Origin of the sequence: Paenibacillus woosongensis (genome assembly GCF_009725165.1) — a bacterium.
Classification (GTDB): Bacteria; Bacillota; Bacilli; order Paenibacillales; family Paenibacillaceae; genus Fontibacillus; species Fontibacillus woosongensis.
Genome location: NZ_WNZW01000002.1, coordinates 115344 through 172301 on the forward strand (window position 1 = coordinate 115344; position 56958 = coordinate 172301).

Genomic DNA, 56958 nt, shown 5'->3' on the forward strand with positions numbered 1-56958 from the left:
TATGACAAAGCTCATAATATATGGACAAAAGGTGAATATCCTATGAACATTATAACGAAAAGTGTCATAGATGCCGCTAGGTTAAATTTGAACTTTATGTGACCTTCTATCTTTTTCTCGGCTTGCCTGCGCTTCGTGCTTGCTTGAACAGCTCTTCGACCTCTTCCTTGCGTAAATGACGGTACAGCCCTCTTTTCAAATTATCAAGGTAAAGACCTCCGAAGGAAATTCGCTTCAGCTTCGTAACCGGGTGCTGGATCGCCTCGAACATCCGGCGTACCTGGCGATTGCGGCCCTCGTGAATCGTAATGCTGATGACCGCCTGCTTGCCGTCGGGATCCACGTCGTAGTACTCCACCTCGGCCGGCGCTGTCATTCCATCCTCCAGCATGACGCCGTCCTTCAGCTTATCCAGCTCCGTACCGTGCGGTACTCCTTTGACGGTAGCCAGGTAGGTTTTGGGCACATGGTGTTTCGGATGCGTCAGCAAATGGGCAAAGTCGCCGTCGTTGGTCAGCAGCAGCAGCCCCTCCGTATCATAATCCAGACGGCCTACAGGATACAGCCGCTCGGTAATGCCTTTCAAATAGTCGGTGACGATTTTTCTTCCCTGCGGGTCGGAAGCACTCGTGATCACACCTTTGGGTTTGTTGAACATGATATAGATTTTCTTCTCTGCCCCGATCGTTCTTCCGTTTACGGTAATGACATCCACAGCCGGGTCAGCCTTCGTTCCAAGCGCTGTAACCGTTTCGCCGTTCACCTGCACCTGGCCGCTCGTAATCAATTCCTCGCATTTGCGGCGCGATGCCACACCGGCAGCGGCCAATATTTTCTGTAATCTTTCCATTATCTCTAGTCACCTCATAAACATGATACCTATATGAAAGAAAAATCACAATAGCACGGGTTATCCGGCAAAAATAAAGAGCCGTCCGAGCTGTTGTTCAACAGTCGAAACGGCTTGTCAACCGAATATCAGCAAGCATACCGCAATTGCGGCCACAAATCCTACGGCATCCGAGAAGAGCCCGACCTTTAAGGCATAGCGTCCGTTGCGGATGCCGATGGCCCCAAAGTATACGGTCAGCACATATAACGTCGTGTCGGTGCTTCCCTGTACCGTGGAGGCGATCCGGCCGATCATTGAATCTGGCCCGTACGTCTTGATCAGGTCGGTGGTGAAGGCCAGGGAGCCGGTTCCCGTCAAAGGGCGGAGTATTCCTAAAGGCATTACTTCGGGCGGCACATGCAGCAATTTAAGGAGCGGGCCCATCCAGCCTGTAAAAAACTCCAGCGCGCCAGATGCGCGAAAGACGCTAATAGCCACCATCATCCCTACCAAGTGGGGGATAATCCCAATTGCTGTGGAGAAGCCATCCTTTGCTCCGTCCACAAACGATTCATACACTGGAACCTTCTTCATAAATGCATATAACGGAATAAATGCAATCATCATAGGAACGGCCCAGGCCGAAATAATATTAATCCAATCCAGCAAGGACGATCACCTCTTCATCGTTATTGCGGAAGCCGGTGCAGGCGGATTCGGCGTGCGGCGGAAAGTGCGGTGCCGATACCAGCGGTCTGCTGCAATCGCCGCCGCGGTCGCTATGGCCGTCGCCAGCAAGGTCGAGCCGACGATATCCGCCGCGTTGGCGGAGCCGAAATTGAGCCGGATGGCAATCAAAGTCGTTGGGATCAAAGTAATGCTCGCGGTATTCAGGGCGAGGAGCGTACACATCGCTGCGGATGCCGTCTCCTTGTCCGGGTTGAGCTCCTGCAGCTCCTGCATCGCTTTAATGCCCATCGGCGTCGCAGCATTTCCCAGCCCAAGAAGGTTCGCGCTCATATTCGAAAGAATATATCCCATCGCAGGATGGTTCTTTGGAACGTCCGGAAACAAATATGTAACGACCGGCCCAAGCAGCTTGGAAATGGCTTTGACGAGTCCTGCGTCCTCTGCCATCCGCATCATTCCCATCCAGAATACGAGCACACTGATCAATCCAAAGCAAACCGTGACACCTGTTGCAGCTCCCTCAAATGCCGCCTGGGTGACGAGATTGATATCCCCTTTAACCGCCGCAAAAACAAAGCCGATGATGATAAGTCCTAGCCAGATTTTATTAACCATTATTTCATCCCCTCTCCTACAGGGTAAATTGCTAATCTACGAGCAGCAGTAATTTGATCACTGCCGCAAACGAATTTCCCCAGCCTCGGCCAGCAAACACCGCCTTGGATGTCAGGTTTCCCCCCGCCGGGTCTGGCGAGGGTATGAAGCTGCCCTGCTCATAAACAGGAACCTGACCGATTTCATGGCCATCCAGCGAGATTTTTATTTTTCCGCTGTATCCGAAGTCTTTGGCCCGCGCGTTCTGGAGAAACAGCCTGCGCTCAACACGTTCCAGTTCGCCGCTGGCAAGGGCATAACTGAACCCGGTACCCGTTACTAGGCCGTTCTCAACAGGCTGTCCCGCCTCAATGATTTTCTTTAGCGGATAATTGAAAAAACCATAATCGAGCAGTTTCTGGTGATCGTTCCAGTCGTCTCCATCATTAAGTGTAACGACAGCCAGCTGCTGGCCTGCCCGGCTTGCGGAGCTGACAAGGCAGCGGCGGGCGGTTTTGGTGTAGCCTGTCTTAACTCCGTCTGCCCCCTCGTAGAATCGCAGCATTTTATTTTTATTATCCCATTTGTAATCCCAGGGATTATTCGGGTTGGGGGCTCGCTTGCTTCGCGTTTTAACGATTTCCTTAAACACAGGATTCTGCAGGCTGTAAGCGGTTATGACGGCCAAATCATTGGCCGAGGAATAATGACCCTTCGCATCTAGGCCATGCGGATTCTGGAATTGGGTATGCTTGAGCCCTAGCATTTTCACCTTTTCGTTCATTAAATGGACGAAGCCCTCCTCCGACCCGCCGACATGCTCGGCGATCGCTGTCGCCGCATCATTCCCTGAGCGAAGCATCAGGCCATAGAGCAAATTTTCCAGCGTCATCTCTTCTCCAAGCTCCAGATAGATGGATGAGCCTTCCTTGCGATAGGCATTATTAGTGACAGTAACCACATCATCCAATTTGCCGTGTTCGATCGCAATGATGGCTGTCATGATCTTGGTCAAGCTGGCCACTGGCATTTCCACGTCGCCTTTGTGGCTGTAAAGAATGCGTCCCGACTTCACGTCGATCAGGGATGCCGCCTGTGCATGAGTTCCCGGCGGACGTGGCGCTTTATTTTCTGCTGCTGCGTTTACGGGGATGAGTAACGAAACAGCCATGACGGCCACCATGCTGTAACGAAATATCGAGCGTATTGTCATTATGCGACTCCTCCGGTATTCTAGCGCTAATACTTGTACACTATATGCGGGACAAGAGGGGAGTATGTCCACCATCCCGGCAAAAAAAGACCCCTCCCGAAAATCGGCGGAAAGGATCGATCAGCCTCTTCGGCTGGCAAGCCTGTTTAGCTGTACGTATTTCCTGTATTATTGTCGGGAACGGGGATCCCCTGAATCGAGGCTGACTGAGTTGTACCCGTACCATTGTTCGGAAACATCGATTGAATTTTATCCATTACATATGGAACGGCATCGATCATTTTCTCAAACAGATGGGTTTGATTATCCAGCGGAACGATGTTTACGCCCTGCTTACTGACAACGAGAAAAGCGATCGGATTAATCGATACGCCTCCGCCGCTGCCGCCGCCAAAAGGCAGTTGTTTATCGTGCGCAGCCGCCTCATGGATCTCATCTGTATTATAGTCGCTCCCGCCGGCAGCAAAGCCGAAGCCAACGCGGCTAATCGGCAATATAACGCTGCCGTCCGGCGTTTCCACGGGCTCGCCGACAATTGTGTTTACATCCACCATATCTTTGATATTTTCCATGGCCGTTTGCATCAGCCCTTGGATCGGATGATCTGACATAATTAATCCTCCTCTTCAGCCTAAGTAATAAGAACTACCTTCACTTCTACAGTTTGCACAGCACATGGCCTTAATATGCGTGACAAAATCAAAAGGAGCCCGCAGGTCCCTAAGACCGCGAACTCCCTTGATTTCCTTTGACGGTGAGGCTCAGCCATTTTTTGAATCCGCCTTTTACCTTTAGCACACGAACAATAAGTACGAATCCGGCGTATAGCGCACGCCCTAAACGAATTTTGCCGCTGCATTCAAATTCGGTGACAAATTGCGGCGGCTGATTAAAGACGGGCACAACGAAGAGCCTCGGTGTTTGCTTTAAGCGTATGTAGCAGGATAACCACCCGATTAACGTCGTTTTCAAGCCCCATAACACTCCCGATAAAGTTGCGGTATGAGCCGCATTAGACATAGCAACATTCGTGGACCAGTCCAGCTTGTCAAAAGTAACATACCTTAGCGTGCTTGCCATCCATTGCTTTAGCCCTCTTGTCGCCCGCAGCAAATCATAAAATTGATCTGCCCAAAAACGAACTTTATCTTTATTGATATCCTGCGCACTGCTATCCGCTTCTCCCTTTTCAAGATTGCTTGTATGTTTCTGCTCCACCTTGAAGCCGTCCTTCATATTTTTGAAGATGATGTACGGAATTTCATAGCGAAGCCGAGTTATCCCATAAAGCGTAACTACTTCTATACGAACGGTCTCGTTCCAGTTTACTTTGCGGGCAACCAAGCGAAACTTGATCGGAGATAATAAAATGAGGACCAAAGCAATGCATGCGAGCAAAAGGATCAGGATGACTCCGAGCCAAATCCACACAGGAAAGCCCTCCATACCATTCAAATGACGATCTTAAAATAGTATGGCTCCGTAAAAAGGAAATCATGTGCTGGAACTGTGCTACTCCTCATTAACGTCATCGAACGTAAGCTGCTGCTCTTCCAGCCTCTGGAATAGGAGCTGGGTCTCTTCCTCCAAATTCTCCGCACTCTCAAATTCGTTCAGGTCGGGCAAATCCTGCAGGCTGCCAAGGCCAAAGTAATCCAAAAAGGCAGCCGTCGTTCCGTACAAAATTGGCCGTCCGATGGCCTCGGCACGCCCGACCTCCTGAATCAAGTCCTTGTTCACCAGCGTATGAATAGCCCGTTCCGACTTAACTCCGCGAATTTCCTCCACCTCGATCCGGGTTATCGGCTGGCGGTACGCAATGATGGATAAAGTCTCCAACGCCGCCTGGGACAAGGACGAGCGGGTCGGCGAATAAGCCAGCTTTTCGAAATAGGCTGCATGCTCCGGGAGCGTAGCCAGCTGATAATTACCCGCGAGCTGGACGATTTGCAGTCCCCTCCCCTCCCGCTCAAAGGATGACTTCATATCCAATAAAGCATCGGTGATGATGTCCTGGCGCTGCTCGGTGACTTCGGCAATCTGCTTTACGCTGAGGCCCTCCTCTCCGGCCAGGAACAGCAATCCTTCAATAATCGATTTCAAGTCCCGATAATTCATTTGCCTTTACTTCCCCTCTCCACTCCATCACAATGTCATCAAAAAGTTTGTTTTGGTAACATACGATCTGCTTCATCTTCATCAGCTCCAATATCGCCAGAAAGGTGACCACGATTTCATGACGGTACATCTCTGGATGCAGCAGCTTGGAAAACAGCAGCCTTCCGCCTCTGCCCGTACTCTCCAGCGCAGCGATTACGTCGCGGATCCGATCCTTGACCGAGATTTCGTCCCGGTGAATTCGAGCGACCGAGCTGCGCTTCACGGCACGGCGCAGCGCCTTCTGAAACGAAGCGATCAAGTCGGCAGCATGCAGCCCTTTAACGGGATTGTCATGCACTTCTGGCATGAAGGACGATAAATCCTCGGCCTCCTTCGTAAAGATCAGGCTTCGCTCCCATTCCCGCTCGTGCAAATGCTCGGCAATCCCCTTGTATTTGCGGTATTCGATCAGTTTGCGGATCAGCTCGTCCCGCGGATCCTCATCATCCTCCATCAAATAATCGAAATCGTCATCTAATTCGATCACAGGCGGCTTAGGAAGCAGCTGCTTGCTCTTGATTGATAGCAGGGTAGCTGCCATGACCAGAAACTCGCTTGTGATTTCCAGCTCGAGCTCCTGCATGTTATCCAGGTATTCCAGATATTGATCGGTAATTTCACTGACTGATATTTGATATATATCGACCTCTGCCTTATCGATAAGATGAAGCAGCAGGTCCAGCGGACCCTCAAAGGTATCCAATTTATAAGTTACTGTCGTCAATGGACATCCTCCACCCGTTAGAGGCAGTTCAAAAGGCTTTCCTTATGAACGCAAAGTGAATAAAAAATGCAGTACCCTAATTTAGGGTACTACATTAAATAAGCACTATTTTAGCAAATTCGTCAAGTTGGCCATTTCGATTGCAGCCATTGCCGCATCCCAGCCTTTGTTGCCTGCCTTCGTACCTGCGCGCTCGATAGCCTGCTCGATATTCTCTGTAGTCACTACACCGAAGATTGTCGGAACGCCTGTTTTCAATCCGATCGCGGCTACGCCCTTAGCAACTTCGTTGCATACATAATCATAATGAGACGTTGATCCACGAATGACCGTACCCAGCGTAATGACGGCATCGTATTTTCCGCTTTCGGCCATCTTTTGTGCGGCAAACGGAATCTCGAATGCTCCGGGAACCCAGGCTACGTTTACCTCCTCATCTTTCACACCATGACGCTTCAATGCGTCCAGCGCACCGCCGAGCAGCTTGCTTGTTATAAATTCGTTAAAGCGGCCAACAACGATGCCATATTTCAAACCTTCCGAGACGAGATGCCCTTCAAATACTTGTGTCATAAATCAATTCCTCCAATTTTATATGATGGTCTAATTGCCCGATGTTTCGTTCTGCTCGATGACGTCAAAATGAAGCAAATGCCCCAGTTTTTTCTGCTTTGTATGCAAATAATTGCTGTTGTCCTCATTTTCCTTCATTTGGATAGGGACACGTTCCACGACTTGCAGACCGTAGCCTTCAAGTCCGGTAATTTTACGAGGATTGTTGGTTAGCAGCCGGATCTGGCGGACGCCAAGATCTTTCAGAATTTGCGCACCGATGCCGTAATCCCGCAGATCAGCCGGGAAGCCGAGCTTCAGGTTGGCATCAACCGTATCCAGTCCCTGCTCCTGAAGCTTGTAAGCCTTGAGCTTGTTGACCAGCCCGATGCCCCGTCCTTCCTGGCGCATGTATAGCAGAACACCGCTGCCTTCCTCTTCGATTTGCCTTAGTGCTGCCTCGAATTGCGGCCCGCAATCGCAGCGGTGGGAATGGAACACGTCCCCGGTCAGACACTCGGAATGCACCCGCACCAGCACGGGCTCCTCGCTGTTGATTTCCCCTTTGACGAGAGCGACATGCTCCTTAGCGTCTACATCGTTCGTATACGCGATCGCGCGGAACTCACCGTAGTCAGTCGGCATGCGTACCTCTACCTCGCGAGTAACGAGCTTCTCTTTCTCGTTGCGGTAATGGATCAAATCCTTGACGCTGATCAGCTTCAAGTCGAACTGCTTGGCAATCTGCACTAGATCCGGTAAGCGCGCCATCGTTCCGTCTTCCTTAATCACTTCGCAAATGACGCCGGCTGGATATGAACCGCACATGCGCGCTAAATCGACCGCCGCTTCTGTATGCCCTGCACGCCGCAGAACACCGCCCTTCTTCGCGATCAACGGAAACATATGCCCTGGTCTGCGGAAGTCGGAAGGCTTCGCGCTGGGATCCATGATCGCCTTCACCGTAAGCGAACGTTCATAGGCCGATATGCCGGTTGTTGTGTCGACATGGTCGATCGATACGGTAAACGCCGTACCATGATAGTCCGTATTTTGCGCGACCATCGGTTTTAGATCAAGCTCTTCCGCCCGCTCCGGAGTAATCGGCAGGCAGACGAGCCCGCGCCCTTCGGTAATCATGAAGTTGATGACCTCCGGCGTCGCCTTCTCGGCGAGAGCCACGAAATCCCCTTCATTCTCGCGGTCCTCGTCATCGACAACGATAATGACTTTGCCGCGCATGAGCTCGTAAATGGCTTCCTCCACCCGGTCCAATTGAATATCACTCATAATAGTCCCTCCCTATAGCTGCACGATTAATTGAAGCAATATGACTTATGCGAACCCGTTCTTCATCAGAAACGGCATATCGATGCCTATTGAGGAGTCTTCGGTCTCGGACGGCTCATCCTCGTTATTCCCTTTACCGAACGCGAGCAGATGCTCAACATATTTACCAAGGATATCGCATTCCAGATTAACGGTATCCCCTTGGCGTTTATGCGCCAAAACGGTTTCCGCCAAAGTATGGGGAATGATCGATACGCTAAAGATAGACCTTTCCGCGCGGACGACTGTAAGGCTTATTCCATCGACCGTAATGGAGCCTTTGGGAATAATGTATTTAAACAGGGATTTCTTCGCAGGGGAAATTTCGAAGACGACCGCATTCTGATCCTGCTTCACTCCCGTGATCGTTCCCACTCCGTCTACGTGCCCCTGAACGATATGTCCGCCAAAACGGCCGTCTGCAGCCATGGCTCGTTCCAGATTTACTTTGCTGCCCGATCTGAGCTGGCTCAGGTTCGTATGGCGGTACGTTTGCGGCATAACGTCTACCGAAAAGGATGAACGGTCAAAATGTGTGGCCGTCAGGCACACCCCGTTAACAGCGACACTATCCCCAAGCTTCATCCCTTGGGTCACCGTGTTTGCAGATATGCTGATGACCATGGCCTCACCCTTGCTTTGAACCGATTTGATGGCGCCTACTTCCTCTACTAGCCCGGTAAACAACGCAGCCACCTCCTTCCATTAACTCCTGAAATTTCTTTATGCGTTCCAAACGGGATATCCCGAAATGCAAACATTATCACCAATCTGCTCCACGGTTATATCGTTTAAGACGACCGCATCCTTCATCAGTTCGAAGCCGTCAAACACAAAGGTGCCTGGTGCATTCAGACCGCCGATGATTTTCGGCGCCATGAATAAAACCACTTCATCAACCAGCCTGCCATTAAGCAGTGATCCGTTAAGGCGTCCTCCCCCTTCGACAAGCAGCGAAGAAATGCCTAGTTCGCCTAGCCTGTGCAATCCAGATTGAAGATCGACCTGTGGCCCTTTGCCGCTAACGATGACCTGGATTCCCCGCTCGGTTAACTGTGCCCGCCTGGTTTCAGGAGACTTCTCCGTCGTCAGCACAATCGTCGGTACGGCGTTATCGCTGAGCACCTTGGCTTCATCAGGTATACGAAGAGTCGAGTCGACAATGATTCTCGCCGGCGAAATGCCAGGTACCGACAGCCTCGTCGTTAAAGAGGGATCATCGGCGATTACCGTATCCACACCGACCATAATCCCGTGATGGCGATGGCGCATCGTGTGTACGCGCTCCCGTGACGCGTCATTTGAAATCCACTTGCTGTCACCGCTTTTAGAAGCGATTTTCCCGTCCAGCGTACTAGCGGTTTTGATCGTGACATATGGCATCCCGGTCGTAATGAATTTGATGAATTTCCGGTTTAGCTTGATCGCCTCATCCCGCAGGACACCGACCTCCACCTCGATTCCGTTTCGCCTCAGCAGCTCTATACCTTTACCGGCCACTTGTGGATTTGGGTCTTCGCAAGCAACAACTACGCGGCTTACCCCGGCCTTGACCAGGCCTTCGCTGCATGGAGGCGTTGCCCCGTGATGGCTGCACGGCTCCAGCGTTACGTAAACCGTGCTGCCTTTTGCCGCCTCGCCGGCCATATTCAGCGCATGAACTTCCGCATGCGGAGTTCCCCGCCTCAAGTGACTGCCAAGACCGATGACAGCTCCATCCTTTACAATAACGGACCCAACCACCGGGTTGATGCCGGTTTGTCCCTGAGACCGGCCCGCCATGTCCAGAGCTAGTCTCATATAGTACTCGTCATTAATGATCTCCAAAGTATGTTTCACCTCCACCCTGCTTCAAGCAACATCGGCAGCAAACAAATAAAGCCCCACCGGAATCCGATGGGGCATGAGAGCAAATGTACGCAAAATGAAAGCACACAAAGTTGGGTATGCGAAAACATAACGGAATATAGGGGCACAACCATCAAGAAGCTGCCCAAGCCGCCGTCGCTCAACCAACTCTTCAAGTATCCCGGTTTCCAACATGACATGATTCTAACATGAATGAACACGTCATTGTGAAAATTGGAACTTAAAGAATATGCTTTGATTGTATTAGATATACTCGTAGTCGATACGTCATATATCCTGCGTCTCCTTCTCCCATCCAGACTATACTGTCGGTCCCGGAATCTCACCGGCTCAGCCGCATGCTTCTTATGTAGCGCAAGCGGGTCACGGACTTGTACTAGCTTCGAACTCACTCTATCGAGTCTGCAAGCAGTCATCACCGTCGGTAGGGAATTTCACCCTGCCCCGAAGTTAACGTTGGAAATATTTTATTGTCTTAAATGTGTTGATTAATGGCTTCGTAAAGATGTTACCACCAAAAAAAATAAAAAGCAAGGCGCTAATCTGCATGGACACCTTGCACAACCCTATTCTTCATCTGAATTGCAATTATATTTGCTCTGAAAAATGATCCTTCAAGCAGCGATTGCTGTTTACAGTAAATACGTATTTCCACTCGTTTCCTTCTGGTTCAAGCCACTCAAATTGATAGGAAATTTCATGCCCCGCTTTCTTGATACTGAAGCACCGGATGACTGTTTCCCTGTCATATGAGTGATCTATTAGTAGTTTCCCCACTTCAATAAGCGGCGTCTCAACCTCTTGATCAACGCATTTATCCGCATCCGTTTTTCTCAAGTAGACGCTACCGCAATGGATACAGCTATACATAAGAGTCCTCCCCCCACTTCAATAAATTTTTACTTTATTTATTTTGGACCGGTTACGTTTGCGCAAAATACTGTCAAACTAAACGGTTGCATTAATTCGTTAGTAGTAGGTACTAGGTATCAATCTGTTTGATGAACAGAATATCTCTAGCAATACTCAAATTCAAGCTATTATTTTCAATAGGTATGCAAATTTAGCACCACAAACATAAAGAAAAAAATACTAATGAATTAATTTTTAGTAAATTTAAGGAATGACAGGAATGTTAGTTTGCCTATTCGTAAATTTCATGCCAGTATTACCTTATTGGTAACAAGGGATTACTTAACATTAAAACATGATGGAGCTGAGAAAACAATATGAAACAACAGAAAATCTTGTTTATATCTAATGAAACTAATAACTTTTCTGCTTCCCGGCGTACTTTTCTGGCAAGAAGGAATCTTAAAATTTGTCGTGTGGCAACTATGTAACAATACCATTTCGGTAACAAATAAAAAGGGTCAGTGAGGTGAGTAGATGAAACGAGGACATTCACGGTTTAGCTGGAAAGACCTTTATTACGACCGCGAAATCGAACATAACTGCAGATGAGTAAAAAAACTTTTATGACATGGAGTATTTGCAGAGAAATGAACCAAGCAGCCCCGGTTGCATAAAAGCATTCATCAGCGGGAAAATTACAGACAACATGCTGACAAGGAGGTAATTATAGTGGCCAAGCCGGACGATCGTTCCGATAACGTGGAGAAATTACAGGATGCCATCCAGGATACCATTGAAAATTTCCGTGAAGGACAGGATTATTTAAGCGAGCATGCCGACGAAATCAGCGGCGAAGAGAAGGCACAGATCGAGGCTAAAAATGAACGTCGTTTGCACAGTATCGAAGGCTTCCGGGAAGAGGTTAAGGACGAAGCCGCCGATGCTCAGAAGTAATCCAAGCCTGCCTGTTAACTCTTAACTTCAGAGAGAACCAGGATCATCCTATCCTGTGTTCTCTCTTTCCTATTGGCTATTTCAACTATGTTCATCCGCAATAAAAAATGACACCGATCTCCCGATCGATGCCATCCTTCTACATCTTCGTTTAATTACGCTTCGTCCCAAACGGTAACTTCCTTCATTTTGTCGCCAGGACGGATTTCGTCCACAAGCTCCATACCGGAGGTCACTTTTCCGAACACCGTGTGTACGCCGTTTAAATGCGGCTGTGGCTCGTAAACGATAAAGAACTGGCTTCCGCCCGTATCTTTGCCCGCATGCGCCATAGACAGCACGCCACGCTCGTGCTTCGTCGTATTCGTAGCCGTCTCGCATTTGATGGTGTAGCCAGGTCCGCCTGTACCGTTTCCAGTTGGGCAGCCGCCTTGGGCCACGAAACCAGGGATAACACGGTGGAACGTCAGTCCGTTATAGAAGCCGGAGTTAGCCAGCTTCTCGAAGTTTGCTACAGTGCCCGGCGCTTCTTCCGGCAAAAATTGAATTTCTACCTCTCCGCCTTTTTCCAGTACGATCTTGCCTTTTTTCATATCGGATCACTTCCTTCTTTATTCTCAGTAAGACAAACCTCTTACAGTTTACTATGAAATCGGGCGATGAGCAAAAAAATCCGCCGCCAATTTTGGCGGCGGAACAATTAAGCCTTATTTAAACGAAGGCTGCTTGGAAATACGCTCGGGAATGAGATCGCATGAGATGATATCTTCAAGCGTCTCACGCTTAACGACAACGTCGCTAACCCCATCCTTGACGAAGACGACCGCCGGACGCCGGATACGGTTATAATTGCTGGCCATAGCGTAGTTATACGCTCCTGTGCAGGATACAGCAAGCAGATCTCCCTGGTTAGCCTTAGGCAGCTCCAGATCCCAAATGAGCATATCCCCGCTCTCACAGCATTTGCCGGCAATCGATACCGTCTCTTCATTGTCATCATTGCCCCGGTTCGCCAGCATGGCCTCGTACTTGGAGTCGTACAACGCTGGACGCGGGTTATCCGTCATCCCGCCGTCAACGGCAACATATTTGCGCACGCCGGGAATGTCCTTCGTCGAGCCGATCGTATACAGGGTTGTACCGGCATCGCCGATAATGCTGCGGCCCGGCTCTACCCAAATTTCTGGAATTTGCGCATAAACTAACGCGAAGTGCTTCTTCACCGCATCCGTGATCGCTTTGACATACTGAGATACATGCAGCGGCTGATCCTCCCCGGTGTAACGGATTCCAAATCCTCCACCCAGATTGATGACCTGGAACACGACGCCAAGCGTCTCCTTGACGTCCGCCGCAAATTGAGCAACGCGCTCTACGGCGAGCTCGAAGCCCTCCACTTCAAAAATCTGCGAACCGATATGAGAATGCAGGCCAAGCAAACGCAGATTCAGGCTGCCGGAGGCAAGCTCTACCGCCTCTTTCGCCGAGCCGTTCCCAATATCGAAGCCAAATTTCGAGTCGGTCTGGCCTGTTGAAATGAATTCATGCGTATGTGCTTCCACACCAGGAGTCACGCGCAGGAGCACGTTCACAGCGACGCCCTTCTCCGCAGCGATTGCTTGCAGCATATGCAGCTCCGTGAAATTGTCCACGACGAAGCAGCCAATGCCCGCGCTAATGGCCATTTCCAGCTCATCCAACGTTTTGTTGTTGCCATGGAAGTGAATCCGTTCCGCCGGGAACCCGGCTTGCAGTGCCGTATACAGCTCCCCTTCCGAAACGACGTCCAAGGACAGCCCCTCTTCCTCCACAACTCTGCACATCGCCATCACGCAGAAAGCCTTGCTTGCATAAGCTACCTGGAAAGACAGGCCGGATTGCTTGAAAGCATCCATATATTCGCGGCATCTTTGCCGTACAAGTGCTTCATCGACGATATATAGCGGAGTACCATACTGCTGCTTCAGTTCGACGGTATCGCAGCCGCCGATTTCGAGATGCCCTTTGGCATTAATTTTACTAGTACCGTGTAAATACATTTAGCACTCTCCACTTTCAACTTTTACACCAGTATAGCAAACATTAGGTGAACTGAAAAATGGATTTTTGTGAATATCATTTGTATTTTTTTACGGACAACCTGATCTGCTACTCATTACGTGGCATGCGAGTGCGGTCCCTTGTCTTGTTGAAAGATGGCCTTTGCTTGGAGGTCATGACCGGCAAGCGGAACAAAATGGCGGCCATTGCCTTTGCATTAAACGGAATAAACGGCCACAGGTAGGAGGAATTATAGGACCGGCGCAGCGTCAGCCAAACAATGTAGGCCGTCACGCCGACGACAAACCCCGGACCGCCGAAAATCGCAACAGCGATAAGTAAACCCAGACGAATCGCCCGGTTGGCAAGCCCCAGCTCATAGCTCGGCGTGGCAAACATTCCAATGGCCGCAACAGCCATATACAGCACGACCTCGTTGACGAACAAACCTGTTTTCACAGCAATATCTCCAATGAGTATCGCCGCGATCAGACCCATCGCCGAAGCAAGCGGAGTCGGCGTATGTACCGCAGCCATCCGAAGCAGATCTACGCCGAATTCAATCAGAAGAAACTGGGCGATCAGCGGGATTTTAGCCTGGGTCTGCGGGCCAATAAACGACAGCGCAGCTGGCTTAAGCTCGGGATGAATCACCATGAGGAGCCATAATGGAAGCAAAAACAACGAAGCAAAGATGCCGGCAAACCGCACCCAGCGTAAATAGGTGCCCATAAATGCCGTCTGCCTGTTCTCCTCCGCATGCTGGCATAAATCAAAGAAAGTCGTCGGGAAAATAATGACGCTGGGCGATGTATCGCTAAAGAGCACAACCCGCCCTTCTAGAATATGCGAAGCAACGACATCCGGCCGCTCCGAATACCGGACCAGCGGGTACGGATTCCAGCCCTTGCGCACAATCGCTTCTTCCAATTGTTTTTCCGCTAGCGGAATGCCGTCGATATCAATGGATGTGATCTTCTCGCGTACGGAATCGACCTGCGTTTTATCAACGATATCATCGATATAAGCGATGCATACATCGGTTTGCGTTCTGCGCCCCACCTTATGCAATTCAAAGGTGAGGCCAGGGTCGCGAAGCCGCCGGCGGACAAGCGTAATGTTCGTGAGCAGTGTTTCGGTAAATCCGTCCCTCGCCCCTCTCACAACGCGTTCGAGCGATGGCTCTTCCGGATTCCTTACCGGGTACGACCGGGTATCCATCACTAACGCTTCCTGCTCCCCATTAATGAACAAGGCGCTCATTCCGCTGAGCACCATCGTAATGACATCGCTCAGCTTATTGATTTTTTTTACCTGGATATGCGGGATATAAAGGTTAAAGAAAGCATGCAGCGCCCCGGAAGATACATTATCGGGCGATAAATATGTCAAGCGTTTCAGAATTTCCTGTAAAATATCCTCCTTCGCAAAGCCGCTGATGAAGAACAACCCTGTTCGCGTTTCCCCGAAGGTCATTTCACGGAAATCAATATCAAAGCTCTTGCCGAGGCCGACGACCTCCTCCAGCGTTTTTTTCGTCGTATCTAGATCCTCGCTAATCCTGCCGCTCTTCTGCCAATAAACAACCGATTCCTCGATCGTATCGGAACGCTCATTCTCCACCTTCTGATTCCGCAGCTCTTCGTTTACGTCCCCCTGCCCCTTCTCCCTGTCAACACCGTCCTTCTCCTCGGCGGAGTGTTCCTCCGGATATGGAATAAAATCCGGCTGCTCCTGTGAATATTCGTTATGCTCCCGATCCGTCATATCCTTTACCTCCTTCCATTTGACTCGCATCAATTCAACCTTGTTGTTCTATGGCGTATAAACAAAAAATTCAAATAAAGAACCGGCTACTTTGCCGAATACCATTGCCAGCAGCAGCCCCAGCAAATAATGCTGCATCCGGAGCCTCTTGGCGAGGATCGGCAGGACATTAAGCACCTCGGTCAAGGCTGCTGCGAGCAAGCCGACGAAAATGCCATTCAACAAGCCGACAAAGCCGCTGATCAGCCAAGGTCCATGCATATGCCACTGGTAGAAATCGGCTACGGTTCCGATGAAAGCTCCGCTGACCATTGCTCCTTCATACCAATGTACTTTGTCATACGTCCGGGTCACTTGGGCAAGTCTCGGAATGACGTCTAGGACGATAAAAAGAGCAATGACACCTCCTCCTACCGCAATGCCTCCGGCCAACCCAAGAAAAACAAGCACTGCCGCTGACCAGGGTGAAATCAAGGGTCCTTCTCCCCCCGTCCTGCCGCTTTATGCATCTTCTTGTATTCCTCGGTAATGACGAATTGATCGAGGTTTTCTTGATATAGATACATTTCCACTTCGAGGGGAGTAGGCTCTTCATTCCACTTTTTCTTGAACAAATGATTGAAGAACACCACCATCCCGAAGCCGATGCCAAGAGAATAGGCTCCCTGGAATAAGTGCGGATGTTCATCCCGCTCGCCCGTAATCATTTCCACGATCCGTACTTGTACCGCCTGCATGCTGACATCCGCGTGGAAGTTCATAATCGTCAGCGCCGAACCGAAGAATAGAAGCAGCCAAACGGCAAGAAACAGAACCAGAAGAGGCCTTCTTTCCTTGCCGACCATCTCCACCAATACCTGAGGCTCGCCCATATACTCTATTTGTATATCCGGAATACGCTCTTGGAGGCGCGATATAATCTGCAGCATGTCGATCAGAACGAGATTACCGTCCTGCTCCCGCGGCTGCTTAAGGACAATGTCCAGGAGTCTCGGCTCAATGTTTGGGTCAGCTAGAACACGCGCAACGTCCCGAAGCCGCACATCCTGGCCGAGCGGAAGCTTGACATGCTTACGCAGCTGCAAATATATCGTAGCTGTTCCCTGTTTCATCCTAACACCTCTTTCCAGGACGAATTGTCCATAGTATGCCAAGCGGGAGGCTGATTTACTCGCAACCCAGCGAAACACCTGGCTCCGCTTTGAATATAAAAAACGGCTTCCGGTATTTAACCGAAAGCCGTTTTAGTGCAACTGCTGTACTTGCTACCTAACCCTGCTGTGTCATTGGGCAATTTGGTCGCGAATGTTCTGCAGGATTTTTTTCTCCAGCCTTGATACCTGCACCTGGGAAATCCCTAGCCGGGTTGCTACCTCAGACTGGGTCTGATCGCGGTAATAACGCAAATATACAATCAGCCGCTCCCGGTCGGACAAGCCATGTATCGCCTCGTGAAGCGCCAGCTTGTCGAACCATCGCTCCTGGGACTCATCAGCGATCTGATCCATCAGTGTGATCGGATCGCCATCGTTCTCAAACACCGTCTCATGAATCGAGGTCGGCGGTTTGTTGGCCTCCTGGGCAAATACGACATCCTCCGGCGTCAAGCCGAGCTCGTCCGCTACTTCCTTAACCGTAGGCAGGCGATTCAGTACCTTGGATAACTCATCCTTCTTCTTGCGAACCTTGTTCGCCATCTCCTTCAGCGAGCGGCTGACCTTAAGCGTCCCGTCATCGCGCAGAAACCGCTGGATTTCTCCGATAATCATCGGAACGGCGTACGTGGAAAATTTGACGTCATAACTGAGGTCGAACTTATCCACTGATTTCAGCAAGCCGATACAGCCGATTTGGAACAGGTCCTCGGGCTCATACCCCCGATTCATAAACCGCTGCACTACCGACCAGACGAGCCGTATGTTGCAGTTCACCAGCCGATCCCGTGCACTATGGTCCCCGGATTGGCTCAGAGCAATCAACCGCTTCACTTCGGCATCATCCAAAAACTCTCTTGAGGTTTGCTTCACATCCGCATCCATAGATCCAACCCCTAATTATATAAAGCTTTCTTGGATACAATCCTCTTCTTCATCCGAATGGACGTGCCTCCGCCCATTTCGCTGGCAACATCAAACTCATCCATGAAATTCTCCATGATCGTAAAGCCCATTCCCGAACGCTCCAGCTCCGGCTTAGACGTATAAAGAGGCTGCTTTGCAAGCTCAACGTCTTCGATTCCCCGTCCTTTGTCTTCTATCACTAAAGTAACGGTATCCCCTTCAATCTGAGCTGAAATCGTTACGATTCCTTCGGGATCGTTGTCATATCCGTGAATAATGCAGTTCGTTACGGCTTCTGACACGACAGTCTTCAGATCCGTAATTTCATCCATGGTGGGATCGAGCTGCGATACAAATGCGGCGACCGTCACTCTGGCAAAGGATTCATTCTCCGATCTCGCGGCAAATTGCAGCGACATAAAATTGCTGGCGGACTGGTTCATAACGCGACCTCCAATTCAGAGAGCGCATCGCTCTCATTCTCGAAAATGCTCATGATCTTGAAGAGACCCGACATTTCGAACAGCCGGTATACCGAGCGGTTTACGTCACACAGCACCATTTTCCCGCCCTTATGCTTGATCAGCTTGTATCTTCCGAGAATGACGCCTAGACCCGAGCTGTCCATAAACTCCAAGGACTTCAAGCTAAGCACAAGATGGCGGCAATCCCCCCGCGCAATCTCCTCATCCATTCGCATACGGACGTCGTCGGCCGTATGGTGATCCAGCTCTCCGCTTAAACGCACGATCAGCGTCTCGCGGTGCCTTACCATTTCCACATGTAAATTCACGTCTGTTCACTCTCCTCCCTGACATGAACACAACAATTCGCTAAGCCCCAGCAGAATTCCTTCCCACTGACAAAACTAGAAGAAAAAACCTATGAATCTACAAAAAAGAGATGCGAGGCAGAGCGCTTGAACATCGTCCACCAACCTGCCTTATCAATATCTGTTGGTGATTTCAATGGGAACTCGGTGATAACCTTATGCTCCTGATAGACGATCAGCTTCCCGATATTTTGGCCTTTCTTGATCGGGGCAGCAAGCTTCTCAGGTACCTCAAGCTTATGAGTAATGCTGCCAGGCGCAGCCCCCTTGTTGACCAGCACATTCAATTGGCGGGCTGCGGACAGCTCCAGCATCGAAGATTGCCCCTTTTGAATCTTCACTTTCCCGATCACTTCGCCGGCCTTGTAAATCGGCATCAGAGCATATTGGGAGAAGGCGTAATCGAACATGGCGGACACCTCACTGTTCCGCGTTTTCGTGTTTGGTTCTCCCAAGACAACGGCAATCAGCCGCAAGCCATCTCTTTGCGCCGTGGCCGCCAAACAGAATTTGGCCTCCGACGTATAACCGGTCTTCAATCCGTCGGCGCCGGTGTAGAACCGGACGAGCTTGTTCGTATTGACAAGCCAGAACGGCTTCTGCGTATTCTGCCGCAGGTAATCCTGATACGCCCCCGTATATTTCGTAACCTCCGGATGCTTCAGCAGCTCCCGACTCATGATGGCAATGTCATAAGCTGAGCTGTAATGTCCCTCCACGGGGAGACCGTTACAGTTCTTAAATTGCGTATCCTTCATACCAAGCTCGGCAGCCCGCTGATTCATTAGCCTGACAAAGCCTTTTTCCGATCCGGCGATTTTCTCGGCGATCGCCACGGAAGCGTCATTGCCCGAGGCCATCGCAATGCCTTTGAGCAATTCTTCTACGGTCATTTGTTCCCCTGCCTCCAGGAATATTTGCGAACCGCCCATCGAAGCCGCGTATTCGCTTGTTGTCACTTTATCCGAAAGCTTCAAGGTGCCTTTCTCAATCGCCTCCATCGTCAGCAGCATGGTCATGATTTTCGTGATGCTGGCTGGCGGCAGCTTGTCATGGCTTTTCTTCTCGTAAATGATCGTCCCCGTATCTGCATCCATTAACACGGCGGAATTGGCATTTTCCGCCAATAGAACATCCCCATCTTCATGCGCCCCGCCGTGATTGGCGGACATGGCCGCCGGCCAGGCCGGAAAAATCAGCAGAACTGCGATGCTCCAAATTATCAGCCGCTTGCTCAAGAATAGTCCCCCTTCAACATATTTTACAAAATATTGGATTCTGCTAACCTAGTATCGGCGAAAGGAAGCCAATATATTCCTGCTGGAGCAAAAAAAACAGCGCCCCCTCCGATCTTGGCAAGATCGTTGAGAACGCCCGATGAATTCATTATAGTTTGCTACGAGTTCAATGTTACAACTTGGGGATAATTCCGAGCACAAGATTAAGAAACTTCTCACGAACCCGGTCCGTCGTCTCGATCACTTCCTCATGGGAAAGCGGCTGATCCAGAATGCCAGCAGCCATGTTGCTGATACAGGATATGCCCAACACCTCGATGCCAGCATGTCTGGCTACGATAACTTCCGATACTGTGGACATGCCCACGGCATCTGCTCCCAGAGTACGGAACATTCTAATCTCTGCAGGCGTTTCGTATGATGGCCCTAGCAGGCCTACATAGACGCCCTCCTGCAGCGGTACTTCCTTCTCTTTGGCTACCTGCTTAGCAATCTCGCGAAGCTTGCGGTTGTAGGCCTGCGACATATCGGGAAAACGAGGGCCCTGTTCAGAATCATTCGGACCTGCGAGCGGGTTTCTCCCCGTCATGTTGATGTGATCCGAGATCAGCATCAGATCGCCAGGCTTGTACGATGTGTTAATTCCGCCTGCTGCGTTTGTAACAAGCAGTTTTGCCACCCCAAGCGCCTTCATCACCCGAACCGGAAATGCCGTCAGTTCCGGACCGTAGCCTTCATACATGTGAAAGCGGCCCTTCATCAGCACGACAGGGGTTCCTTGCACCGTACCAATCAACAGCTCGCCAGCATGCCCTTCTACCGTCGACTGGGGAAAATAAGGAATATCCTTATATGCAATGCTCACGGCCTCCTCGATATGGTCAGCCAGCACACCAAGGCCCGAGCCAAGGATCAAGCCGATCTTCGGCGTCACACTCGATTTGGAACGAATATAATCCGCCGCTTCCTGAATCATTCCTTGCGTTAATATCGTTGTCATTGTCATTAATCTCCTTTGTATAAAATATCTTATGATTACGTTTATTCAGCTGATGAATCAAAGGCCTGCGCCTTGCCCCGGGGATGAAATGCCTCATAGACGGACTTCAAGTTGGGCTTGCGTTTGCTTAAATACATCTGCACGGTAACCATATCGGCATGTCCTAGCATTTCCTGCACCGACTTTACGTCAGCGCCGCCTTCCAGCAAATGCACAGCGAAGGAATGGCGGAGTGTATGCGGCGTAATGTCCGCTTCGATCCCAGCCTCCCTGCCGTACTTCTTGACGATTTTCCAAAAACCCTGGCGAGAGAGCCGATCTCCCCTTGCATTAGGGAACAGTACTTCGGTGTCAGACAGGCTTAACATTTTCGGGCGGCTCTCCCTCAAATATTTCTCCAGCCACTTAGCCGTAACGGTCCCCATGGGGATAATCCGCTCCTTCCCGCCAGAGCACCGCACAAATTTCATAGCAGTATCGACGTCCGTGACATCCAGCGCAATAAGCTCGGATACGCGGATACCTGTCGCATAGATCAGCTCCAGCATCGCTTTGTCACGCAGCCCGGAGGTTTTGGACACATCAGGCATGTCCAGCAGCAAATCAACCTCGGCCACCGTGAGCGTCTGCGGCGGGGACTTGTCGATTCTTGGCGCTTCAATCCATTCGCCCGGCTCCTGATCCAAAAGCCGCTCCCGCTGCAAATATGTAAAAAAAGCGCGCAACGACACTGCAGATCTAGCCACAGTTGCCGGGGCTTTTCCAGAATGGCCGAGCAGCGTATAATAAAGCTTCACCCCTGCCCTCGTCAGTTGGGCGGGCTCATTCACCCCGCGCTCTAGTGAATAACTGATAAATTGCTCTACGTCCCGCTTGTAGCATTCCAGCGTTGCCGCGCTTAACCTCTTATGATCAGTCAAGTAACCCATAAACGGGGCAATATACTGTTCCAAGCTTCGCGCCCCCAGTTCTTCATTTTATTCTCCGTACCAATAAAACAGCTTTAATCGGTCCGCCATAAATTCAATTCCATAATTGCCGGCCTGCTCCGTTTGAAAAGCTTTAACGGCTGAGCCATCCGGAATTCGGTATTTATCTTCTGGAAACAGATAGCCGCCAAATGTACCCAGCACCTTGTACAGCAAATACGCCAGCGCAATGAACAATACCGCAAACTTGACACTCTGCAGCCATTTTCGAACTGAAATTACCATAAGCCTCTCCCTCTCCTATTTCTTTACCCGAACTCATGCCTTCCAACCAGCAAAACCTGGTCGGACAGGCGCCTGACAATAGTATATAGAAGACAGAGGGGATTTATGTGGCTGCGTTTAAAAAAAGCCCCTCACAGCGCGGCGGCCGTGCGGAGCTTTAAGAAGCAGACTTAAGATTTCTTATTGCCGGACTCAGGATTGTTGTCGTTCTTATCTTTGCAGCGGTAACAAATCCCGTGGAAATCAAGACGGTGATCGAGCACAGTGAAGTTAAACTCTTTCTCCAGTCTTTCTTCCAGTGGCCCAAGCCAATCCTCACGGATCTCATCCATGGCACCACATTGTACGCAGATGAGGTGATGGTGATGATGTTTGCTCGTATCGGTTCTCAAATCGTAGCGGGCAACGCCATCGCCGAAGTTGATCTTCTCTACGACATGCAATTCGCTTAGCAACTCCAAAGTACGGTAAACGGTCGCAAGACCGATTTCAGGAGCTATGTCTTTAACGAGCATGAAAACATCTTCCGCACTAAGATGATCGTCTTCGTTCTCGAGCAATATCCGTACCGTAGCTTCCCGTTGGGGCGTCAATTTGTAACCCTGGGATTGTAACTGCTGCTTGATTTTGTCGATCTTTGCTTCCATGTTCTCCCTCCCCCAGGAATCGCCGCTCATTGATCTAATATCTACAATCGCTTCTTTCATTATAGGGGGTGTCATTCAACAAAGTCAAACATTTTACTAGAGTGCCAGGCTGGATTCAAGCATCGGTGTAACCCAACTCATCATCACAGGGGTCACCCACGTTTCGAAAGACGAGGCAGCCAGCATCATTAGACCCAAAGCCATGGTCACCCCTGTATAGTTCACAAAAGGCCCAGCAACACTGCCGCTGCGGTTCATAAGCACCCTGCTGCGGATAATATTCAGCGAAAAACCGATAGCAGCGACGCTGCTGATTAACAGCACTGGTATAATGATTAAATTATGCGGAGCAACGGACACCAGGGCGAACAACAGCCCTTTCCAGGTAAATTGGCCGACTAGGCAGCCAACGGTAAAACCGATTAGAACCCCCTTCAGGAAGTCCAAAATAAGAATGCCCGGCAGCCCGATGACGGATAAGCCGAGCAGCCAGATCAAACCAAGCCATTTCAAATGCAGGACGGCGACCTCCCAAAATGCCATCGGGTGAAAGTCGGCTCCACCTTCGTTAATGGAAATGAAGAAATTGCCCAAATACCGGGACAAGTCCTGCTGCTGCTCTAACGTCAGGGCATTGACCATTAAGGCGCCGAACACAACCCCCATGAGAAAGAGAACCGAAACAAACACATAAATAGGGGTTTGATCCTTAAGCGCATAACGAAAAGGCCGAATCATGCAGGCATGCTCCTTTCGAAGTTCACATTGTTTACACGGGATACCCTTTACAAGTAAAAATATGAACAAGCCTGCCTGCTTATGCCCTATTCGTCAAAACCTTTCGCCGTATCGACTTTGCCGTACGTCCCGCCGCCGCCCGAAGTTAGGGCGAGCCGTCCATCACGTGCTGCGGCGATACTCCCGGCCAGATCCCCGCCGACCACCCCCGCTAGCTCTTGCTCGGAAACCCGGTGCAAAATATTCATCTCCGTTCCAAAGGCCCGGAGCAGCGCTTCAAACTTCGCAGGTCCAAGACCCGGAATGAACTCAAGCGGCACCTGGTAATGATACGGAGGCCGATGCGCAGGTACAATAGGTGTGGATCGGTCGGCAATCGAGCGGATTCGATCCTGCACGCCCCGAACGAGCTTGGCCGAGCCGCAATAAGGACAGCGTTCAACAGCGGCCTCCGCCTCATCGATAATATAGCTGCAGCCGCCGCAAAACGTCCGGTGATACTTGCCGAGCCGCGGATTCAAGCCGTAATTGGCGGCAATCCTTCTGCCTTCCTTCATGCCAAGCGCCTTCTGGAATTCGCAGTAATTCGGCCGGGCCATCCGCAGTTCATTATATTCCCTCCCGATCTTCCCTAAGGAATGGGCGTCCGAATTCGTCAGAATCGGGTAAGGGTCAAGCTCGCTAAGCAAACCAGCCATCTCGGAATCCGCACTCAAGCCAAGCTCGACAGCGCTGACCCGCTCGAGGTCCAGCACCTCCGCCATTCGCGGTGCACAACTTCCGTAAATGCTGCGGTGGGGCGTGAAAATATGTGCCGGAATAACCATGCCTCCCCGGTCATAGACCTCTTTCTGCAGCTCGCGAGCGGGAACGTAGACACGCTGCGAGCTCAAATGTACGTTCTTCATGTGCTTATCCAGCCATTTTGTAAAGGACTTCATTTGCTCCAGACTGGGGTAAAAAACAAGCAAATGGGCCGGTCCCATCCCCGGCTCGCGAATTTCCAGCTCGCAGCCGAGCAGGATCGTTGTTCCGCCGTAGGCAATTCCGCCCTCCTGCAGTTCCTTCATCTCCCCGGCCTGCAAATAATCATCGATATCCCTCTGCACGCCGGGAGAATGGCAGTCGATGATTCCGATGAGAGAGATCCCTTTGCGCTCCTCTGCTTCCTTGGCGATATTGCCAAACGTCAGATTCCGGCTGCCGCTGATTTTAACCGGATTTCCCGCGTTTGTCCTCCCAATATGCACGTGAAGATCGGCATAATACGTCCCTAAAAAACTGCTCATATCATTTAAATTTTCTGTGCTGGTTGCCATGCCTACGCACCCTTATTGGCATGATCGCCGGCCATTTTTTGCTGCCATATATATGCAGCCAAAATCGTCTTCGCATCGGAAATCCGGCCTTCCGCAATGTATTGCTGTGTTTCCGCGAAGGTAGCTTCAATGATTTCCAGAAATTCATCCTCGTCCGGCGAGGCAATGCCCGCCTTCAGATCCTCCGCCAAATACAGATGGATAAGCTCATCGGCGAATCCAGGCGACGTGTAGAAGGAATGCAGCAGAGAAAGTCTGCTGCAGCGATAGCCCGTCTCTTCCTCCAGCTCGCGTCTTGCCGCCTCCATCGGATCTTCGCCATGCTCCAGCTTGCCGGCGGGAATCTCCAGCTCGCAGCGCCCCAGCGCTTGGCGATACTGATCGACGAGCAGCAGCCGTCCTTCGTGGACAGCGAGAACCGCTACAGCGCCGGGATGTTTGACGATCTCGCGTTTCCCTTCCGTCCCGTCAGGCAGCTGTACGGTATCTACCTGCAGCGAGATCACTTTCCCTGTAAAAATATGCTCCGTAGATACGGTGGTTTCTTTTAATTTATCGTTTGATGATGTCATGGAAATCCTCCCTAATGATTAACAATCATAACTTGTCCAAGATGAACATATGGTGTTATTATACCAAACCCCAACAAGGAGGGCACCGCTGATGAAGAGCTATATCTCGGACAATTCTCTTCGCGCGCAGGGCAAAGCCTGGCAAATCCGTATCCTGCTTAACCAATGGCAAAAACATTCCGGTCCAGCATGCAAAGTAAAGGATCTTATCGCTTCGCGGCAGCAATTGAACCCGAAGGTGAGCGGCCGTGAATAGAAATGAGTTATGCGAATCTGCTGCGGAGACGACCATTTCTGCGGATCTGCCTGCCGCCGAACGGCTGATGCAAATCGGGCTGAACCTGCGGCTTACTCAGGGCAGCAGCGACGACGAAATTGCCTTATCACTGTGGGATGTGATTGAGCAGGACAAGCTGCCTGGCGGCCGCAAGCTTCTTGTTCTTGTGCTGCATCAGCTGGGGGCATACGATAGCGCTTCTGCTTGGCTTACTCCTGACATGTTTGCAGATCAACAACTACAGCTTGTCCATGCGGAAATTTTGCTCCGATCCGGAGAAGCAGAACAAGCTCTTTCCTTTATTGAGGACTGCTTAACTCCAGCAACGCGGGAGGACGCGGATTTTTGGGATCAAATGAGCCGCTTGTCCGATCTTTCCCGCCTCATGGCGCAGCGGGATTATGACTGGAATAAGGCTGATTTGTATCGTTTAGCCGGTCTAATTAACCTTGCGATAAAGCTTGGCCATACAGAAACCGCCTTGCAGCTCGCCGGCTCGGAAGTCGATTTGCAATATCTCCTCATTAGCGCGCTTTATCAAGAAGGCTACATAGAGGCGGCCAAGCGCCTTTTGTGCAGGCTGCCCGATCCGCTGTTGCTGGGCTCGCTGCAGCTGTACCGGGAAATTGCCTTTATATCTGCTGAAATGCTGCATGATGAAGGCTGCTACGAGAAGGCTTGCCGCATTTTCGAAACGCTGATCAGGCAAGCCCCGGAAATGGCGCGTGCGCGGTTTGGCGCTGCTTCCTGCTATTTGCATCAAACTATGGACAACTTAGTCAAACGCATTGAGCTGTACCATCCCTCCGAAGAAGAACAGCGTAAAATCGAAAAATATCTGGACACGCTTCAGCAGACCTTGCTCACGCTAGAGAAGTCGAACTGGCACACAACCTGGACTCCCGTACAGCAAAAAAATATTGGAGGGCGTGACAAACGGCCGCTGAATTAGAGTGCAAAAAGGCGCCCTCGCGACAACTTCGCTTAAAGTTATCAGGACACCTTGTATGCGGAAAACATTTGCTTATTGGCTTATGAATTTACCGTTTGCGCAACGATCTCCAGCGCGTATTCGGCGATTTTCACAATGTCATCGGCCTTAATTCGCTCATTTGTTGTATGAATCTCCTCGTATCCTACTGCAAGATTAACCGTAGGCACGCCGAATCCGTTCATGATATTAGCGTCGCTGCCCCCGCCGGAGGTAAAGGTTCTACCGGAAAGCCCCAGCTTGCCTGCAGCCCGTTTGGCCAACTGGACAACGGCATCCTGTGCTCCAAGATGGAACCCGGGATAAATAATATCGCTTCTAAACTCCCCTCTGGCTCCGAAATCACTGCAGGCCGTATCGACGGCTTCCTTCATCAGCGCCAGCTGCTTATCCACCTTTTCCCGCGACAGGCTGCGTGCTTCGGCATACAGCTTCGCGTAATCAGTAACGACATTCGTTGGTCCGCCGCCTTCGAATTTGCCGATGTTGGCCGTCGTTTCTTCGTCAATGCGCCCCAGCTTCATGCGGGCAATCGCCTTGCCGGCGACCTGGATCGCACTGATTCCATCCTCCGGATTAACGCCGGCATGCGCGGATTTGCCGAATATTTCAATCTCGATGCGCGCCTGGGTTGGCGCCCCCACACAGATTGAACCTACTTCTCCGTTCGAATCGATTGCAAAGCCGAAGCGGGAGTCCAGCAAGCTGCGATCCATAGCTCTGGCGCCAAGCAATCCAGACTCTTCTCCAGCGGTAATGACAAACTGGATCTTTCCGTGCGGCAGCTGCCGCTCCTGCAGCACTTGAATGATCTCAAGCAGCGCGGCCAGTCCTGCTTTGTCATCGGCGCCAAGAATCGTTGTTCCGTCACTGCGAATCCAGCCGTCCTCGCCGATCACAGGTTTGATGCCTTTGCCCGGCGCAACGGTATCCATATGGCAGGTGAACAGGAATGGCTGCGCTTGAACATCTTGTCTTGCCTGCAATGTTGCCACGATGTTGCCGGCACCGTGTCCGGTCCGTTTCATAGAATCGTCTTCCACGACATGCAGTCCTAGCTCAGCAAATTTCGTTTTCAAATAATCGGCAATTTTCCGTTCGTCCTTCGTCTCGCTGTCGATTTGCACTAATTCCACAAATTGTGCGATGATTCTGTCCTTGTTGATCACTGGACTTTCCTCGCTTTCTCTTTTGCGCTAATATTAATGAATAGAGGTCAAGTACATGTAAAGGAGCTTTGCAATTTATGATGCAAAAAAAATGGTTCAAAGTCGTCGTTTATCTTATGCTATTCGCCATGATCGGTTCTACGCTGCTTGCGCTGCTCGAACCGCTGCTGTTCCGCTAGAGCTTATGACTCCCAGTGCTCCTTGTACTCGGAGATTTGAAACACTTCATTGAAATAAGGCAATATTTCACGGGCCACCTGCTCTACGGAGAAGGCCAGCCCGGTCATGTCCTCCAACGAGGTCACGCCATATTCCTGAATGCCGCAAGGGATGATGCCGCGAAAGCCATCCTCCTGAATCCCGGATTTGACGTTGAAGGCAAAGCCGTGGCTTGTGATAAATCCTTTTCTCCGGCGGCATTTATTGAATTTCACGCCAATGGCGGCAATTTTAACATCACCTACCCATACCCCGGTATAGCCCTGCTTTCGCGAGCCAGAAATGCCATACCGCGCTAAGTAGTTTATGATGACCTGCTCGATATCCCGAAGATATCCGTGCAGATCGATCCCCTGATTTCCATCCAGCCAAAGCAGCGGGTAGCCGACGAGCTGACCCGGTCCATGGTATGTAATATCTCCTCCCCGATCGATTTCAAACAGGGAAATTCCTCGTTCCTTCAGCTGCTCGGGGCTGAGCAGCAAATGCTCCGGATGGCGCGAAGAGCCGATCGTATACGTTGGCGGATGCTGAAGAAGCAGCAGGTGTCCCTGCTGCTGTCCTTCGTCGATGGCCTTCACGATCTCTTTTTGCCTATTCCAGGCCTCTCCGTATTCCATCATCGGGAAATATCTGACTTCCAAGGAATTCGTCATACGGTTCATCGCCTTTCTCGGATTCATGAAGACTCGCATTATAAATTTAGTATACCTGCGTATCTAGGGAATAACTCTCCATATTGTCTTTGACCCGCTGCATAAAACGTCCGCAGATCACCCCATCCAGTATACGATGATCTAGGGACAGACACAAATTCGCCATGGAGCGTACGGCAATCATATCATTAATAACGACGGGCTTCTTCACGATCGATTCGAACGTCAGAATCGCCGCTTGCGGATAGTTGATGATCGGCTGGGTCAAAATAGAACCAAACGATCCGGTATTATTAACGGTAAACGTTCCGCCCTGCATATCATCCAGCTTGAGCTTGCCCGCTCTTACCTTCGTCGCCAATTCTTCGATTTCTCTGGCCAAGCCGGCGATGTTCTTCTGGTCCGCCTTCTTAATAACAGGTGTCATTACAGAATCCTCTGTGCCGACGGCGAGCGAAATGTTGATATCGCGCTTGACGATAATTTTATCGACCGCCCATACAGAGTTCATAATCGGATAATCCTTGATGGCACTGACAACCGCTTTGAGCAGGAATGCGAGATAAGTCAGGTTAACGCCTTCTCTTTTCCTGAATTCGTCCTTCAGCTTATTGCGAAGCTGAACTAAGTTGGTTACATCAACCTCAATCATCATCCAGCCGTGAGGAATTTCCGACACACTTTGCCGCATACGCGTAGCAATTGTATTCCGGATCGGCGTCACATCGATGAAATACTCCGACCGGTCGCCGCCCTCCACCTCAATCGTCGGAATTTTCGGCGTCTCTGAAAGATGAAGGCCAGAATTGCGCACCTGCTCCGCTGCCGCATTATTAAACTCAGCCGGCGGGGCTGGCGTGGAGACTGGCGCTGCCGGAGACCGGGCTGGCTGCGCAGGCCGGGGCGCTTGGTAATTACTCTGATCCACGGGAGCTGCTGCGCCTCCTTTGTTATTCTCCAGGTAATTCAATACGTCCTTACGGGTAATGCGGCCGCCTAGGCCCGTTCCAGAAATAGCCCGCAGGTCTAGCCCGTGCTCTTGTGCCAGCGTCTGAACGGCCGGGGAATAACGGCTCCGCTGCGGCCCATCGCCGTACGCAGCGGTAGCTGCATCCGCCTGTCCGGCAGAAGCTGCCGGGGAATCAACGCCAGTTGCGGCACTAGCCTCCATACCGCCAGCCGTTTCAATCCGGCAAATGACAGCCCCTACTTCGATTTCCTGCCCTTCTTCCGCTAGCAGCTCGCCCATGACCCCGTCTAAGGTGGACGGAATTTCAGCATTCACCTTATCGGTAATAACCTCGCAAATCGGCTCATACTGCTCGACGGGATCTCCCGGCTTCTTCAGCCATTTGCCGATCGTTGCCGATACGAGCGATTCCGCAAGCTGTGGCATTACGACATCCTGCAATGTTCTATTTGATGACATATCGTCCCTCACTCCCATTAATACAGAGCCAATTGAAGCATGGCTTCCTTGACCTTATCTTTGCTGAGCATAAAGAACTTCTCCATCGGCGGGCTGATCGGCATGGCCGGTACATCAGGCCCGCACAGCCGCGCGATCGGCGCATCCAGCTCGAACAAGCATTCCTCTGCGATGATCGCCGATACTTCTGCTCCGACTCCGCCGGTTTTATTGTCTTCATGCACGATTAACACTTTCCCGGTCTTGCGTGCCGCTTCGATAATCGCTTCGCGGTCAAGCGGCTGCAGCGTCCGCAAATCCAAGATGTGGGCGCTAATTCCTTGCTCTGCCGCGAGTTCTTCTGCGGCCTGCATGGCGAAATGCAGCGGCAAGCTGTACCCGATTACCGTAATGTCGGTGCCTTCCCGAAGTACGTTCGCCTTGCCGAGCGGGACGATATAATCATCCTCTGGTACGTCTTCCTTGATCAACTTGTAGCATTTCTTGTTCTCGAAGAACAAGACGGGATCAGGATCGCGAACCGCAGCCTTTAGCAGCCCCTTGGCATCGTATGCCGAATAAGGAGCGACGATTTTCAGTCCTGGTGTTCCGAAGAAGATCGATTCCGTGCACTGGGAATGATACAGTCCCCCGAAGATCCCGCCGCCGATCGGCGCGCGGATGACGACGGGGCAGCTCCAGTCGTTGTTGGAGCGGTAGCGGATTTTAGCCGCTTCGCTGATGATTTGATTCGTCGCTGGCAGCATGAAGTCGGAATATTGCATTTCAGCGATTGGCTTCATTCCATACATCGCGGCACCAATGGCCACCCCGGCAATCGCAGATTCGGACAACGGCGTATCAAGCACACGCATCTCGCCAAATTGCTCCTGAAGCCCTTTCGTCGTCGTGAATACCCCGCCTTTCACGCCAACGTCTTCCCCTAATACGAATACGTTGTCGTCAAGCTCCATCTCTTCCTTCATGGCAAGACGAATAGCGTCGATATATTCCATTACCGGCATGATTATTCCTCCCCTTCGCTATCCGCGTACACATGCAGCAGCGTATCCTCCGGCTTCGGAAACGGCGCGTTCTCCGCCCGTTCGATCGCTGCCTTCAATTGTGCCTGAATGTCCTTCACGAGGGCTTCATCCTGCTCTTCCGACCAAAGCCCGTTCTCGATAAGATAGCTTTTCATTTTCGGTATGCCGTCCTTCTTCCAATTCTCCTCAACCTCTTCCTTCGTACGGTACACGAGGTCGTTATCCGAGGTGGAATGCGGAGACAGACGGTACATCATCGCTTCGATCAGCGTCGGCCCTTCGCCGCGAAGCGCACGCTCGCGCGCTTCCTTCACGACACGGTACACCTCAAGGGCATCATTGCCGTCAACGCGAATGCCCGGGAAGCCGTAACCTTGCGCCCGATCGCTGACTTTACCCCCGAGCTGCTTCTTCACCGGAACGGAGATGGCGTACTGATTGTTCTCGCACATGAAAATGACCGGCAGCTTCTGCACACCGGCAAAGTTCAGTCCCTCGTGGAAATCTCCCTGATTGCTAGAGCCTTCCCCGAAGGTAACGAAGGATACGAACTCCTTCTTCTGCATTTTAGCAGCAAGCGCAATGCCTACGGCATGCGGAACCTGGGTCGTCACCGGGCTGGAGCCTGTGACGATCCGAAGTCTTTTGCAGCCGAAATGTCCAGGCATTTGGCGGCCCCCGCTGTTCGGGTCATCCGCTTTGGCAAAGGCGGACAGCATTAATTCTTCCAGTGTCATGCCTACCGACAGGACGAAGCCATAGTCGCGATAATAAGGCAGGAAATAATCCTGCTCGCGATTTAAGGCAAAAGCCGCTGCTACCTGCGCGGTCTCCTGTCCGATACCGGAGACGTGGAAATTGATCTTGCCCGCCCGCTGCAGCAGCAAATTACGCTCATCAAACTTGCGCGCGAGCAGCATATATTTGTACATGTCCACTACTTCGGCATCCGTCAATCCGAGTTGCTCATGCTTGGGCTGTGTCTTTGTTGATACTTTTGCGTTCATGGGAGTTACCTCCTTCGATTAGAACCCTGCTAGTCGTCTGTACCGTACATGTTTGCTCTTATCTTAAAACCTGGTACTAAGACTTGGGTTAACCTTATTATAATCCCTTTTTCCGCAAAAAGAAAATGTTCTTTGCAGGGTTTTGTTGATTATGTGATACTTATGCCTAATTTGTTAAATTCCAACCGCATTGCCGTCCACGGCCAATGCTGCTTCGCCAAGAATTTCGGCCAGCGAAGGGTGCGCAAAAACGGTCTGGCCGATCTCCCATGGCGTAGCATCCAGCACCTGGGCAAGTGCGGCTTGACTAATCAGTTCGGTAACATGGGCGCCAATCATTTGCACGCCAACGATGTCGTTGCTTTTACGGTCAGCGATCACCTTCACGAAGCCTTCCTTCTCCCCGTGTACAAGGGCTTTGCCAATGGCGGAAAACGGTACTCTGCCAATCTTGATGTCAATGCCCTGCTCCTTCGCTTCCTTCTCATTCAAACCGACGGAAGCTACCTCCGGACGAGTGTATACGCAGCGGGGCACATGTCGGACATTGTACCCATGGGACGGCTCTCCCGCAAGATGATGCACCGCCATCAGCCCCTCATGACTTGCCGCATGGGCGAGCTGCAGACCGCCGATGCAATCGCCGATCGCGTAAATATGCGGCTCAGTCGTTTGCATCGACTCGTTTACCCGGATATAGCCTTGATGCAGGGCGATATCGGTATTTTCAAGGCCAATGTTCTCGACATTCGCCTGCCGTCCGATCGAAACAAGCAGCTTGTCTGCCTGCAGGCGGACTGCATTGCTATCTTGTACAGCAGTAATTGCGATACCGTCATTGTCTTTCTCTACGGTTTCCGCTTGTACCTTGCAGCCAGTAAGAATTTCGATTCCCCGGCGCTCCAACTGCTTCTGCAGCTCGCGTGCAACCTCTTCATCCTCGTTAGGAAGAATCTGTGCAGCTGCCTCTACAACTGTGACCTTGACCCCAAAATCATGGAGCAACGAAGCCCATTCCACGCCGATTACACCGCCCCCCACGATAATTATTGAAGTCGGCAGCTCCTCGAGCAGCAAGGCCTCATCACTGCTAAGCACGTGCTTACCATCAGGCTCCAACCCTGCGAGAACACGCGGCCTCGAACCTGTCGCAAGGATCAGGTGAGTCGGCACGATCGTCTCCATATCTCCGTCATGCAGCTCGACTGCAACGGCTCCGCTCTTCGGCGAGAAGATCGATGGTCCGATCACTCTCCCTTTTCCATGAATGACCTGGATTTTATGTTTACGCATCAAATATTGAACGCCTTTATGAAGCTGATCTACGATGCCCTGCTTTCTTTGCTGCACCTTCGGAAAAACAAGGGATAACCCGCTCGTCTCAATGCCATAGCTAAGGCTGTCCTTCATTTGCGCGTACAGCTCGGCACTGCGCAGCAGCGCCTTGCTCGGAATGCAGCCCCGGTGTAAGCACGTTCCTCCCAGCTTATCCTGTTCGATGATCACCACTTGCTTGCCGAGCTGGGCAGCGCGGATTGCCGCAACATAACCGCCAGTCCCGCCGCCTAACACTGCTACATCACATGTAATCGTCATTTCCGATCTCCACCTATCCCCAAAAATGTCCAGACAAACTTCTCGTTTCTTATTGTACCTCGTTTTTTCCACATTACAAACTAAGAACGAAATAGACAGCCGTTCAAGAAGAAGGTATGATAAACGTAACATCATCTTGAACGAATAGGATATATTTGCTGACGAAAGGAATTGCTGCAACTCATGAAATTGATGATATCCCGTTTTATTGCCATCATTATTCTTGTTATCCCCGGTATCGCCGCGATGATCGGCTTCCTAAAAATGAAGGACGCCTTATTCCTATACATGTCCAGACACGGCGACGACTCGCTGACCCAAGTGCATTTTGACTGGTTCGATTTCGGACTTGGCGTCGTTTTGTTTGCAGCCGGAATCGGATTTCTGGGCGGCTGGATTTATTTTCGTGACCGCAAGCGCAATTATCTCGGACCGCGTTTCAAGAAAAAAACAGAAAATCCTTCATAAAAAGGATATTCTACTAACGAAACAAACCCTCTTGAGCGAGCATTACGCCTGTCAAGAGGGTTTGTCATATTTGTTATTCATACAGGGCATCCTTCAGCTTGCTGGACATTCGCTGACCGCCTGAGGATTTCCTTAACAGTACCCGCCGCAATCTTGTATTTTCTGCCGATAATTGCCCGGCCGTTTCCAGCAGCTCAGCGATCAGCGATCTTTGCTGCTCCGACAAGGACGGGTCATTCAGCAGCGTCTTATATTTTGCTTCGTCTAGCGATATTTTGTTCATTTTTCTTAGTCCTCCGACTATATTGTATCACAAACTCCTTACAGCCCGTGTTTATTCGAACGCTATACTTTTACCAACAACTGCTTCTTGATCTGGTTTTACTCAAATCATACAATTAGAATGAAGACGCTGTTCTTCATAACCTTTTTTACTTCTCTTCTCCAGGTACCCTAGTGTATCTGGAGTTTTTTGATTTGCCTCACCTATGGATAATTGACATCTCCAATATCATTACCCCCACTTCTGTTACTAAATATGTCTAAACTGTAATTTCAAAAAATTTCATGAAGAAAGGGGCGCAGCATGAGCGCCCCTTTATTACCTGATTTCGTTTGTATTGTTCTAAACGTTAATGGTATCTCGATAGTTTATCGGAGCCTCCGAGCAATGTCCGATAAACTATCGGAGGAATTTTTAGTCAACGTCAGTATCCCGCGTTACCGATTGCTTTCAGCTTACCTTGTGTTCGATCCGCAGCTTATCGGCCACCATCGCGATGAATTCGCTATTCGTCGGTTTCGATTTGCTGATGTTAATCGTGTAGCCAAATAGATGACTTATGCTGTCAATATTGCCGCGCGTCCAAGCTACTTCAATCGCATGGCGAATTGCCCGCTCAACGCGTGATGGCGTCGTCTTGAACTTCTCGGCGATGGCTGGGTACAGCGTTTTGGTAATCGCGCCTAGAATCTCAATATTGTTGTATACCATGGTGATGGCTTCCCGTAAATATTGGTATCCCTTGATATGAGCAGGAACACCGATTTCATGGATGATGGAAGTAATGTTTGCATCTAGATTTTTGCCTTTTCCAAGCGGTACTACGTTGGACTTCATGAAGGATGAGGATGGAGAACTGCTTGAGGATAAGGTTTGTACTCCAACAAGCTGCCGAATTCGATTGGCCAATACTTCCATATCGAACGGCTTCAAGATGTAATAAGACGCTCCCAGCTGAACCGCACGCTGTGTGATATTCTCTTGTCCGAAGGCAGTCAGCATAATGATCTTTGGCTGTGGAGATACATTTATATCGCGTAAACGTTCCAGCACACCCAATCCATCCAAGTGCGGCATAATGATATCCAGGATCAGCACGTCCGGAACTTTAGAAGCATGTTCAATCATCTCCAAAACTTCCTCGCCATTGTATGCAATACCTGAAACAACCATGTCATCCTGTTCAGAAATGTACTCTGCAAGCAAATTCGTGAATTCCCGATTATCATCCGCCAACAACACTTCAATTTTTTGCACTGACGACTTCCTCCTTGTGTATATGAGTTTCCTTAATCCTTCTTCCAGGATAAGGATTCGACACTCAAAAGTAAATTCCTTCTGTCGAAAATTATTTTTATTTATTTTTTTAATAATTTGATATATAATCGTTTGATGCTTACAAATAATGATCTCATTCGTTACCATTCGACAAGTATTTACGGCGGAAATGTCGGATTTAAGCGCCTGAAATAGCAGCTAACTTTATCAGTCGCATATTTCCCCATCTTCATTAGCATATAATTTTATGCTTCATGTGGCAAGTCTCTGCATTAAGAACCCCAAATTACTCATCCCTGCATTTATCCAAGAATTATCGCTTTCGCCTATTGAGATTAACATTTTTAATTTTTGGACGCTGTATTCACTTCTTAAGTAAAAAACCAATCTTAAGGCGCTAGCTCGCCTTAAGATTGGTTGAAGTCGTCTTATCCTTCAATATACCCGCATCCTGCAGCATCCATTCGATGAAGCAGCCGTAGCCCGAACGCGGGTCATTAACAAACACATGAGTTACCGCCCCGATTAATTTACCGTTCTGTATGATTGGGCTGCCGCTCATTCCCTGCACAATGCCTCCGGTCTTCTCCACCAGCTTTGGATCAGTGATGCGAATGACTAGACCCTTAGTCTGTGGTGTGCTCTGACGCGACACATGGGCGATTTCTACCTTAAACCGCTCCACCTGCTGGCCTTCCACGACTGTCAATATTTCCGCCGGCCCCTCCTTTACATCTTCGGAGAATGCTACCGGTATCGGCTTCTTATACACGCTGTGATCCGGATTTTCCGACATCTTGCCGAATATGCCGAAATGCGTATTTCGCTCGATCGTTCCCAGCGTTTTTCCTTCTTTGACGAAATGTGCCCGCTTCTCGCCGGGTTCGCCGCTTTCACTCTTGGAAATAGACGTCACGCTGGACTGGAGAATTTGTCCGCTTCCTACAACAATTGGCGTTTGTGTATTCATATCGGTAATAACATGTCCGAGCGCCCCATAAACGCCTTCGTTTGGAGCATAAAAGGTTAACGTTCCCACGCCAGCAGCCGAATCACGGATGTACAGCCCCAATCTCCAAGCCTTGTCCTGCTTATCGAAGGCAGGAGTTAATGTGGTCGTAAACTCTTTATTGTTTCGTTTGTACACGACTTTTAGAGGCTTCTTATTGTTGCCTGCTTGCTCGACTAAAGAAGCGACCTCGTGCACGTCTTTCAGGCGTGTACCGTTCAGATGGGTAATCAAATCTCCCGGTTGAATGCCTGATGCCTCTCCGGGTGAAATTTTAGCCTTGTCTGTATTTACCAAATGGTGGCCTACTACCAGAATGCCGTCGGATTTCACTTTAACGCCGATCGTTTGCCCCCCTGGAATAACCTTTAAATCAGGGATGACATTCACTTTCACTGGCTTTAGAGGAATTTGTCCAAAAAGCTTCATGCGGAGCTTGGCTTCGCCGCTGTTCAGCGAGGATAGCTTTAGCGGCGAGCCGAGGGATACCCTCATGGAGGAGTTAGGTTGGTCGTTCAACATCACAACATCGGGTCGATCAACGCTAACCTCTGCCAGTACGGGTATGGCCAGATCGATTTGTGCGCCCTGGCCTTGAAACATGCGCAGTTCATCCGGCAGCATCGGCGAATGACCTTCGACGGCTGACGTGCCAAGGAAACAAAAGAAGAAGGCAAGTAAAAGACCGAGAAATCTACTCCTGAGGTTCGGGTTCAATGGCTGTCACGCTCCCTTAGCTTCTTTCGCTTGACGAAAAGGTGGTCGCCAATTGCGTACCTATAAGATACCCCGGGTGTGGTCTTTTATTACTGTCAATCATTGTTCCGCTCGTCAAATCACACCCTTCTGTGCCCGAGCCAGTTTAAGCATTTCCTTGGCATGGTGGCGTGTACTGTCCGTAATCTCCACGCCTCCAAGCATTCGAGCCAGCTCATTGACCCGTCCGTTCTCATCCAAATGCTCCACTTTTGTCATTGTTCGTCCGTCCGCCACAATCTTCTCGATCAGATATTGCTGATCCGCCATACAAGCAACCTGCGGCAAATGGGTAATTGAGAATACCTGGCATGTCGCGGATAACCGGTACAGCTTCTCAGCGATGGACTGTGCAGCCCGGCCGCTTACCCCCGTATCCACCTCATCAAAGATTAATACGGGAACCTCGTCATGGCGGGCAAAAATACTTTTCAGCGCCAGCATGATCCGCGACAATTCCCCGCCAGAGGCAATTTTGCTCAAAGAACGAAGCGGCTCTCCAGGATTCGGAGAAATTAGGAATTCGGCGCTGTCCATGCCGTGTTTGCTGAGTTTCACCAAATGGCCTTCCCATTCAACCCCGCTTGGGTCCAATGTCCGCTCCAGCTTGACTTCAATGGAAGTGCGCGCCATCTGCAGATCCTTCAGCTCGTTTTCAATTTGCTGCGCCAGCAGATCCGCCTTTTCCCGGCGTACAGCGCTAAGCTTATCCGCTTCCTTCAACGCCGCAAGGAGCAGCTTCTCCCGTTCAGCAGACAGCTTCTCCAGCCGCTCGTCCTTATTCTCCAGCATATCTGTATCGCGGGATATCTGCTCATAATATTGAAGAATTCCTTTGATATCGTCGCCGTATTTACGGCGCAGAGTGGAAATCAAGTCGAGACGCTCCTCAACCTCCTCCAGCCGTTCAGGATTAAACTCGATCTTGTCCCGGTAATCACGCAGGGCAAAGGATACATCCTCCAGCAAGTAATACGCTGACTGCAGCTGCTCCAGTAAAGGCGCAATCCCTTTCTGGTCATACCCTGCAACATCCTCTAACCGGGATACTGCCTTTGCTATCGCTTCCAGCCCCTGCGGGCCGTATAGCAGATCGTAAGCCCCTGACACCGAGTCCATCATTTTCTCGCTATGGGATAGCTTTACCTTTTCCTCGGCAAGTAATTCATCCTCTCCTGCCTGAAGTCCCGCCGCTGCAATCTCCTCCAGCTGGAAGCGGTATAAATCAAGCATTTGCAGTGCCTGCTGGCTCGTGCTCTGTAATTCTCTCCATTCTTTGTCCACCCGCTGAAACGCCGAGTAAGCTTCCCGATACTTTGCTTTTACGGCGGCAATATCCTCAGAACCAAACGCATCCAGCAGCATCAAATGCCGCTCAGGACGAAGCAGTGTCTGGTGTTCATGCTGGCCGTGCAAATTGATCAAGCTCTCGCCTACTTGTCGGAGCATTGACAAGTTAACCAATTGGCCGTTGATCCGGGCGTAACTCTTGCCTTGGGCGCTAATCTCGCGACGGACAATCAGCGCCTCACCTGAATCCGCGCTAATTCCCAGCTCGCCAAGTATAGCCCAAACCGGATGATGCTCCTTCAGCTCGAAAGCAGCCTCCATCTCCGCTTTGTCGCTACCGTAACGGATTAATTCCGCCGAGCCCCTTCCGCCGGATATCAGTCCCAGCGCATCAATGATAATCGATTTCCCTGCCCCGGTCTCACCGGTCAATACATGAAAACCCCGGTCAAACGTGACATCAACCGCCTCGACAACGGCTAAATTCCGAATGGATAAATGAACGAGCACGTAAAGGCACTCCTTTCGCCAAATGTAAACAATGCAGCAAATATCCCACAACTGAAAGTGGATTATGAAATAAACGCCATAATTTGATCGATGACGTAATGGCTATAATCTTCGTTACGGCAGATTAACAGAATCGTATCATCGCCGCAAATCGTTCCAAGCAAATCGGGCCATTCCATGTTGTCGAGCAGAACCGCTACCGAATTGGCTGTTCCCGGCAAGCATTTCATAACGACCAAATTTCCCGTATGGTCAATATGCACAAAGCTGTCTACGAGCGCCCGCTGCAGCTTCTGCACAGGATTGTAGCGCTGTGCAGTAGGCATCGAGTATTTGTATTTGCCATCGTCGGTAGGTACCTTGATCAGCATCAGTTCTTTGATATCCCGAGACACAGTAGCCTGCGTGACTTGAAATCCTGCTTGGCGCAGTGCATCTACCAGCTCATCTTGTGTTTCGATTTCGTGGGCGCTAATAATTTCCCTGATCTTAATATGCCGTTGACCCTTCATCTTGTCCTCCATATATCTTTGATATGCGACGCTTCTTCGGCGTCGTCCGAATCTGTGCTTAAGGTGATTTCTTTGATTTGTCCCTGTTCGGTATCGATATAGAGCACGCCTGCACAGTCAGGATACAGAAGCAGGTAAGGAAGTATTTCGCGGCGAAGTCCAGCGCCTGTCCATTCAATCAGCTGGCGTTCTCTCGATCTCCTTACCAAGTAGTATTCTCCATGCTTCTTCACAACATAATCGATATATAACCGGCTGTGCAGCACCTGGGCTTCCACCCGGAATGCGAGCGGAACCTTCAGCTTGTCACTAACGATCTTATAGCCTGCCGACTCCAGCAAATCAACGGCCGGATGCTCCTGAATGTCCTCGTTAAACTCAAAGCCGACACCAGAGCCCAGCGTAAAAGGTTTGCGCAGCCACATCCTGAATCCACGATACAGCAGCAATAAGGCAATACCCGCTATGACTACCATGAGAAAACCATCGGTATAATCGCTCATCGAAATCACCTCAGATGATTAATTCGACGCGATTGAATAACCTCCTGTTTTCATGTGGATATTGTTAAGCATTAGTACATAATTATTCGTATATTGTCATTATAAGCGAACACCCGTTCTGTATGCAACTTTTTAATGAATATATGCATAAAAAGTGACTATCGGGAGCTGTAACTTCACCCTGGCACAGATATTATCCATTTGATAGCTCAAAAAAAGCCCATCAATAAGATGGACTTTTGGTCGTAAACGTATCCTTTGCTTCCTGCACGACATGTTGTGAGGTGTCGCGAATATGCTGCAATACATCGGAAGATTCTGCTTCCGCAAGCAGATCCCTCTCCTCAGGGGGCATCAGCCTTAAATGGGCCAAAAATTCAATATTGCCTTCCCCGCCCGTTATCGGGGAGAAAGTCAGTCCCTGCAAGACATATCCCAGCTCGGTCGCAAAGCTGAGCACCGTCTCCAGCACCTCCTGGTGGACCTTTGCATCGCGTACGACGCCAGACTTGCCGACCTTCTCCCGTCCGGCTTCGAATTGCGGCTTGATCAAAGCAACGATATCCGCAGGCCGCTCAAGCAGCGCGACAAGCGGGGGAAGAATAATCCGCAATGAAATAAAAGAGACGTCAATGCTTGCGAAATCAGGACTTGGTCCGTCCAAATCCTCTGGCGTCATATATCTGAAATTGGTCCGCTCCTTGACGTTGACGCGTTCATCGTTCCGCAGCGACCAATCCAGCTGGTTATAGCCAACATCAATCGCATATACGTAACTGGCGCCGTGTTGAAGGGCGCAATCCGTAAATCCGCCGGTCGACGAGCCGATATCGAGCATAACCCGCCCGTTCATATCGATTTGAAACAGTTTCAAGGCCTTCTCCAGCTTCAATCCCCCGCGGCTTACATACGGATGGATTGCTCCCTTGACCGTCAGCTTCGTATCTCTCGGTATTTTGGTGCCAGCCTTCTCGATCCGTTCCTGATTCCCGAATACGAGCCCTGCCATGATCGCCGTTTTGGCTTTTTCTCTGCTGTCGAAATATCCCTGCTCGACCAACAAGACATCTATGCGTTCTTTGGACACAGACATAACATTCTCCTGACTCTGTCTTGTTAAGATGGTTTTACTTTCTTGCCGAAGCTGAACTGATGTTCTGCCCGGTACTGCTGAATTTGCTCCACGACAGCCTCAGCGGTCAGTCCAACCTCCTGCAGCTGCTCCTTGATGCTGCCATGCTCAATGAACCGGTCCGGAATGCCCATGAGAGACACGTCGATGCCAGTGATTCCCTGTTCAGCATAGAATTCGAGCACCGCGCTTCCCAAGCTTCCAGCCTGACAAGCCTCCTCAAGCACGATCAGCTTCGTTCCGGCACCCGCCAGATTCAGCAGCATGCTGTTATCGAGCGGCTTCAGGAAGCGGGCATTGACCACACCGACACTTACGCCTTCCCGCTTCAGCGTCTCGGCTGCTTCCTCGGCAACCTGTACCATAGGACCAGCGGCGACGATCGCAACTTGATCGCCTTCCCGGAGCTTCTCCCAGCTGCCGATCGGTATGGACTTAAGTTCTTCATCCAGCGGAACCCCCGGAACGTTCACCCGAGGATAACGATACGCGATCGGACCATCGTTATATTCAAGCGCCGTCTTCATCATGTGGCGCAGTTCGTTTTCATCCTTCGGCATCATCAGCACGATATTGGGAATGTGGCGCATAAATGCGATATCATATACGCCTTGATGCGTCTCACCGTCCGCGCCGACAAATCCGGCCCGGTCAATGGCGAACATCACGTTTGCGTTATGGCGGCAAATATCATGGACGATCTGATCGTACGCCCGCTGCATGAAAGTGGAATATACGGCAAACACCGGCTTCATTCCTTCCATGGCCAGCGCCGCGCACATCGTAGCCGCATGCTGCTCGGCAATTCCGACATCGATCATCCGGTCCGGGAAACGCTCGCCAAATTTCACCAGCCCGGAGCCGCCCGGCATCGCCGGCGTCACCGCCACGATACGCTCATCCTGCTCCGCCAGCTCGATTAGCGTCCTGCCAAATACCTCGGTATACATCGGATTGCCGACGGCCTTGAGCACTTGGCCGGATTCGATCTTATAAGGCGTAATTCCGTGCCATTTATGGGAATCCTCTTCAGCGGGAGTATACCCCTTGCCTTTCGTGGTCAATACATGAACCAGCACCGGTCCGTTCACGTTATTAGCCTGGGTGAACGCCTCAATCAATCCCGCGAGGTCATGTCCATCAACCGGCCCGAGATACGTAAATCCGAGTTCTTCGAACAGAACGCCGGATACCATTGCGTATTTCAGGCTATCCTTCAGCCGCTCGACCGTTTTGGCCAGCTTGCCGCCAATCGCCGGGATTTTCTTCAGCAATTGCTCCACTTCGTCTTTAGCGCGCAAATAATTTTTATCAGATCTGATTTTCGTCAAATAATTATGCATCGCCCCGACATTAGGTGCAATCGACATCTCATTATCATTCAGAATAACCATTAAATCCTTCTGTTCATGGCCGATATGATTCAAGGCCTCAAAAGCCATGCCGCCCGTCAAGGCGCCATCGCCGATAATAGCGACAACCTTATTGTCCTCGCCCTTTAAATCCCTGGCCAAGGCCATCCCCATAGCTGCCGAGAGCGATGTGCTGCTGTGACCAGCTTCCCATACGTCATGCTCGCTTTCGCAGCGTTTGACAAATCCGCACAATCCATTATGCTTGCGCAGCGTATCAAACCGGTCCATGCGGCCGGTCAGGATTTTATGGACATACGCTTGATGACCGACGTCAAAAATAAATTTGTCCCTAGGACTGTTATAGCAGTAATGCAGCGCGATAGTCAGCTCCACTACACCCAAATTGGACGCAAGATGTCCTCCTGTCACTGACAGATTCTCGATAAGAAACTGGCGGATCTCGGCGGCTAACGGCGTCAATTGTTCGATTGGAAGTTGTTTCAAATCGTTGGGCTCATGAATTTGAGAGAGCAGCAAAGCGAATTCCCCGCTTCCTTCATTGGATTTCTCATGTTGCTAATTATAATGACACTAATTATAACATATGAATAACTTTTGTCGAAGTTATCCAAGCATACTGTCCTCTTGCATCTCTTTCCTTAACGATCCCGGTGCATCAAATAATCGGCGATCCCCAACAGACGTCCAGGGCTTGGAATGAGTCCATTTGAAACCGCTTCCCTCGCTTGCTTGGTCAGACGGTCCACTTCAGCCCGCGACTCCTCAAGACCGATAAAATAAGGATAGGTTACCTTCTGCTGTTTGAGATCGCTCTGTGTTTTCTTGCCGAGCTTGCTCTCGTCCCCGACTAGATCAAGAATATCGTCCTGGATTTGAAATGCGAGCCCGATCGCCCGGCCAAAAGTCTCTAGAGCTTTCAGTTGCTCGGCCGAAGCGGATGCGATGCGTCCTCCGGCCTTCAAACAGAAGACGATCAAATCCCCGGTCTTATGCTCATGTATGTAGCGAAGCTGGTCGAGATCGGTCAGCCCCTGCTCCCCTTCCATATCAGCAGCCTGTCCCCCGACCATGCCGGATGGCCCCGCATAACGGGCCAAATCCTCCACGATGGCCAGCGCGGCCTCGGCGGGAACGCCATGATGTTTACTCGCCTGTACAACGCTGTAGAAGGCATGGGTCAATAAGGCATCACCCGCCAAAATCGCCATGGCTTCGCCAAACACCTTGTGATTTGTCGGCTTGCCGCGGCGAAAATCATCATCGTCCATCGCCGGGAGATCATCATGAATCAGCGAGTACGTATGCACCATTTCTACGGCGCAGGCGACGGGCAGAGCCGCATCGCGGCTCCCGTGAAGCGCCTCTGCCGCAGCGATGACCAGCAGCGGGCGAAGTCGCTTGCCGCCGGCCATCAGGGAATAGCTCATGGCTTCCTTCAGATTGTCCGGAAAACTCCATTCAGACGGAACCGCCTGCTGCAAGTGAGAGGTCACAAGCGCAGAAATTTCCTCGATATAAGGAGAAATCTCCTGCTTATCCAACTGAATCACCGCTCTCCTCAGTCAATGGATCGAAGGGTTTCTTTACGACTTGTCCGTCGGCTTCCATGATCATTTCAATTTTCCGTTCAACCTGTGATAATTTACTGCCGCATAATTGCGATAATTGCATGCCTTTCTGAAACAGATCGATCGCCTTCTCCAGTGGCACGTCGCCATGCTCCAGCTGGGACACGATATCCTCCAGCTCGTTCATCGCTTCCTCGAAGCTGTAGTCCTGCTCTTTAAGCTCCTTCAGATTCTGCTTCTCAGTCTCCAAGATCGTCACCTTCTCCCCTCATGCCCCAAACCTGGCAGTCCAGCTCGCCGTCGGTGAGCTTAACCTTGACCAGGTCTCCAGGCTCTACATCTTTCAGCGACTTGACTAAACGCCGCCCTTTCTCGTCGTATACAAGACTGTATCCTCGAGCCATGACCTTCAGCGGGCTTAGAGCGTCGAGCTGCCTAATCCCGTAAGCGAGCGTCTGGCTTTTCTCCTTCAAAATCCCGTTCATCGCCGAGCGCAGCAGCCGGCTAGCTTCCTCATGACGCCGCTTCGTCAGCGCCAGCGTATCCTGCGGATGGTAGCGCAGCAGCCGCTGATGCAGCCGCGCCTGCGCCGCGCCCGTCAGCTCCGCCTGCGCCCGCATGCGCCGCACGAGCCGCGCCTGCAGCATGTCCAGCCGCTCCGCATGCTGGAGCAGGCTGCGCCGCGGCTGCCGCAGCGCCGGCGATGCCGCCAGCCGCCGCAAGCGCTCCTGCGCCTGGCGGAGCTGGTGCTGCAAGCCCTGCTGCAGCACCCTCTCGCGCTGGCGCAGCTGCTCGCGCAGCTCGGCGGCGTGCGGCACGGCGAGCTCGGCGGCAGCGGTGGGCGTGGCGGCGCGCAGGTCGGCGACGAAATCGGCGATCGTAAAATCCGTCTCATGGCCTACGGCCGAGATGACGGGAATCGCCGATTCGTAGATGCTGCGCGCGACCGCCTCTTCGTTGAACGCCCACAGCTCCTCCAGCGAGCCGCCGCCCCGGCCGACGATCAGTACGTCGGCCTCGCCAAGCGCATTCATCGTCCGGATTGCCTTGACGATGGACGGCGCCGCACCCTTGCCCTGCACAAGCACTGGGTGCAGGACGATCTTGGCCTGCGGATACCGCCGCTCCAGCGTCGTCAGAATGTCCCGCACGGCAGCTCCGGTCGGGGACGTGACGACGCCGATCACACGCGGAAACGCAGGCAATGGCCGCTTCCGCTGCGGCGCGAACAGCCCTTCGGCCTCCAGCTTCTGCTTCAGCTGCTCGAAGGCCAGATACAGGCTGCCGATGCCGTCGGGCTGCATTTGCGTCGCATAGAACTGGTACTGCCCGTCCCGCTCGTACACGGACACATTGCCCCGGGCAATGACGCGGGTTCCTTCACGCGGAATAAAGGGCAGCCGCTGATTATGTGAAGCAAACATGATGCTTTTGATCCGGCTGTCCTTATCCTTCAGCGTAAAATACATATGTCCGCTGGAATGATGCGTAAAGTTCGATATTTCTCCGCGGATCCACACTTCAGACAACAGCGTGTCCGACTCCATCTTCATGCGGATATAGCGATTCAATTCTTTGATCGTATATATTTTTTGTTCCATGGGGCCTTACACTCCCCCCTTTATGGCTAACAAATTAGGCAAGGCCTTGAAGCCGCTTGGCTGCAATCAGCGTATTTTGCATCAGCATCGTAATTGTCATCGGGCCCACGCCGCCTGGTACAGGCGTAATCGGTCCGGATATTTCCTTCACGCTTTCGAAGTCCACGTCTCCAGCCAATTTGCCGTTGTCCAGACGGTTCATTCCAACGTCAATCACAACAGCGCCAGGCTTCACGTACGAAGCATCCACAAAGTTGGCCCGGCCGATCGCCACAACGAGAATATCAGCCTGCTTCGTCAGCTCCTTCATGTTCGCCGTACGCGAGTGGCACATCGTCACCGTAGCGTTCTCCCGCTGCAGCAGCAGAGATACCGGCTTGCCGACGATATTGCTGCGGCCGATAACAACGGCATGCTTCCCGGACATCTCAATGCCGGTGCGCTTGATCAGTTCGATCACACCCGCAGGGGTGCAGGGCAGCAGGCTATCATCGCCGATGACCAGATTGCCGACATTGACCGGATGGAAGCCGTCTACGTCCTTCTCTACCGCAATCGCGTCGATCACAGCCTTCTCCTCAATATGCCCCGGCAGCGGAAGCTGCACAAGAATACCGTGAATGTCGCTTTGCCTGTTCAGCTTGTCTACAAGTGCGAGCAGCTCCTCTTGGGTTGTGGAAGCAGACAGGCGATGAACCTCAGAGTAGAATCCAAGGTCATGGCATGCTTTCTCCTTATTGCGCACATATACTTGCGAAGCCGGGTCCTCGCCTACAAGAACGACGGCCAGACCAGGCTTGAACCCTTGGCTTGCCAGGCTTTCGACTTCTTTACGGATATTCCCTCTAATTTCCTCAGAAACCTGTTTTCCGTTAATGATTGGTGCTGTCATAGACTTCTCCCCTTATCCATATAAATTATTTATTGTTGATTTTTCAATTTCTCCAGATCATGAATCATCTTGCCGAGCACACCGTTAACGAACTTTCCAGACTCCTCCACGCCAAAATGCTTGGCCAGCTCGATCGCTTCGTTTACGGCTACTTTGCCCGGTACGTCGTCGCGGAATACCATTTCATAAACCGCTAGTCTCAATACCTGCCTGTCCACCTTGGACAAGCGGCTAACCTGCCAGTTCTTCAAATAATCGGCCAGCATCTCGTCGATGGCCGATTTGCGCTCCCAAGTACCGGTTACGAGCTCCAGCACGAAGGCCTTCGTCTGATCAACGTCGGACAATTCGACCATGCTCTCGTTCTCACCGGCCGCTTCCGCTATGAGCATCGATACGGCCTCCTCGGCCCCGACCTCGTTCATTTCCATTTGGTACATGCTTTGTATCGCAATTTCCCGTGCTAGTCTGCGTTTCATGTGCTTCCTCCTTAACCTCCATAAGAACAACGTTTATGCTTCCTACTACTTCATGATGAACCAAAATGCCGGTATTCTATTACACCGATTTCAAACAAAAAAAACCCGTGACATGCTCTCTCCACAAAAATGGGCAAGATAAAAACGCAGCTCTTTTTCCGGAAGACAGCATATCACAGGAATCATTTAAAAGGGCGCCAGCGCGCGTTCAACCAGTCCAACAGCTCCTTCCACGGAATGAGCGGGCCTTGGTCAATATCCTTATACTTGCCGATCGTATAACCGACATATAGGAGAAGCGCACAAAATAACATGTTCCAAAATCCGAAAAACAGATAAATGGGAATTAGAAATATCGCAGCTGCCGTTCCCAGCAGGCGTCCCTTGTAATCCTCCCATATTTGCTTCCAATTCATTGGGATCTTCACCCCTATTCAACCCGGCTTTTAATCACAGGAGATTGTACAAGGTTAGCAATATACACCGATACATATGAAACGGGAATACCCGTAATTTCCTCTACATGATCATGCACCTGCTTCTGCACTTCACTCGTGAGCTCCGGAATGGAAGTCTCGCCATCCACCAATGCGCGGACGATAATTTCCAGACCCGAGTCCGTGATGCGAATCCGCGTCTTCACGTCGCGAATGCCGCGTACCCGGGACGCCGCTTTGTAGGATAAATTCTCGATGGTCTCAACCGAGATCTGAATATCCCCGTACTCTGTCCTCTGGTCGATGGAAGGAAGCGAACCGCGGTCGCGCTTGATCGAAATATAGAAAAAGCGAATGCTGAGCAGAAACAGAAGAGCAGCCACGCTGATCACGGCGATAATCCATGATCTGCTGTCATATTGCTTCAGCTCGACGGGCACAGCGTTTGTCACCAGGAGGATGGCGATGACAGATATTATTCCGATGCTTAGGCTGTAAATAAACAGCAGCAGTCTGTCCAAAATTTTGGGCACGACGGATAGAGCCTCCTTAAATTATAGTAAACCCCTGACGGTGGTCGTCGGGGGTTCTTAGCTTAATCTTTATTTCACCCTATGGCTCAGTTCCGCCTCTTCACTTTTCTCAGCCGCCTTAAAAATGACGTCGTGAATATGTACGTTAACTTCAACCACAGTCAATCCGGTCATCGTTTCGATCGAACGCTTCACGTTGCGTTGAATCTCCGTAGCAACCTCCGGCAAGCGATTGCCGTATTCGACGATAACGGATACATCAACAGCCGCCTCACGCTGGCCGACCTCAACCTTCACGCCTTTGGACAGATTCTTTCTGCCAAGCAGCTCGACAATGCCGCCTGCGAATCCGCCGCTCATGCCGGCAACGCCTTTCACTTCAACCGTAGCCAGCCCGGCGATCACTTCGATAACCTCGGGTGCAATTTGAATTTCTCCAATATCTGTACGTTCAAATTCCGTAGGCAATGTACTCATTACTATCATCCACCTCTCAATAAGTTTGACGAAACCTCATGACAAAGAGGCTGGCCACTTATTATAAATACTATATCATTTCAGGATCATTATGACAAACGGACGGCGAATTCTAAATCTCATTTTCTTCCAAAAATTTAATGTCAAAATCGCCTCGGATAAACACCGGATGATCCAGCAGTTTTTGATGGAACGGGATGGTCGTATGAATACCTTCGATCGCGAATTCAGCCAGGGCACGTTTCATTTTGGCAATGGCCTCCTCGCGGGTCGGAGCCCAGACGATCAGCTTGGCGATCATGGAATCGTAGTGCGGGGAAATGGTATATCCCGGATAAGCGCCGCTATCTACGCGAACCCCAGGTCCGCCCGGCGCCAGATAAAACCCGATCTTGCCTGGAGACGGCATGAAGTTGCGGGTTGGATCCTCCGCATTGATCCGGCATTCGATCGACCAGCCGTTAATGACGACATCCTCCTGTTTGAAGGATAACGGATTGCCTTCGGCAACGGAGATCATTTCCTGGATCAAGTCGATGCCGGTAATCATTTCGGTGACCGGATGCTCTACCTGGATACGCGTATTCATCTCCATGAAATAGAACTGGCCGTCGGGGCCTAGCAGAAATTCCAGCGTCCCTGCCCCGGAATAGTTCACGGCAAGAGCTGCGCGCACAGCGGCCTCTCCCATTTCCTGACGCTTCTCGGGCGTCAGCACCGGGCACGGGGCCTCTTCCACCAGCTTCTGGCGTCTGCGCTGCACGGAGCAATCGCGTTCTCCCAAATGGACGGCATTGCCATGCTTGTCCGCAATAATTTGGATTTCAACGTGCTTCATGCCTGTTAAATATTTCTCCAAGTATACGCCGGCGTTGCCGAAGGCCTTCTGCGCTTCCTGCTGCGCCATCGTGATTTGCTGAATCAGCGACGCTTCGTCCTCAGCGAGGCGAATGCCTTTGCCGCCGCCTCCGGCTGTCGCCTTAATGATGACCGGATAACCGATATCGCGCGCGACCATAACCGCTTCATCGAGGTCTTCGACCAAGCCGTCGGAGCCAGGGATAACCGGGACGTTTGCACTCTTCATTGTTTGCTTCGCCACAGACTTGTCGCCCATTTTCGTAATGGCTTCCGGAGAAGGGCCGATAAAGGTAATATTGCAGGAATCGCATATCTCCGCGAAATCCGCATTCTCGGCCAGGAAGCCGTAGCCCGGATGAATCGCGTCGCATTCTGTCAGCGTTGCTATGCTCATCAAGTTCGTAAAATTCAAGTAGCTGTCCTTGGACAAGGTCGGTCCAATGCAATAAGCTTCATCTGCAAGCCGGACATGGAGCGAATCCTTATCCGCTTCGGAATACACGGCTACAGTAGAAATGCCGAGTTCCCGGCAAGCGCGGATAATCCGCACGGCGATTTCACCGCGGTTTGCAATCAATACTTTTTGAAATTTCACTGATTTCCCATCCTCCTTGGAAAGCTAGATAAGACCTTCAACAAGGCCTCTTTTAACCGTAGCTTATTCCGGCTTCACCAAAAAGAGAGGCTGTCCGTATTCCACGAGCTGCCCGTTCTCTACGAGAATATCGACGATCTCGCCTTTCACTTCCGCCTCCAGCTCGTTCATCAGCTTCATCGCTTCAATAATACAGACGGTCGTCTTTACGCCTACCTTGTCTCCTACGTTTACATAAGGATTTGCATCCGGGGAAGAAGCTCTATAGAATGTTCCAACCATCGGGGACACAATCTTATGTAGGTTAGCATCGTCAGCTGCGCTTTCCGCGCCCTGTGCTGCAGCCGGAACCTGAGCGTTATCCGCAGCGGCAGAGATTGCTTGTCCAGTTACTGCAGCAACTTGCGGCAGACTAGGCACTACCGCCGGTTGAACGTGTACAAGCTCGCTTTTGCCTGGCTTGCGAATACATAGCCTTGTACCTTCATTTTCGATTTCAAGCTCATGAACCGAGGTTTTATCCACCAGCTCGATCAGCTCTTTGATTTCATTCAATTTGAACATATTTTTTCTTCACTCCTTCAGCTTTTTCGCAAAGCTCGGGCCTTTTCGCATCATAACTTTATGTATTATATCACAATCGATCAAAATGGAAAGAGTCCAAGATTCCCTTGGACTCTCCAGCTCAATCGGCTAATGAATAATTTTAATGCGGGTAATCCAAGCGGGCGCACTATTGTGAAACGTACTGTACTTTGACTTTATCCTGGGATACGCCAAGCTCCTTGATCACCATATCGACGATGCTTACGGCATCTTTCACCTGAAGCTTTTCGCTGATCACAACGACCCGGTAGCTGTCATTATCTTCGGCCACGACCGCATTGGCATACTGCTGCTGAAGACGCTCCTCGATATCCATGATTTTAGCTTCCTTTTCTTCCAGTGCACTCAGCTGCTGCTGAGCCATCACGGCTTCATCCAGCGTTTTTTTGTCGTCGTTCACCGTTTGCATAAGCTGCTCCTGCTTCTTCATGTTCTGCTCGGCGCGGTCCATCTGATAAGCAGTCAAGGAATCTCTCGATAAAATCCCTTCCGACTCCAGCTTCTTGAGTACATCTTCATCTTTGGCGCTTTCGGAAGAAGTGTCCTTGTCCGCCGGCTTCGGCTGGTCGGTCTTCGCCTTGTCGGCCGCCTCGCCGTTATTTGCCTCCATGCTCTGGGAAGCATCTGTCCCCTCATGGTCCTGAGCGGCCTCGTCTTTGCCGTCAAGGGCCTCCTTCGCAGCCTCATCCCCGGCAGTAACCTCGGAGACGATAATATCGTCATCCGACAAAGCGCTGCCTTCGACGATGGCTTCGTCATCTGCCGCCTGCTCCATCATCGTAACCTGTTTGCCATCCGTAGTTTTGGGCTTATTCATTCCTGTGTCTTCAGTAAACAAATAATATGCCGAGAGAATAACCATCAAGCTGAGCATGGAGACGAGCCAAATTGTCTGTCTTTTCGATTTCATTGTTTTTCCTCCTAGAATCAAAGTTTTTTGATTTTGGTTATTTTAAATATTTTTAATATCGATGCCCTGCAGATTTACTGCGATTGTTTCCTGGGGACGACGGAAATCCGGTAGGCCGGCACATTCAGACCCTTCTCGACCGCGTCAACGATCAGATTTTTGACGGTCTTGTTTTCAGCCCCCCTGGCGACAATGAGCACACCGCGAACTTTCGGCTTGATCTTTTTGGTGATAATCGGCTTCTCGCTGCCGCCTTCTTCATTTGTGACGATCTGTCCATCGCGGGTGTACTGCGTAATATGGCGTTTTCCCCCGTCCTTGTCGTTCTCCTCGGTCAGCTGCTGCGTGTCTTTTGTATTGCGGCCAATGATCAGCTCCTCCGTGGAATCGATCGTAACGAGAACGTCAACAGCCCCGACGCCAACGATTTTCTCCAGAATCTCTTTCGTTTTATTCTCCAGCGACAGCTCGATTGCATCGAAGCTGCCTTCGCCCCCGCCTTGGTCGGGCAGCGCGGACGTCAGCATCTCCTGTCCTGCGGGAGGTTCTCTCCCCGCACCGCCTGTATCAATCTGCTTCACATTGACGAAAGAATTAAACAGCATGATCGATACGCCGATTAACCCGAGTATAATAAGCAGCCGGTATGCGTTTACCTTCTTTTTCCCTTCCAAGCCGCGCCCGATCAGCGACTCCAGCTTCTTCCACCAATTCAGCATCAACATCCCCCTCGCTACTTCTCATTTTCCGGCAGTATGACATGTACGAGCTCTTCCGGGATTCCCCAGTCACGTGACAGCAGTCCGGCAATTTGCCGGCTGAGTCCGCTCGAACCCGTTTCCTGAGCAAGGCCTTCTCTATAAAGGTCAGCCTCACGGCGATTCTCATTCCCATGATTGATCCCTTCTCCGGTTGAACCGCTTGTTAAAATATCCTTCTTGTTATTTTTTGTACCGGTATTGCTGGCTATATCGCTATCGCCGCTATCAGCTATGACGGGGGTGCTGTCCTCGTCCCCCGGCTCCTTCTTCTGGGGCTTCACCTCAATGCGCACAGGCTCCACTGGCGCAATAACAATCTGTGCGGAGTCATCCCGGATGCTGCTGGCTTGATCCTCTATGCGGGAAGCCTCCTTTTCCTGCTCCATTTCTGCTATATAAACTTCTACCGCTGAGATAGAGGGCTCCGCGTCGTTTTTGTCCGACTCCAGCCGGACTGCTACCCGCTGCACAGGCTGTCCGGTTTCCCGTTCGATTTGCTCCTTCATCCGGGCGGCCGCCTCCTCGCTAGCCCATTGCATCGCCTCCTGCTGCCTTTGCATTCTCATTTGCTCCCCCTGCCGCAATATTTCCTCTGTGCCTGCCGTTGGCAGCTCCTCATTACCGCTATTGTCCATAAAGGCCATTTCCAGCCTCCGTTCGGCATCCGGGGCGAACAGGCGCATTACTGGGGAGATCAACGTCAGCAATATGAGCAGACTAACTACAAGCTTCACGTATCTCTCCATTGAACGATTAGGAAGCAGCAGATCGATGAACGTCGCCAAAAGTACGACAAAAATAATCTCCTTCAGCCATTCCGCCAGCCAGGTCATCAAAAAATCACCACCACATCTTTTCTATCTCATCATCACCGTCACATTGCCTGCGGTTAACGTAATCGTGATGGCGAGAAAGAACATCAATCCTACTGCGGCAAGGGCAGCAAATACGTAAATCATGCTTTTGCCAATCGTCTCCAGGCAGGACACAATCGGCGTCTCGCCAAGCGGCTGCATTACCGCTGCCGACAAATTGTATATCAGCGCCAGCGTCAATATTTTTATAGCGGGAAAAGCGCATAAAAACAGCAGAATGATCACGCCAACGAGGCCGATCGAGTTTTTGACGAGCAGCGAGGCTGAAATCACAGTATCTGTAGCATCGGCAAAAACCTTGCCGACGACCGGAACGAAGTTCCCGGTTAAATACTTGGCTGCCCGCAGCGTCACGCCGTCCGCTACCGAGCCGGTAATGCCCTTCACCGAAATGACGCCTAGAAAGACGGTCAGCATAACGCCGAGCAGAGTCATACTGATCGTACGCAGCAGATTGGCGAGCTGCGTCAGCTTGTACTTCTCTGACAAGGAGCTGACAATATGAAGGACAGCGGAGAAGAACAGCAGCGGAAATACGATCGTATGCACGACCGTACCCACGGTATGCACCATAAATACGACGAGAGGATGCGTGACAGAGACGGTGACCACATTGCCCATCGAAGCAAGCAGCGTAAACAGCAGCGGCACCATGGCCATCATGAAATCAATCATGCCGCGGATGGCCTCTGTAGCATATGAGATCGCAACGTAAAAGCTGTTGATCGCCAAAATGAGAATGACCATGTAACAAATCGCGTAGGCGACTTTACTGACTTGCTTGCGTTCAAAAGCAGATTGAAAGGTTTCCAGAATCGAGCTGAATACCGACAGCAGTACGATCGTCGCCAGAATATGGCCGTTGTACAGCACCTCATGCCACATATATTTCAACAGTCCAGTGAAGCCCGCCTTGACGCTAAACGAATCCCCATTCGGATCCTGAAGCAGCATATCCATGAAAGAGGGCATTTTCTGGTCTGGAAAAAAACCGCCATATTCCTTCATCAACTGCTGCCAATAGGTTTCCACCTGATCCGTAGGCAGCTCCTCCGCCTGCTTCTTCATCCATCCGTCACCAGGTTCCGCCGCAACAAGCGTCAGGGGCCATAACAGGAAGAGACTGAGGACAAGCATAATCATCGGACGCTTGCGCCAATTGAATATCTTCTTTTTCATCATCTGTCCCCATTTCATTAAGCAGGCAGCATTCTCATGACAGTTTCGATAATGATGCTGATGATCGGAATGGCCAATACCATAATCAGTATTTTGCCGGCAAGCTCGATTTTGGACGCGATGCTCTCCTGACCGGCATCCCTTACGATCTGGGCCCCGAATTCGGCAATGTAGGCAATTCCAATGATTTTCAGGATCGTCTTGAGGTAGATCATCTGCACACCGGAGGATTCGGCCAACTGCTCCAGCACCTCGATGATTCCGCCGATTTTCCCTGCCAAATACATAAAGATCATGATGCCCGTGGCAACCGTGATAAGGAACGCAAACATCGGCTTCTGTTCCTTGATGGTGAGGATGAGTATGGTGGCGATCAATCCCAAGCCTACGATCTGGATTATTTCCACTGCCGTATCACCTACTGGAATAAAAAGATCGATTTGATTTCCTGAAAGAGATTGTCCAGCAATCGGATAACCATAAACAGCACGACGACGAACCCGATCACGGTCACCCAGTGTGCCATGTCCTCTTTGCCCATTTGCTTGAGCACCGTGTGTATCATGGCGATAATGATGCCAATGCCTGCAATCTGAAATATGGCATTCACTTCTATGTTCATTGTTCTGGCACCTCACGATCATTTTTGCAGCGACATTTCGTCGGCGATGAGAGGGTAGTCGCAATTAATAGAGCAATATGACGATAAAAGCCCCGCCAAGCAATCCCAAGCTCCTGCACATCTTTTCATAACGGGCTTGTTCTTCGCGAGCCGTCTGCTCCTCGCTCTCTAATTGGCGGACGGCTGTCGCGATATGCCCCAACTGATTCGCCCGGTCGCTTGTCCCTAAAGTGAAGCCAAGCTGATGCATAACCTCTTTCTCCGAGGCCTTCATGGCGGTATGCTTCCATCCCGTCTCGATCGCCTGATGCAGACTTTGCTGAGCCGTCCAATTCAGAGGCGGGTTCATTCTCCGGGCTGCTTCCTCAAACAGAATCTTGATCGGCTCGCTGCTTTGATCCGCCATGCGCTGCATCGCTTCGGGCAGCGGCGTGAAACCGTACATAATTTCCGTCTCCAGCCGTTTCAGCGCCAGGATGAGCCTTCTAATCTGGTTGGGACGGCTGGCATATTGCCCCGCTTTCACCAGGCCTGCCAGTGTGGCAGCAAGAAGCACTATGGCTGCGCCGAACATTTTAACCATATCGTTCCCTGCCCTTCGCGCCGAGTCCCGAATGGTCAATTCCCCTCCGCTTGCCATCCCAGAGGCGATAGGCAAGTCCGCCTTCACTGCGGCTGAGTACGGCATACATCTCGAAGAAAGGAGGGTCAGCCAGCCTGGAAAGGGCAGGCCTGAGGGATAGCTCGTTTACATCGGAGCCATGGGCGGTGGCAATCACCTTCACTCCCGCATGCAAAGCCTCGGCAAGGGCATCCGCATCCTCGGGCCGGCCGATTTCATCAACGATGATCACATCCGGGGACATGGAGCGGAGCATCATCATGATGCCTTCCGCCTTAGGACAGCCGTCCATAATGTCGGTTCTGGGACCGACGTCAAAGCTGGGCACCCCCCGCTTGCTTCCGGCGATCTCCGAACGCTCGTCGATTATGCCGACTTTGAGGCCTGGCCATTTTGCCTCCGGATGCCCCCAGGCGCCGCTGCTGATTCCCCTGGCCAGATCGCGAATCAATGTCGTCTTTCCCTGCTGAGGGGGTGACAGGATCAGCGTATGGTAGACAGTTCTGTGCTTGAAATCAAGGAGCTGGGGCAATATCCGGTCGCCGATGCCCAGCACTTCTCTCGCGATCCGCACATTGAACCCGCTGATGTCCCGTAAATGCTCAACCCTGCCCCCGCTCAACACGGTTCTGCCGGCAAGCCCGATTCTATGGCCTCCGGCAATCGTAATGAAGCCTTTGCGAAGCTCTTCCTCCATCGTGTACAGCGAATGATTCGTTATTAAATCCAGGAGCCGGTTGCCGTCCTGCTTGCCTGGCTTATAAGCGGCGGCCGGATCGCCCGTCAGCCCGCCTTCCGGGGTCAGGTAATAATGCCGTCCGGCGGCGTTCACTTCCAGGGGCCGCCCCTCGCGGATACGGATCTCTTCCAGGCCTGAGAACAATGCAGACGGCAGCTGAAGCAGCAAGGAACGGATTTGATCGGGAAATACAGATAGCCAGCTAGGGTTGCTCATCGTTTGTACCCCCAATAACTTCTGCTTGATTTGTGGAATTCTATGTCTTAGCTTGTGTCATATCTCATGTGTATGCTTGTACTTTGGCTTTATGACGGGAAATCTATCATTTTTTCAAAATGCCGATTAAGAGACACGAAATACCGCAGCATATCCAAATCAGCTTGCCCCACGACAGCTTATCCGCCATCCCGGCCAGTCCGATAGCCGTCGTTAACAGGAGCACCGTGGGCCCTACGAACGCAAGCATAGAGTTGACCGCAAGCGCTTTGTCCACGCGCCCCAGCTTCAGCATAATTA

The 56958-nt window shown here is 51.1% G+C and carries 67 protein-coding genes and 1 riboswitch (1 of these 68 cut by a window edge); of the genes, 5 read left to right on the top strand and 62 right to left on the bottom strand.

Annotated features, from left to right (window positions below; translation table 11 throughout):
• Positions 1-106: 106 nt before the first annotated feature.
• The 13 genes from GNP95_RS06985 to GNP95_RS07045 form a co-directional block, all read right to left on the bottom strand.
• The gene (locus GNP95_RS06985) at positions 107-850 is read right to left on the bottom strand and encodes a pseudouridine synthase (protein ID WP_155610156.1); all 744 of its coding nucleotides are present in this window, start codon (positions 848-850) and stop codon (positions 107-109) included.
• A gap of 117 nt (positions 851-967) precedes the next feature.
• A complete protein-coding gene (locus tag GNP95_RS06990; RefSeq protein ID WP_155610157.1) occupies positions 968-1501 on the bottom strand; it encodes a spore maturation protein in 534 nt (177 codons plus the stop codon).
• Positions 1502-1507: 6 nt separating this feature from the next.
• Positions 1508-2137 carry a nucleoside recognition domain-containing protein gene (locus tag GNP95_RS06995; protein WP_155610158.1) on the bottom strand — a complete coding sequence of 210 codons (630 nt, stop codon included), beginning with the start codon at positions 2135-2137 and terminating at the stop codon, positions 1508-1510.
• 31 nt (positions 2138-2168) lie between these two features.
• On the bottom strand, positions 2169-3329 hold the full coding sequence (locus tag GNP95_RS07000; RefSeq protein WP_155610159.1) for a D-alanyl-D-alanine carboxypeptidase family protein: 1161 nt from the start codon (positions 3327-3329) through the stop codon (positions 2169-2171).
• Between the two features lie 146 nt (positions 3330-3475).
• Positions 3476-3940 carry a GerW family sporulation protein gene (gene ytfJ, locus GNP95_RS07005; protein ID WP_155610160.1) on the bottom strand — a complete coding sequence of 155 codons (465 nt, stop codon included), beginning with the start codon at positions 3938-3940 and terminating at the stop codon, positions 3476-3478.
• Between the two features lie 109 nt (positions 3941-4049).
• Complete coding sequence (locus GNP95_RS07010) at positions 4050-4760, bottom strand: DUF2953 domain-containing protein (protein WP_330163297.1); 711 nt, start codon at positions 4758-4760, stop codon at positions 4050-4052.
• Between the two features lie 81 nt (positions 4761-4841).
• Positions 4842-5447: an SMC-Scp complex subunit ScpB gene (scpB, locus tag GNP95_RS07015; RefSeq protein ID WP_155610162.1), complete on the bottom strand. Its 606-nt coding sequence runs from the start codon at positions 5445-5447 to the stop codon at positions 4842-4844.
• A complete protein-coding gene (locus GNP95_RS07020; RefSeq protein ID WP_155610163.1) occupies positions 5416-6213 on the bottom strand; it encodes a segregation and condensation protein A in 798 nt (265 codons plus the stop codon). The genes scpB and GNP95_RS07020 overlap by 32 nt, the downstream gene beginning before the upstream one ends.
• Positions 6214-6318: 105 nt before the next feature.
• Complete coding sequence (ribH, locus tag GNP95_RS07025) at positions 6319-6786, bottom strand: 6,7-dimethyl-8-ribityllumazine synthase (protein WP_155610164.1); 468 nt, start codon at positions 6784-6786, stop codon at positions 6319-6321.
• 30 nt (positions 6787-6816) lie between these two features.
• Positions 6817-8055, bottom strand: coding sequence for a bifunctional 3,4-dihydroxy-2-butanone-4-phosphate synthase/GTP cyclohydrolase II (locus GNP95_RS07030; protein ID WP_155610165.1), 1239 nt, complete (start codon positions 8053-8055; stop codon positions 6817-6819).
• Between the two features lie 45 nt (positions 8056-8100).
• Positions 8101-8781 carry a riboflavin synthase gene (gene ribE / locus GNP95_RS07035; RefSeq protein WP_155610166.1) on the bottom strand — a complete coding sequence of 227 codons (681 nt, stop codon included), beginning with the start codon at positions 8779-8781 and terminating at the stop codon, positions 8101-8103.
• Positions 8782-8817: 36 nt separating this feature from the next.
• Positions 8818-9921, bottom strand: coding sequence for a bifunctional diaminohydroxyphosphoribosylaminopyrimidine deaminase/5-amino-6-(5-phosphoribosylamino)uracil reductase RibD (ribD, locus tag GNP95_RS07040; RefSeq protein WP_155610811.1), 1104 nt, complete (start codon positions 9919-9921; stop codon positions 8818-8820).
• A gap of 321 nt (positions 9922-10242) precedes the next feature.
• Positions 10243-10419: riboswitch (FMN riboswitch) on the bottom strand.
• Between the two features lie 132 nt (positions 10420-10551).
• Positions 10552-10833, bottom strand: coding sequence for a hypothetical protein (locus GNP95_RS07045; RefSeq protein WP_155610167.1), 282 nt, complete (start codon positions 10831-10833; stop codon positions 10552-10554).
• Between the two features lie 714 nt (positions 10834-11547).
• Here GNP95_RS07045 and tlp point away from each other — a divergent pair.
• Positions 11548-11772, top strand: coding sequence for a small acid-soluble spore protein Tlp (tlp, locus tag GNP95_RS07050; RefSeq protein ID WP_330163298.1), 225 nt, complete (start codon positions 11548-11550; stop codon positions 11770-11772).
• A 155-nt stretch (positions 11773-11927) separates the two neighbouring features.
• Here the strand turns inward: tlp and GNP95_RS07055 are convergent, their stop codons facing one another.
• From GNP95_RS07055 to GNP95_RS07130, 16 genes are all read right to left on the bottom strand, one after another.
• Entirely contained in the window at positions 11928-12365 is a 438-nt protein-coding gene (locus GNP95_RS07055; RefSeq protein ID WP_155610169.1) for a peptidylprolyl isomerase, read from the bottom strand.
• A 114-nt stretch (positions 12366-12479) separates the two neighbouring features.
• Positions 12480-13811: a diaminopimelate decarboxylase gene (lysA, locus tag GNP95_RS07060; RefSeq protein WP_155610170.1), complete on the bottom strand. Its 1332-nt coding sequence runs from the start codon at positions 13809-13811 to the stop codon at positions 12480-12482.
• 109 nt (positions 13812-13920) lie between these two features.
• Positions 13921-15579 carry a spore germination protein gene (locus GNP95_RS07065; RefSeq protein WP_155610171.1) on the bottom strand — a complete coding sequence of 553 codons (1659 nt, stop codon included), beginning with the start codon at positions 15577-15579 and terminating at the stop codon, positions 13921-13923.
• Positions 15580-15627: 48 nt separating this feature from the next.
• The gene (locus tag GNP95_RS07070; RefSeq protein ID WP_155610172.1) at positions 15628-16053 is read right to left on the bottom strand and encodes a stage V sporulation protein AB; all 426 of its coding nucleotides are present in this window, start codon (positions 16051-16053) and stop codon (positions 15628-15630) included.
• Positions 16050-16691 (bottom strand): stage V sporulation protein AA, encoded by a 642-nt coding sequence (locus tag GNP95_RS07075; RefSeq protein WP_155610173.1) that lies wholly within the window; start codon positions 16689-16691, stop codon positions 16050-16052. Before GNP95_RS07075 ends, GNP95_RS07070 begins: the two co-directional genes overlap by 4 nt.
• A 171-nt stretch (positions 16692-16862) precedes the next feature.
• The gene (gene sigF / locus GNP95_RS07080) at positions 16863-17618 is read right to left on the bottom strand and encodes an RNA polymerase sporulation sigma factor SigF (RefSeq protein WP_155610174.1); all 756 of its coding nucleotides are present in this window, start codon (positions 17616-17618) and stop codon (positions 16863-16865) included.
• Between the two features lie 11 nt (positions 17619-17629).
• Positions 17630-18082, bottom strand: coding sequence for an anti-sigma F factor (gene spoIIAB / locus GNP95_RS07085; protein WP_155610175.1), 453 nt, complete (start codon positions 18080-18082; stop codon positions 17630-17632).
• Positions 18079-18432, bottom strand: a complete 354-nt coding sequence (gene spoIIAA / locus GNP95_RS07090; RefSeq protein WP_213590552.1) for an anti-sigma F factor antagonist — start codon at positions 18430-18432, stop codon at positions 18079-18081. The genes spoIIAB and spoIIAA overlap by 4 nt, the downstream gene beginning before the upstream one ends.
• Positions 18433-18521: 89 nt before the next feature.
• On the bottom strand, positions 18522-19709 hold the full coding sequence (locus GNP95_RS07095) for a D-alanyl-D-alanine carboxypeptidase family protein (protein WP_230873723.1): 1188 nt from the start codon (positions 19707-19709) through the stop codon (positions 18522-18524).
• Between the two features lie 172 nt (positions 19710-19881).
• Positions 19882-20709 (bottom strand): purine-nucleoside phosphorylase, encoded by an 828-nt coding sequence (locus tag GNP95_RS07100; protein WP_155610176.1) that lies wholly within the window; start codon positions 20707-20709, stop codon positions 19882-19884.
• Between the two features lie 41 nt (positions 20710-20750).
• Positions 20751-21662, bottom strand: a complete 912-nt coding sequence (locus GNP95_RS07105) for a site-specific tyrosine recombinase (RefSeq protein WP_155610177.1) — start codon at positions 21660-21662, stop codon at positions 20751-20753.
• Between the two features lie 24 nt (positions 21663-21686).
• Positions 21687-21923: a DUF4227 family protein gene (locus tag GNP95_RS07110; RefSeq protein WP_155610178.1), complete on the bottom strand. Its 237-nt coding sequence runs from the start codon at positions 21921-21923 to the stop codon at positions 21687-21689.
• Positions 21924-22093: 170 nt separating this feature from the next.
• On the bottom strand, positions 22094-22570 hold the full coding sequence (gene fur, locus GNP95_RS07115; RefSeq protein WP_055107708.1) for a ferric iron uptake transcriptional regulator: 477 nt from the start codon (positions 22568-22570) through the stop codon (positions 22094-22096).
• Between the two features lie 96 nt (positions 22571-22666).
• Positions 22667-23308, bottom strand: a complete 642-nt coding sequence (gene spoIIM, locus GNP95_RS07120; protein ID WP_155610179.1) for a stage II sporulation protein M — start codon at positions 23306-23308, stop codon at positions 22667-22669.
• An 86-nt stretch (positions 23309-23394) separates the two neighbouring features.
• A complete protein-coding gene (locus GNP95_RS07125; RefSeq protein WP_155610180.1) occupies positions 23395-24597 on the bottom strand; it encodes an endonuclease Q family protein in 1203 nt (400 codons plus the stop codon).
• 32 nt (positions 24598-24629) lie between these two features.
• A complete protein-coding gene (locus tag GNP95_RS07130) occupies positions 24630-25199 on the bottom strand; it encodes an NUDIX domain-containing protein (protein ID WP_155610181.1) in 570 nt (189 codons plus the stop codon).
• A gap of 91 nt (positions 25200-25290) precedes the next feature.
• Here GNP95_RS07130 and mciZ point away from each other — a divergent pair, with 91 nt between their 5' ends.
• Both mciZ and GNP95_RS07140 read left to right on the top strand, forming a co-directional pair.
• Positions 25291-25455: a Z-ring formation inhibitor MciZ gene (mciZ, locus tag GNP95_RS07135; protein ID WP_155610182.1), complete on the top strand. Its 165-nt coding sequence runs from the start codon at positions 25291-25293 to the stop codon at positions 25453-25455.
• Positions 25448-26428, top strand: a complete 981-nt coding sequence (locus tag GNP95_RS07140) for a restriction endonuclease subunit S domain-containing protein (RefSeq protein WP_155610183.1) — start codon at positions 25448-25450, stop codon at positions 26426-26428. The genes mciZ and GNP95_RS07140 overlap by 8 nt, the downstream gene beginning before the upstream one ends.
• Positions 26429-26508: 80 nt before the next feature.
• Here GNP95_RS07140 and GNP95_RS07145 read toward each other — a convergent pair whose 3' ends face one another.
• On the bottom strand, positions 26509-27636 hold the full coding sequence (locus tag GNP95_RS07145; RefSeq protein WP_330163299.1) for a M20/M25/M40 family metallo-hydrolase: 1128 nt from the start codon (positions 27634-27636) through the stop codon (positions 26509-26511).
• Between the two features lie 77 nt (positions 27637-27713).
• Between GNP95_RS07145 and prli42 the strand changes: the two genes are divergently transcribed.
• Complete coding sequence (gene prli42 / locus GNP95_RS07150) at positions 27714-27815, top strand: stressosome-associated protein Prli42 (protein ID WP_083484945.1); 102 nt, start codon at positions 27714-27716, stop codon at positions 27813-27815.
• A gap of 3 nt (positions 27816-27818) precedes the next feature.
• On the opposite strand, the gene lipB is transcribed toward prli42, so the two are convergent.
• The 5 genes from lipB to lpdA all read right to left on the bottom strand — a co-directional run bounded on the left by lipB (position 27819) and on the right by lpdA (position 33568).
• The gene (lipB, locus tag GNP95_RS07155) at positions 27819-28520 is read right to left on the bottom strand and encodes a lipoyl(octanoyl) transferase LipB (RefSeq protein ID WP_155610814.1); all 702 of its coding nucleotides are present in this window, start codon (positions 28518-28520) and stop codon (positions 27819-27821) included.
• A 37-nt stretch (positions 28521-28557) separates the two neighbouring features.
• Positions 28558-29940: a dihydrolipoamide acetyltransferase family protein gene (locus GNP95_RS07160; RefSeq protein WP_155610184.1), complete on the bottom strand. Its 1383-nt coding sequence runs from the start codon at positions 29938-29940 to the stop codon at positions 28558-28560.
• 17 nt (positions 29941-29957) lie between these two features.
• A complete protein-coding gene (locus tag GNP95_RS07165) occupies positions 29958-30944 on the bottom strand; it encodes an alpha-ketoacid dehydrogenase subunit beta (protein WP_155610185.1) in 987 nt (328 codons plus the stop codon).
• 2 nt (positions 30945-30946) lie between these two features.
• Positions 30947-31972, bottom strand: a complete 1026-nt coding sequence (locus GNP95_RS07170) for a thiamine pyrophosphate-dependent dehydrogenase E1 component subunit alpha (RefSeq protein ID WP_155610186.1) — start codon at positions 31970-31972, stop codon at positions 30947-30949.
• A 174-nt stretch (positions 31973-32146) separates the two neighbouring features.
• A complete protein-coding gene (gene lpdA, locus GNP95_RS07175; RefSeq protein WP_155610187.1) occupies positions 32147-33568 on the bottom strand; it encodes a dihydrolipoyl dehydrogenase in 1422 nt (473 codons plus the stop codon).
• Between the two features lie 183 nt (positions 33569-33751).
• On the opposite strand from lpdA, the gene GNP95_RS07180 reads away from it, so the two are divergent.
• Positions 33752-34036: a DUF2627 domain-containing protein gene (locus GNP95_RS07180; protein ID WP_155610188.1), complete on the top strand. Its 285-nt coding sequence runs from the start codon at positions 33752-33754 to the stop codon at positions 34034-34036.
• 73 nt (positions 34037-34109) lie between these two features.
• Here the strand turns inward: GNP95_RS07180 and GNP95_RS07185 are convergent, their stop codons facing one another.
• The 27 genes from GNP95_RS07185 to GNP95_RS07315 all read right to left on the bottom strand — a co-directional run.
• The gene (locus GNP95_RS07185) at positions 34110-34319 is read right to left on the bottom strand and encodes a hypothetical protein (RefSeq protein WP_155610189.1); all 210 of its coding nucleotides are present in this window, start codon (positions 34317-34319) and stop codon (positions 34110-34112) included.
• A gap of 450 nt (positions 34320-34769) precedes the next feature.
• Positions 34770-35576 (bottom strand): sporulation transcription factor Spo0A, encoded by an 807-nt coding sequence (spo0A, locus tag GNP95_RS07190; protein WP_330163300.1) that lies wholly within the window; start codon positions 35574-35576, stop codon positions 34770-34772.
• A gap of 418 nt (positions 35577-35994) precedes the next feature.
• Positions 35995-37323 (bottom strand): SpoIVB peptidase, encoded by a 1329-nt coding sequence (spoIVB, locus tag GNP95_RS07195; RefSeq protein ID WP_155610190.1) that lies wholly within the window; start codon positions 37321-37323, stop codon positions 35995-35997.
• Between the two features lie 114 nt (positions 37324-37437).
• Positions 37438-39162 (bottom strand): DNA repair protein RecN, encoded by a 1725-nt coding sequence (gene recN / locus GNP95_RS07200; RefSeq protein WP_330163301.1) that lies wholly within the window; start codon positions 39160-39162, stop codon positions 37438-37440.
• Positions 39163-39224: 62 nt separating this feature from the next.
• The gene (gene ahrC, locus GNP95_RS07205) at positions 39225-39674 is read right to left on the bottom strand and encodes a transcriptional regulator AhrC/ArgR (RefSeq protein ID WP_155610192.1); all 450 of its coding nucleotides are present in this window, start codon (positions 39672-39674) and stop codon (positions 39225-39227) included.
• The gene (locus GNP95_RS07210) at positions 39671-40177 is read right to left on the bottom strand and encodes a hypothetical protein (RefSeq protein ID WP_155610193.1); all 507 of its coding nucleotides are present in this window, start codon (positions 40175-40177) and stop codon (positions 39671-39673) included. Before GNP95_RS07210 ends, ahrC begins: the two co-directional genes overlap by 4 nt.
• Before the next feature lie 223 nt (positions 40178-40400).
• Positions 40401-41270, bottom strand: coding sequence for a TlyA family RNA methyltransferase (locus GNP95_RS07215; protein WP_155610194.1), 870 nt, complete (start codon positions 41268-41270; stop codon positions 40401-40403).
• A 23-nt stretch (positions 41271-41293) separates the two neighbouring features.
• Positions 41294-43201 carry a 1-deoxy-D-xylulose-5-phosphate synthase gene (gene dxs / locus GNP95_RS07220; RefSeq protein ID WP_155610195.1) on the bottom strand — a complete coding sequence of 636 codons (1908 nt, stop codon included), beginning with the start codon at positions 43199-43201 and terminating at the stop codon, positions 41294-41296.
• 122 nt (positions 43202-43323) lie between these two features.
• Entirely contained in the window at positions 43324-44247 is a 924-nt protein-coding gene (locus GNP95_RS07225) for a polyprenyl synthetase family protein (RefSeq protein WP_413773737.1), read from the bottom strand.
• Positions 44219-44503 carry an exodeoxyribonuclease VII small subunit gene (xseB, locus tag GNP95_RS07230; RefSeq protein ID WP_269058957.1) on the bottom strand — a complete coding sequence of 95 codons (285 nt, stop codon included), beginning with the start codon at positions 44501-44503 and terminating at the stop codon, positions 44219-44221. The genes GNP95_RS07225 and xseB overlap by 29 nt, the downstream gene beginning before the upstream one ends.
• Positions 44493-45854: an exodeoxyribonuclease VII large subunit gene (gene xseA, locus GNP95_RS07235; protein WP_155610197.1), complete on the bottom strand. Its 1362-nt coding sequence runs from the start codon at positions 45852-45854 to the stop codon at positions 44493-44495. The genes xseB and xseA overlap by 11 nt, the downstream gene beginning before the upstream one ends.
• Positions 45855-45888: 34 nt before the next feature.
• Entirely contained in the window at positions 45889-46746 is an 858-nt protein-coding gene (folD, locus tag GNP95_RS07240) for a bifunctional methylenetetrahydrofolate dehydrogenase/methenyltetrahydrofolate cyclohydrolase FolD (RefSeq protein WP_155610198.1), read from the bottom strand.
• A gap of 29 nt (positions 46747-46775) precedes the next feature.
• Complete coding sequence (nusB, locus tag GNP95_RS07245; protein WP_155610199.1) at positions 46776-47225, bottom strand: transcription antitermination factor NusB; 450 nt, start codon at positions 47223-47225, stop codon at positions 46776-46778.
• Positions 47226-47407: 182 nt separating this feature from the next.
• Complete coding sequence (locus GNP95_RS07250) at positions 47408-47641, bottom strand: DUF2273 domain-containing protein (RefSeq protein ID WP_155610200.1); 234 nt, start codon at positions 47639-47641, stop codon at positions 47408-47410.
• A gap of 14 nt (positions 47642-47655) precedes the next feature.
• Positions 47656-48195 (bottom strand): alkaline shock response membrane anchor protein AmaP, encoded by a 540-nt coding sequence (amaP, locus tag GNP95_RS07255; RefSeq protein WP_330163302.1) that lies wholly within the window; start codon positions 48193-48195, stop codon positions 47656-47658.
• A gap of 69 nt (positions 48196-48264) precedes the next feature.
• Positions 48265-48672, bottom strand: coding sequence for an Asp23/Gls24 family envelope stress response protein (locus GNP95_RS07260; RefSeq protein ID WP_155610201.1), 408 nt, complete (start codon positions 48670-48672; stop codon positions 48265-48267).
• A 112-nt stretch (positions 48673-48784) separates the two neighbouring features.
• Complete coding sequence (accC, locus tag GNP95_RS07265) at positions 48785-50128, bottom strand: acetyl-CoA carboxylase biotin carboxylase subunit (RefSeq protein ID WP_283925017.1); 1344 nt, start codon at positions 50126-50128, stop codon at positions 48785-48787.
• A gap of 63 nt (positions 50129-50191) precedes the next feature.
• The gene (gene accB, locus GNP95_RS07270; protein WP_155610202.1) at positions 50192-50692 is read right to left on the bottom strand and encodes an acetyl-CoA carboxylase biotin carboxyl carrier protein; all 501 of its coding nucleotides are present in this window, start codon (positions 50690-50692) and stop codon (positions 50192-50194) included.
• Between the two features lie 169 nt (positions 50693-50861).
• Positions 50862-51644, bottom strand: coding sequence for a SpoIIIAH-like family protein (locus tag GNP95_RS07275; protein WP_155610203.1), 783 nt, complete (start codon positions 51642-51644; stop codon positions 50862-50864).
• 74 nt (positions 51645-51718) lie between these two features.
• The gene (gene spoIIIAG, locus GNP95_RS07280; RefSeq protein WP_155610204.1) at positions 51719-52363 is read right to left on the bottom strand and encodes a stage III sporulation protein AG; all 645 of its coding nucleotides are present in this window, start codon (positions 52361-52363) and stop codon (positions 51719-51721) included.
• A gap of 14 nt (positions 52364-52377) precedes the next feature.
• Positions 52378-53238: a stage III sporulation protein AF gene (spoIIIAF, locus tag GNP95_RS07285; protein ID WP_230873743.1), complete on the bottom strand. Its 861-nt coding sequence runs from the start codon at positions 53236-53238 to the stop codon at positions 52378-52380.
• Between the two features lie 24 nt (positions 53239-53262).
• Positions 53263-54423 carry a stage III sporulation protein AE gene (gene spoIIIAE, locus GNP95_RS07290; RefSeq protein ID WP_413773738.1) on the bottom strand — a complete coding sequence of 387 codons (1161 nt, stop codon included), beginning with the start codon at positions 54421-54423 and terminating at the stop codon, positions 53263-53265.
• A gap of 53 nt (positions 54424-54476) precedes the next feature.
• The gene (spoIIIAD, locus tag GNP95_RS07295; RefSeq protein ID WP_213590517.1) at positions 54477-54866 is read right to left on the bottom strand and encodes a stage III sporulation protein AD; all 390 of its coding nucleotides are present in this window, start codon (positions 54864-54866) and stop codon (positions 54477-54479) included.
• A gap of 11 nt (positions 54867-54877) precedes the next feature.
• Complete coding sequence (gene spoIIIAC, locus GNP95_RS07300) at positions 54878-55081, bottom strand: stage III sporulation protein AC (protein ID WP_155610207.1); 204 nt, start codon at positions 55079-55081, stop codon at positions 54878-54880.
• Positions 55082-55145: 64 nt separating this feature from the next.
• Entirely contained in the window at positions 55146-55664 is a 519-nt protein-coding gene (gene spoIIIAB, locus GNP95_RS07305; protein WP_155610208.1) for a stage III sporulation protein SpoIIIAB, read from the bottom strand.
• The gene (gene spoIIIAA, locus GNP95_RS07310; RefSeq protein WP_155610209.1) at positions 55657-56658 is read right to left on the bottom strand and encodes a stage III sporulation protein AA; all 1002 of its coding nucleotides are present in this window, start codon (positions 56656-56658) and stop codon (positions 55657-55659) included. Before spoIIIAA ends, spoIIIAB begins: the two co-directional genes overlap by 8 nt.
• 106 nt (positions 56659-56764) lie before the next feature.
• Positions 56765-56958: the 3' portion of a YqhV family protein gene (locus tag GNP95_RS07315; RefSeq protein WP_155610210.1), read on the bottom strand. The gene runs 73 nt beyond the window's last position; the window shows 194 of its 267 coding nt (coding positions 74-267); its start codon lies off the right edge, out of view; its stop codon occupies positions 56765-56767.

Coding starts and splice junctions, on each gene's coding strand:
- GNP95_RS06985 (WP_155610156.1), bottom strand. CDS start 850: ATGGAAAGATTACAGAAAATATTGGCCGCTGCCGGTGTGGCATCGCGC.
- GNP95_RS06995 (WP_155610158.1), bottom strand. CDS start 2,137: ATGGTTAATAAAATCTGGCTAGGACTTATCATCATCGGCTTTGTTTTT.
- GNP95_RS07000 (WP_155610159.1), bottom strand. CDS start 3,329: ATGACAATACGCTCGATATTTCGTTACAGCATGGTGGCCGTCATGGCT.
- ytfJ (WP_155610160.1), bottom strand. CDS start 3,940: ATGTCAGATCATCCGATCCAAGGGCTGATGCAAACGGCCATGGAAAAT.
- scpB (WP_155610162.1), bottom strand. CDS start 5,447: ATGAATTATCGGGACTTGAAATCGATTATTGAAGGATTGCTGTTCCTG.
- ribH (WP_155610164.1), bottom strand. CDS start 6,786: ATGACACAAGTATTTGAAGGGCATCTCGTCTCGGAAGGTTTGAAATAT.
- GNP95_RS07030 (WP_155610165.1), bottom strand. CDS start 8,055: ATGAGTGATATTCAATTGGACCGGGTGGAGGAAGCCATTTACGAGCTC.
- GNP95_RS07045 (WP_155610167.1), bottom strand. CDS start 10,833: ATGTATAGCTGTATCCATTGCGGTAGCGTCTACTTGAGAAAAACGGAT.
- GNP95_RS07055 (WP_155610169.1), bottom strand. CDS start 12,365: ATGAAAAAAGGCAAGATCGTACTGGAAAAAGGCGGAGAGGTAGAAATT.
- lysA (WP_155610170.1), bottom strand. CDS start 13,811: ATGTATTTACACGGTACTAGTAAAATTAATGCCAAAGGGCATCTCGAA.
- GNP95_RS07065 (WP_155610171.1), bottom strand. CDS start 15,579: ATGACGGATCGGGAGCATAACGAATATTCACAGGAGCAGCCGGATTTT.
- GNP95_RS07075 (WP_155610173.1), bottom strand. CDS start 16,691: ATGAAACAGGGAACAGCTACGATATATTTGCAGCTGCGTAAGCATGTC.
- sigF (WP_155610174.1), bottom strand. CDS start 17,618: ATGGATGCGGATGTGAAGCAAACCTCAAGAGAGTTTTTGGATGATGCC.
- spoIIAB (WP_155610175.1), bottom strand. CDS start 18,082: ATGAACCAGTCCGCCAGCAATTTTATGTCGCTGCAATTTGCCGCGAGA.
- GNP95_RS07100 (WP_155610176.1), bottom strand. CDS start 20,709: ATGACAACGATATTAACGCAAGGAATGATTCAGGAAGCGGCGGATTAT.
- GNP95_RS07110 (WP_155610178.1), bottom strand. CDS start 21,923: ATGGTAATTTCAGTTCGAAAATGGCTGCAGAGTGTCAAGTTTGCGGTA.
- fur (WP_055107708.1), bottom strand. CDS start 22,570: ATGGAAGCAAAGATCGACAAAATCAAGCAGCAGTTACAATCCCAGGGT.
- spoIIM (WP_155610179.1), bottom strand. CDS start 23,308: ATGATTCGGCCTTTTCGTTATGCGCTTAAGGATCAAACCCCTATTTAT.
- GNP95_RS07125 (WP_155610180.1), bottom strand. CDS start 24,597: ATGAGCAGTTTTTTAGGGACGTATTATGCCGATCTTCACGTGCATATT.
- GNP95_RS07130 (WP_155610181.1), bottom strand. CDS start 25,199: ATGACATCATCAAACGATAAATTAAAAGAAACCACCGTATCTACGGAG.
- mciZ (WP_155610182.1), top strand. CDS start 25,291: ATGAAGAGCTATATCTCGGACAATTCTCTTCGCGCGCAGGGCAAAGCC.
- prli42 (WP_083484945.1), top strand. CDS start 27,714: ATGATGCAAAAAAAATGGTTCAAAGTCGTCGTTTATCTTATGCTATTC.
- lipB (WP_155610814.1), bottom strand. CDS start 28,520: ATGAACCGTATGACGAATTCCTTGGAAGTCAGATATTTCCCGATGATG.
- GNP95_RS07160 (WP_155610184.1), bottom strand. CDS start 29,940: ATGTCATCAAATAGAACATTGCAGGATGTCGTAATGCCACAGCTTGCG.
- GNP95_RS07165 (WP_155610185.1), bottom strand. CDS start 30,944: ATGCCGGTAATGGAATATATCGACGCTATTCGTCTTGCCATGAAGGAA.
- GNP95_RS07170 (WP_155610186.1), bottom strand. CDS start 31,972: ATGAACGCAAAAGTATCAACAAAGACACAGCCCAAGCATGAGCAACTC.
- lpdA (WP_155610187.1), bottom strand. CDS start 33,568: ATGACGATTACATGTGATGTAGCAGTGTTAGGCGGCGGGACTGGCGGT.
- GNP95_RS07180 (WP_155610188.1), top strand. CDS start 33,752: ATGAAATTGATGATATCCCGTTTTATTGCCATCATTATTCTTGTTATC.
- GNP95_RS07185 (WP_155610189.1), bottom strand. CDS start 34,319: ATGAACAAAATATCGCTAGACGAAGCAAAATATAAGACGCTGCTGAAT.
- ahrC (WP_155610192.1), bottom strand. CDS start 39,674: ATGAAGGGTCAACGGCATATTAAGATCAGGGAAATTATTAGCGCCCAC.
- GNP95_RS07210 (WP_155610193.1), bottom strand. CDS start 40,177: ATGAGCGATTATACCGATGGTTTTCTCATGGTAGTCATAGCGGGTATT.
- GNP95_RS07215 (WP_155610194.1), bottom strand. CDS start 41,270: ATGTCTGTGTCCAAAGAACGCATAGATGTCTTGTTGGTCGAGCAGGGA.
- xseA (WP_155610197.1), bottom strand. CDS start 45,854: ATGGAACAAAAAATATATACGATCAAAGAATTGAATCGCTATATCCGC.
- folD (WP_155610198.1), bottom strand. CDS start 46,746: ATGACAGCACCAATCATTAACGGAAAACAGGTTTCTGAGGAAATTAGA.
- nusB (WP_155610199.1), bottom strand. CDS start 47,225: ATGAAACGCAGACTAGCACGGGAAATTGCGATACAAAGCATGTACCAA.
- GNP95_RS07250 (WP_155610200.1), bottom strand. CDS start 47,641: ATGAATTGGAAGCAAATATGGGAGGATTACAAGGGACGCCTGCTGGGA.
- GNP95_RS07260 (WP_155610201.1), bottom strand. CDS start 48,672: ATGAGTACATTGCCTACGGAATTTGAACGTACAGATATTGGAGAAATT.
- accB (WP_155610202.1), bottom strand. CDS start 50,692: ATGTTCAAATTGAATGAAATCAAAGAGCTGATCGAGCTGGTGGATAAA.
- GNP95_RS07275 (WP_155610203.1), bottom strand. CDS start 51,644: ATGAAATCGAAAAGACAGACAATTTGGCTCGTCTCCATGCTCAGCTTG.
- spoIIIAG (WP_155610204.1), bottom strand. CDS start 52,363: ATGCTGAATTGGTGGAAGAAGCTGGAGTCGCTGATCGGGCGCGGCTTG.
- spoIIIAF (WP_230873743.1), bottom strand. CDS start 53,238: ATGACCTGGCTGGCGGAATGGCTGAAGGAGATTATTTTTGTCGTACTT.
- spoIIIAE (WP_413773738.1), bottom strand. CDS start 54,423: ATGATTATGCTTGTCCTCAGTCTCTTCCTGTTATGGCCCCTGACGCTT.
- spoIIIAC (WP_155610207.1), bottom strand. CDS start 55,081: ATGAACATAGAAGTGAATGCCATATTTCAGATTGCAGGCATTGGCATC.
- spoIIIAB (WP_155610208.1), bottom strand. CDS start 55,664: ATGGTTAAAATGTTCGGCGCAGCCATAGTGCTTCTTGCTGCCACACTG.
- spoIIIAA (WP_155610209.1), bottom strand. CDS start 56,658: ATGAGCAACCCTAGCTGGCTATCTGTATTTCCCGATCAAATCCGTTCC.